Raw genomic sequence first — 57,671 nt, forward strand, 5'->3', positions numbered from 1 at the left:
ACCTTCTCGATGCGGGTGCGGGTCACCTGGATCTGCATACCCTCGGTGACCGAGCGGATCCCGCTGGCGCCGGACAACAAGCGCATCGAAGATGTCGAGCTCAACATGAGCCGGCAGATCGTCGAGGACCCGGGCGCTCCCGGCACCCAGGACGTCACCTACGCCGTGGCCAAGGTGAACGGCGTGGAGACGGGCAGGCTGCCAGTAGCCAATGTCGTTATCACGCCGGCTCGTGATGGTGTGCTGAGGGTCGGAGCAAAGCCCGGCACCGAAGTTCCGCCGGTCGCCAACGGGGCCCAGTGGGACTCTCTCGCGCAGTGCGAAGCGGGAGGTAATTGGGCCATTAACACTGGTAACGGTTTTTTCGGTGGCGTCCAATTCGACCAGAACACCTGGGAGCGACAGGGTGGTCTGCGGTATGCTCCGAGAGCCGATTTGGCGACAAGAGAAGAGCAGATTGCGATTGCTACGGTGACGCAAGCCCGGCAAGGCTGGGGAGCTTGGCCGGTGTGTAGTGGGAGGATTGGGGCGCGCTGACTATTCGACTGCTCGGGCGGACCGAGATACGACGCTTGGCGAAAGAGATCGACTTTCGACCACGCAAGGCCTTTGGCCAGAATTTTGTTCATGATGCCAACACCGTTCGGCGCATCGTGTCGGCTTCCGGGATCAACCGGAACGACCATGTGCTGGAGGTCGGGCCGGGCCTCGGGTCGCTGACCCTGCCCCTGCTCGATCGCGGCGCGAAGGTGACCGCGGTGGAGATCGACCCGATCCTGGCCAAGCAGTTGCCGGCCACCATCGCCGATCACTCTCACAGCGAGATCAACCGGCTCACCGTCATCAACCAGGACATCCTGACGTTGATGCCGTCCGATCTGGCCGAACAGCCGACCGCGCTCGTGGCGAACCTGCCGTACAACGTGGCGGTGCCGGCGATCCTGCACCTGTTGGCCGAATTCCCGTCGATTCGCACGGTGATGGTCATGGTGCAGGCCGAGGTTGCCGAACGGCTGGCCGCCGAGCCCGGTGGCAAGGACTACGGCGTGCCCAGCGCCAAGGTGCGGTTCTACGGCAACGTGCGCCGGCATGGGATGGTCTCGCCGACGGTGTTCTGGCCGATTCCGCGGGTGTACTCCGGGTTGGTGCGCATCGACCGGTACGAGACGTCGCCATGGCCAACGGACACCGCGTTCCGCGACGAGGTGTTCAGCCTCATCGACATCGGTTTCGCGCAGCGCCGGAAGACCTCTCGCAATGCGTTCGCCGACTGGGCGGGGTCGGGCAACGAGTCGGCGGAGCGGCTGCTGGCCGCCAGCATCGACCCGTCCCGTCGCGGTGAGACCCTCGGGATCGCCGACTTCGTCCGGCTACTGCAGCGGGCCAAGGAGGCCGCGGGCGAGGCGGCGGCTCAGGTCGAGGCGGCAGCCCGACTCGAGGCGACGCAGAAGGCCTAGCCTCTACGTCTCTCGGCGTCCAATGTGAAGAAGATCGCGAGATTTTTCGACAATCTCGCGATCTTCTTCACACTGGGCCGTCCAACGCCTCGCAAACCTGGCCGATGAACTCCGAGCAGGAGCCGTGGCGCCGGTCGGCGTCCTTGGCCAGTGCGGTTGCCACCACGCGATCGAGCGCGGGCGGAATCCACGTGCACCGCTGCGATATTCGCGGTGGCCGGCTGTTCATCTGGTGCTCGATCAGGCCCATCGCGTCGTCGGCGGCAAATGGTGGCGATCCGGTCAGCAACTCGACGGCGGTGCAGGCCAGGGCGTACTGGTCGGTGGCTCCCGTCGGCGCCCGGCCGGCCAGTAGCTCGGGTGCCGAATAGGGCAGGGACGCCACCACATTCGGGTGCGGCGCGGCCGCCTGACGGGTGATCCGGCGCGCTGGGTCGAGGCTCAGCCGTGAACTGTTGTGTGCCAGCCGGGCCGCCACATCCTCGGCCATCGAGTGCGCCACTCCGAAGTCGATCAGCACAGCCCGCGAAAACGGTTGATCGACAATGATGTTCGCGGGTTTGACGTCGCAGTGCACGATTCCGCGCCGGTGCGCGTGGTCGAGCGCGCCGGCGATCTGGGTCAGCGCGGTGAGGCGCTCGGCGAGGTCGGTCAGGCCGCTGACCGTGCCGCCTTCGAGCAACTCGGCAGCCAACCAACCCGGGCCCGCCGCGTACACCGTGACGATGTTGGGATGGTCGAGGCGGCGCGCGAGGTCGAAGACCCGCTGCAGCCGGGCCAGGTGTTCGGGGCTGCGGTGCTGATCGTCGAGGACCTTCAGCGCGACGGTGTGTCCCTCGAAGTTTCTCGCCCGGTAGACCACGGCCGACCCGCCGCGGCCGATGACGTCCGCCGCCGTGTATCCCGCGACGATCACCTCGGGTGAGGGCATCGTCTCAGCTTAAGTTCACCGACAACGACGGGTGGGCGGCGATAGTGTCGTGGCCGTGTCAGCATCCGACGGCAGTACCGCCTCCGAGTGGGTCCCCACCGGTTCGGTCAGCGTGCGTGTCCCCGGCAAGGTGAACCTGCACCTGGCCGTCGGCGATGTGCGCGACGACGGCTACCACGACCTCACCACGGTGTTCCACGCCGTGTCACTGCTGGACGAGGTGACCGTGCGCAACGCCGACGTGTTGTCGTTGACCGTGTCGGGAGAGGGCGTGGAGTCGGTGCCGACCGACGAGCGCAACCTGGCGTGGCGGGCCGCTGAACTGATGGCCGAGCACGTGGGCCGCGCACCGGATGTGGCGATCAGCATCGAGAAGTCGATCCCGGTGGCCGGTGGCATGGCCGGCGGCAGTGCCGACGCGGCGGCGGTGCTGGTGGCGATGAACACCCTGTGGGAGCTCGGGGTGCCGCGCCGCGACCTGCATGCCCTGGCCGCCCAGCTGGGCAGCGACGTGCCGTTCGCGCTGCACGGCGGCACAGCGCTGGGCACCGGGCGCGGCGAAGAGTTGGCCACCGTGCTGGCCCGCAACACCTTCCACTGGGTGTTGGCATTCGCGCACCGGGGGTTGTCCACGCCGAAGGTGTTCGGCGAGCTGGACCGGCTGCGGGCGGACACCTCGACCGGAGGGCCACCGCGGGCCGAGGAGCCTGAGCCGGTGCTGGCGGCGCTGGCCTCCGGCGACCCGGCCGAACTTGCCGCCCTGCTCGGCAATGACCTGCAACCGGCCGCGTTGAGCCTGTATCCGGATCTGCGCCGGACCCTGCGGGCCGGGGTGGAGGCCGGCGCGCTGGCGGGCATCGTGTCCGGATCGGGGCCGACGTGTGCGTTCCTGTGCCCGTCGTCGACCGCGGCGGTGGATGTCGGCGCCGAATTGGCGGGGGCCGGGGTGTGCCGGACGGTGCGGGTGGCCAGCGGGCCCGTCAGCGGGGCCCGGGTGGTGCCGACGCCGACGACGTCCGTCTGAGCTGCGCAGCCCGCAGCGGCGGGGAACAGATGTGACGCAGACCTCAATTACCGCGAGGGTTTGGCCAGTTACTTAAGGGTCTCTTAAGATGGGCGACGGTGAATGCTAGCGGTTTCCTCTCGGATGCGACTTGTGCGCCCGCCACCCCTGATCGCGGGCGGTCGCACATCTGTGTACCCGGACCTGCGGCATCACCGGATCGAGACATAACTGCTGCCCAATCGTGCACGCGCGCCTACCCAAAAGCGTTGCGCAGCGGGCGGAGCATGGAGAACCGTGTATCGGCAGCCGGCGTTTTGCCGCCGGTGCCAGGGTCGCGGAAGCCAAGGAGGTCGTCGTGAGCAGATTCACCGAGAAGATGTTCCGCAATGCTCAGGAGAGCACACGCGGCATGGTGACCGGCGAACCACACGAGCCGGTTCGTCAGACCTGGGGCGAGGTTCACGAGCGGGCTCGGCGCATCGCAGGCGGCCTGGCCGCCGCGGGTATCGAACACGGTGACGCCGTGGGCGTGCTGGCCGGCTTCCCGGTGGAGATCGCCCCGACCGCGCAGGGCGTCTGGATGCGCGGCGCGAGCCTGACCATGCTGCACCAGCCGACCCCACGTACCGACCTGGCGGTGTGGGCCGAGGACACCATGAACGTGATCGGCATGATCGAGGCCGACGCCGTCATCGTCTCCGAGCCGTTCCTGGTCGCCATCCCGGTGCTTGAAGAAAAGGGCATCAAGGTGCTCAAGGTGGCCGATCTGCTGGCCGCCGACCCGATCGACCCGGTGGAGACCGGCGAGGACGATCTGGCGCTGATGCAGCTGACCTCCGGCTCGACCGGATCGCCCAAGGCCGTGCAGATCACCCACCGCAACATCCACTCCAATGCCGAGGCCATGTTCGTCGGCGCGGAGTACGACGTCGACAAGGACGTCATGGTCAGCTGGCTGCCCTGCTTCCACGACATGGGCATGGTCGGCTTCCTGACCATCCCGATGTACTTCGGCGCCGAGCTCGTCAAGGTCACGCCGATGGACTTCCTGCGTGACACGCTGCTGTGGGCCAAGCTCATCGACAAGTACAAGGGCACCATGACCGCGGCGCCCAACTTCGCCTACGCATTGTTCGCCAAGCGGCTGCGCCGTCAGGCCAAGCCGGGCGAATACGACCTGTCCACGCTGCGGTTCGCCCTGTCGGGTGCCGAACCCGTCGAGCCGGCCGACGTCGAGGATCTCATCGACGCCGGTAAACCGTTCGGGCTCAAGCCCTCGGCGATCCTGCCGGCCTACGGCATGGCCGAGACCTGCCTGGCGGTGTCGTTCTCTCCGTGCAACGCCGGCCTGGTGGTCGACGAGGTCGACGCGGACCTGCTGGCCGCGTTGCGCCGCGCGGTGCCCGCCACCAAGGGCAACACCAAGCGGCTGGCGTCGCTGGGTCCGCTGCTGCGGGACCTGGAGGCTCGCGTCGTCGACGAGAACGGTGAGGTCATGCAGCCTCGCGGCGTCGGGGTCATCGAACTGCGCGGGGAGTCGCTGACGCCCGGCTACATCACCATGGGCGGTTTCCTGCCGGCCCAGGACGAGCACGGCTGGTACGACACCGGCGACCTCGGGTACATCACCGAGGAGGGCAACGTCGTGGTGTGCGGTCGCGTCAAGGACGTGATCATCATGGCGGGACGCAACATCTACCCGACCGACATCGAACGTGCGGCCGGCCGTGTCGAGGGCGTGCGCCCCGGCTGCGCGGTCGCGGTGCGCCTGGATGCCGGGCACTCACGCGAAACCTTCGCTGTCGCAGTCGAATCCAACGCCTGGCAGGACCCGGCCGAGGTGCGTCGCATCGAACATCAGGTGGCACACGAGGTGGTCTCCGAGGTCGACATGCGGCCGCGCAACGTCGTCGTGCTGGGCCCGGGCAGCATCCCGAAGACGCCGTCGGGCAAGCTGCGTCGCGCCAATTCGGTCTCGCTCGTCACCGGCTGACCCGAGCCGCAGCTGCGCGAGCGTGCGGGTCTGCCGCGCGACACACCGCACTTGATCGGCACTTTGCGCACGATCGCGCTGACGCGCGGCCGGCGCCATTTCTTCGGAAAATGACACGCGGTCTCCGTTTGGACCGCAAGCGAACTGGGCATCTCCTGTGTATTCTGACGCCGAACTACTTCTAGGAGAGGACCGGAATGGTCAATACCCGATGGCTTTCGGCGATCCTCGGAGCGGGCGTTATCGCCGCGGGGATCTCTGCGGGCACCGCATGGGCGGGTGGCCCGGGTGGATATGTGGAAGGCGACCCCGAAGACACGTTTGCGGCGGTCGGTACCGGCGATTTCGTCGGCACCATAGGGGGTTTCACCGCAACCGGTGACACCAGTGAAGAGGCTTCGGCTGCGGTGATCGCGGCTTGCCAGGCCGCAGGTGGTGTGGACTGCACCGCAGACCAGGTGACGAACGACAATCTCTGCATCGTGTCTGTCGCCAGCGACAGCAACTGGGCCGTGGCCGGCGGCGCCGGGCCGACGGTGGAAGCCGCCCGCCAGGACGCCTTCAACCGGGCAGCGGCAAACAACACCCCGCTCGATGCGGATTCTCCCGTTGTCGTATCGGCCTGCCCCTGATGAGCGAGCGGATGCCGGCGCGTTTCGCGCATGACCACTCTGGTATCGCGGTCGTAGCCCGGAAAGGGAAGGACATGATGACAGGTCGCGGGAAGTTTGCCTTCGTGATGGCAGGTCTGGCGGCAGTATCGGTGATCTCGGCGCCGATGGCGTCCGCGCGACCGACCTGCCAGGACACGGCCACCAAGACCATCTGCACGACCAACGGCAGCACGTCGATCAAGGCGCGCCCCGGTACGACGGCGCCGCCGGCCAATATCCCGGTGTTCCCGTGGCTGGGAATGCCCGGCGCCCGCCGCTGACAATACGAGTTTCATCCACCGCGCCGCGAGCGTGCGTGTCGGTTTGCCTGACATGCGCGCTCGCGGAAGTGTTTTGGGCCTGGGCAGCGTCAGCAGCCGGTTGAAATCAGCCTGAGTGCAATGCCCGACCCGGGTGCGCCTGCGGCACTAGGGTTCAGCGGCGATGACGACACATGGCGGTGAGTTTCGGTTGTGGGCGTTCGGTGATGCCCACGTCGGTACGGACAATCAGTTCGGCAGGCAGAGTCTGGCCGAGGCGATCCGTCAGTCGGAGTTCGGTGGCGCGCAAGGCGGGCCGCCGTTCGACTGGGACATCGCTGTCGATGTCGGCGACATGTCGGGGGCGCACCACAGCCTGCCCGACGATGCCGAGGGGCGCGAGGTCCGACGGCAACTGTCGGTGATGCGCAAACACCGGCGTGAAGATGTGTACTCGGTGTGCGGAAACCATGATCGCAGTGGGCTTTCCGAACCCGACGCCTGGTGGTGGCAGAAGTGGATCGACCCGCTGGGCGAGCACACGGTACATTCCGGCGTCGACGCCGGCGCCCGGCGGTATCCGATAACCGGGACGTGGGAACGGTATTCGTTCCGAGTCGGCAATCTGCTGTTCCTGATGCTCAGCGACCGCAACGAACCGTCGCAGACCGTGGGCCGGGGCGCGCTCGGCGGCAACCCGGGCGGGGTGGTCTCCGAGGAGACATTCCAATGGTGGGCGAACATGGTTGAGCAGAACCGTGATTCGATCATCGTCACGGTGCACCATTACGTCCTCAAGGACACCACGGTGGCGTCAGGGGAGTGGGAGGGAGTGCGTCGTGGCCCGGACGGAGAACTCCACGAGCATTACCACCGCCCGTTTCTGGAGGGCACGCCACAGGGTGCGTCCTATCTGTACTGGGTTGGCGGTAAGCCGGATTCCGGAGCGTTCGAGCGGTACCTCACCGCACATCCGCGCGCGGTCGCGCTGTGGTTGGCCGGCCACACGCACACCCACCCCGACGACAACCACGGAGGCAAGACGCATATCGAACAGTCTTGGGGCGGAACCTTTTTCCTGAATGTCGCGTCGCTCAGTCGCCACCACATGCCGATCACGACCCTGCCGATCAGCCGGCTGCTCACCTTCCGCCCCGGCAGTCGCGAGGTGCGGGTGCAGTGTTATCTGCACACCGATCAGTACGCGGCGCAGGGGTGGTACACCAAGGCCGAACGCACGCTCGCCCTCGACCGGCCCTTCAGCTGGTGAACGTCACCAGGCGTGCACGGTGTTCTGGGCCGGCTCCAGGCCCTGGGCGATCAGCAGCTCGGTGGCGTCGGCGGCCTGCTCGCAGATCGTCGGCACCTCGGCCCGTTCGGCGGCGGTGAACGCCTCCAACACGAAGGCTGCCGGATCCTTGCGGCCCGGGGGACGGCCCACCCCGATGCGGACTCGCTGAAAGTCCTTGCTGCCCAGGGCTGATGCCACCGACCGCAGCCCGTTGTGGCCGCCTTCGCCGCCACCGACCTTGAGCCGGATGCGGCCGAAGTCGATGTCGAGCTCGTCGTGGATGACCACGATCCGGTCGGGCGGCACGGAATAGAACTTGGCCAACGGTCCGACCTGACGGCCGGACTCGTTCATGTAGCACCGTGGTTTGGCCAGTACCACGGGAGCTCCGGCGAGCCGCCCGGTGATCACCTCGGCTCCGGATTTCTTGTGCACCTTGAAGGCCGAGCCGATGCGGGCGGCCAGCACATCGGCCACCATGAACCCGACGTTGTGCCGGGTCTTGGCGTAGGCGGGCCCGGGGTTTCCCAGGCCCACCACCAGCAGCGGCTCGGCCATCGATGCAGATGTCCTACGGCGTTATTCGGCCGACTCTTCGGCAGCCTCGGCAGCCGGCTCCTCGGCCGGGGCCTCGGCGGTCTCGCCGGCGCCTTCGGACTCCAGCGCCTCGGCGCTCGGGGCCTCGACGACGTTGACCACGAGCAGCTCGGGATCCGACACCAGCGAAACGCCGGCCGGCAGCTCGATCTGGCTGGCCAGGAACTGGGTGCCGGCCTCGACGCCCTCGACCGACACGGTCAGGTGCTCGGGGATCGACAGGGCCTCGGCCTCGATCTCGATGGTGTTGGCGTCCTGGGTGACCAGGGTGCCCGGGGCGGCGTCGCCCTCGACGGTGACGGTGACCTCGACGGTGACCTTCTCGCCACGGCGCACGACCAGCAGGTCGGCGTGCTGGATGGTGCGGCGGATCGGGTGGATGTCCAGCGCCTTGGTCAGGGCCAGCTGCTCGGTACCCGCGATGTCGAGGGTCAGCACGGCGTTGGTGCCCGAGTGGCGCAGCACGGCGGCGAACTCGCGGGCGTTGATCTCCAGGTGCTGGGGCTCGGTGCCGTGGCCGTACAGCACGGTGGGCACGTTGCCGTCGCGGCGGGCCTGGCGCGAGGCGCCCTTGCCGGTACGGGTGCGCACGGTGGCGGTCAGCTTGTTGGGGGCGGCGGCATTCTTCGCCATGGTGTTGCTCCTCTGGTTGCGGTACTGCGGTCAGATCGTCAGCACGGCAAGGGTCACAACACTTACAGAAGTTCCCGCCGATAACGGTGGCCAAAAGGTCCACCCTCGCCGTGACGCCAGGTCAGGGTAGCAAATGCGACGCGTCGGGCAAAAATCGCGCCGTCCGACCTACAGCGGGTATGTGGTCTTGGTGAGCTGCTCGGACAGCTCCCACAACGCTTTCTGGGTGGCCACGTTGCGGGCCAACGGGCTGCGACCGCCGGGTTGGCTGGGGCCGAACTGGCCGAACCGCGGGCCGATGAAGCTGTCGCCGGGTATGTCCTGCGAGATCGCGTACAGCGACTGGCGGGCGCCGAACGTCGCGTCGGTGGCGAACACGCGGTTGGCCGTCGCCATCATCCGGGCGCCGAGCTTGTTGCCGGTCTGGCCCTGCAGATTGGTGGCCGAGTAGCCGGGGTGCGCGGCCACCGCACGGACCTGTGAGCCCGACGCCGTCAACCGTCGCTGCAACTCCGAGGTGAACACGAGGTTGGCCAGCTTGGACTGCCCGTAGGCCAGCCAGGCCGAGTACGGCCGTGACTTCCAGTTCAGATCGCGCAGGCTGATCTTGCCGATCCAGTGCATCAACGACGACACCGTCACCACCCGGTCGGTGACCTTGGGCAGCAGCAGATTGGTCAGGGCGAAGTGGCCCAGGTGATTGGTGCCGATCTGGCTCTCGAAGCCGTCGACGGTGCGACTCAGCGGGACGGCCATGATGCCGGCGTTGTTGACCAGGACGTCGACGCTCTCGACGGTGTCGGCGAACTCGTGCACCGAGGCCAGATCCTGCAGATCGAGTTTGCGGACCTCGACCTGCCCGCCCGCCATCGTCTCGGCGGCCGCAGTGCCCTTCTCCAGATTGCGCACCGCGACGGTGACCTTGGCGCCGACGCGGGCAAGCTCACGGGCGGTGATGAGGCCCAGCCCGCTGTTGGCGCCGGTGACGATCACCCGGCGGCCGCGAAAGGAGGGCAGGTCGGCACTGGTCCATCCACTCATGCCGCTACCTTACGGTCATTTCTTCGCGACGTTGAAGCCCGTGATGATCGATTCGATGTCGGGTCCTTGCGCCGCAGCCTCGTCCGCGTATGTCGTGATGGTCAGCTGAATGAGATAGCGCTGCGGAGGCTGCAACCCGTCGTCGGGGATGACGATGCGGTTGTAGGTCTGCATGCGTCGGCCGTTGAGGTCGTAGCTGCCCTCGATCATCGCCGAGGGGAAGCCCTTCCAATCCGCGTGGGAGGCGTTGAGCTGCTTGAAGTTTTCCGACAGCTGCGCGTCGGCGTAGCCGTGTTCTTGCAGCGCCTTGGGCACGTCGAAGTCGCCGTGCAATGCGAAGGCCAGCAGCATCGAGGTCGGGTATGTGTTGCCCTTGGCGATCATCCGGGTGCCCGGGGCCAGGTTCGGGTTGTTGTACGGCTGCCAGCCCGGTGGGCTGGGCATGGTGACGCTCAGGTGCGGGATCTTCTCGGGCGCAATCGGTTCGCCGACCACGCCGGAGTCCTCGAGGTACTGCCACAGCGGCACCGGTTGAGTTTCCGCATCGGGGGCCGGAGTTGTCGAACTCGTCGTCCAGATCGACTGGTAGTCCGGGGTTTCCGCGCCGCAGCCGGTGACCAGGACCGCCAGGGCGCCGGCCGTGGCAAACAGCCGTTTCACAGAATCTCGCGCACCGAATCGATCGGCCGGGCCAACCGGGTGCCGTTGTCGGTGACGACGAAAGGCCGCTCGATCAGGATGGGATGTTCGGCCATCGCATCGAGCAGTTGTTCGTCGGAGGCGTCGGCCAAACCCAGTTCGGTGTAGAGCGATTCGCGCTTGCGCACCGCGGTCCGCACGTCGATACCCGCGTCGGCGATCAGCTTCTTGATCTCGTCACGGGTCGGCGGCGTCTTGAGGTACTGCACGACCTCGGGTTCGATCCCGTTCTCGCGCAGCAGGTCCAGCGTCTTACGGGAGGTCGAGCATTTGGGGTTGTGAAAAATCACGGCGGCGGGCCGCCCATCAGACTCGGCCATTAAGCCGACCCGTCGAACAGTCCGGTGACCGAACCGTTTTCGAACACCGCCCGGATCGTCGATGCCAGCAGCGGCGCGATGGACAGCACGGTCAACTGTGGGAACTGCTTGTCCTCGGTGATCGGCAGCGTGTTGGTGACGATCACCTCGCGGGCACCGCACTCGGCCAGACGCTGCGCGGCCGGATCGGACAGCACGCCGTGGGTGGCGGCGATCACCACGTCCTTGGCGCCGTCCTGCTTGAGCAGTTTGACCGCGCCGGCGATGGTACCGCCGGTGTCGATCATGTCGTCGGTCAGGATGCAGGTCTTGCCCTTGACGTCACCGACCACCCGGTTGGACACGACCTGGTTGGGTACCAGCGGGTCGCGGGTCTTGTGGATGAAGGCCAGCGGGACACCGCCCAGGGAGTCGGCCCACTTCTCGGCGACGCGCACGCGGCCGGAGTCGGGGGAGACCACGACCATGTCCGCGCCGGCATAGTTCTCGCCGATGTAGCCGCACAGCAGCGACTGCCCGCGCATGTGATCGACGGGGCCGTCGAAGAAGCCCTGGATCTGGTCGGTGTGCAGGTCCACCGAGACGATGCGATCGGCGCCGGCAGTCTTGAGCAGGTCCGCGACCAGGCGCGCCGAGATCGGCTCGCGGCCGCGGTGCTTCTTGTCCTGCCGCGCGTAGGGGTAGAACGGCAGGATCGCGGTGATCCGCTTGGCGCTACCGCGCTTGAGCGCGTCGATCATGATGAGCTGTTCCATCAACCACTGGTTCAGCGGGGCCGGGTGGCTCTGCAGGACGAAGGCGTCGCAGCCGCGCACCGACTCGTCGAACCGGACGAAGATCTCGCCGTTGGCAAAGTCCCGGGCGGTCTGCGCCGTGACCTCGATTCCGAGTTCTTTGGCCACCTGCTCCGCCAACTCAGGGTGCGCACGCCCCGAGAACAGCATCAAGTTTTTTCGATTGTCGGTCCAGTCCGTGGCCACTTGGCTGCCTTCGCGGTTGGGGATCGATACGGAGCAATCGTACGTAGCGTTTCTGCTTGTTCGTAGCCGGGTTACCAGATTGCCAACACCAAACGTCTCAGGTTGAGATCGTCAACGCTGAAGATCGAGGCCACGTGGTGGCCACAATCTTCAGCACAACAGGTCAGTCGGTCTCGCCGCGCGCTTCTCGGGCCGCTTCCGCGGCAGCTTGGGCCGCGGCCGACCCCGGACGCTTCCGCTCGACCCAGCCCTCGATCGTGCGCTGGGCATTGTCCGAGACCGCCAATGCTCCGGGTGGCACGTCGTCACGCAGCACGGTGCCGGCACCGGTATAGGCACCGTCGCCCACGGAGACCGGGGCGATGAACATGGTGTCGGAGCCGGTCCGCACATGGGACCCGATCGTGGTGCGGTGCTTGTTCTCGCCGTCGTAGTTGACGAACACGCTCGACGCCCCGATGTTGCTGTGGTCGCCGATATCGGCGTCGCCGACGTAGGTCAGGTGCGGCACCTTGGTGCCCGTGCCGATCGTGGAGTTCTTGGTTTCGACGAAGGCGCCGAGCTTGGCCTCGGCACCCAGGATCGTGCCGGGCCGTAGATAGCTGAACGGCCCGACGGTCGCGCCTGCGCCGATCACCGCGAGCTGAGCGTGGGTGCGCACCACCGACGCGCCGTCACCCACCTCGACGTCGGTCAGGGTGGAGTCCGGGCCGATCTCGCAACCGGCACCGATCTCGCAGGCGCCGAGCAGTTGCGTGCCGGGACGGACGACGGTGTCGCGGCCGATGGCCACGTCGACGTCGATCCAGGTGGTGGCCGGGTCGATGATCGTCACCCCGGCACGTTGATGGCGGGCGACGATGCGGCGGTTGAGTTCGGCGCCAAGGTCGGCGAGCTGCACCCGGTCGTTGACGCCGGCCACCAGCGCACTGTCGTCGACGTGCATGGCCCGTACGGTGCGGCCGTCCTGGCGCACGATCGCGATGACGTCGGTGAGATACAGCTCCTGCTGGGCGTTGTTCGAGCTCAACCGGCTCAGCGCCGAGCGCAGGTCGGCGATGTCGAAGGCGTACACCCCGGCGTTGACCTCGCGGATGGCCCGCTGCGACTCGGTGGCGTCGGCCTGCTCGACGATGCCGATCACCTCGTTGTCCTGCGTGCGCAGGATGCGGCCGTAGCCGGTCGGGTCGGGCACCGTGGTGGTCAGCACGGTGGCCGCGGCCGTCGCTGCGCTGTGGGTGTCGATCAGTCCGGCCAGGGTGGCGGCATCGAGCAATGGGACATCGCCCGAGGTCACCACGACCGTGCCGGTGAACTCGTCGGGCAGCGCGCTCAACCCGCAGGCCACGGCGTGGCCGGTGCCCAGCTGCTGGTCCTGGATCGCGACGTCGATGGTGCGGCCCAACTTGCCGGCGAGCTCGTCGACCGCGGGGGCGATGCGTTCCCGGTCATGGCCGAGGACGACCACCAGGTGGCGGGCGGTGGCATTGGCCACGGTGTGGACGGCGTGGCTGAGCATGCTGCGACCGCCCAATGTGTGCAGCACCTTGGGGGTGTCCGAGCGCATTCGGGTTCCGGCACCTGCTGCCAGTACGACGACTGCGGCCTCGGTGGTCGACACAGTTCCCCTCTCCGCTGCGTGCTGCTGGCCGATTGGCACGCCTGAGCTCCGTCGCCAGGACTCGAACCTGAACTATCTGAACCAAAATCAGAGGTGCTGCCGATTACACCACGACGGAATGTTCGGGAGAGACTCTAGTCGAACGGTCTAGCCTGATATGCGTGGCAGCACCCGAGAAGGAAGTGCGGGCCCCTCGAGCCCGGATGACCGGCAGCGAACGACGCCAGCAGCTGATCGAGATCGCCAAGTCGTTGTTCGCCGAACGGGGCTATGAGGGCACCTCGATCGAGGAGATCGCCCAGCGCGCCAGTGTCTCCAAACCCGTGGTCTACGAGCACTTCGGCGGCAAGGAAGGCCTGTACGCCGTCGTCGTCGACCGGGAGATGTCGGCACTGCTGGACGGGATCACCTCGTCGCTGACCAATAACCGGTCGCGGGTGCGCGTCGAACGGGTGGCGCTGGCGCTGCTGACCTACGTCGAGGAACACACCGACGGCTTCCGCATCCTGATCCGCGATTCGCCGGCCGCCATCACCTCGGGCACGTACGCCACGCTGCTCAACGACGCGGTCAACCAGGTGTCCTCGATCCTGGCCGGGGACTTCTCCCGTCGCGGGCTCGATCCCGACCTGGCGCCGCTGTACGCCCAGGCGCTGGTCGGGTCGGTGTCGATGACGGCGCAGTGGTGGCTCGACGTGCGCGAGCCCAAGAAGGAAGTGGTGGCCGCGCACGTCGTCAACCTGGCCTGGAACGGGCTGACGCACCTGGAGCCGGACCCCGTGCTGCACGAGGAGTAAGTCGAAGCTGCAACTCAACGGTTGCAGATGCAGGGCTTGATGTGCAACCCTTGGGTTGCAACAAGACCGCCAGAGAGGAAGCCCTGACATGACCACCGACTACGACCGCATCGAGCGCGAGATCACCATCGACGCACCGGCGCAACGCGTCTGGGATCTCGTGAGTCAACCCGGTTGGTACATCAACGACGAGCAGATCACCGAACACGACATCGAGCGTGACGGCGACATCGCCATCGTCACCGACCCCACCCACGGGAAGTTCGCGTTGCGCATCGTCACGCTCGATGAGCCGCGCTATGCGGCCTTTCGCTGGCACATCGACCCCGACGATCTCGAAAGCGCATCCACCCTCGTTGAGTTCTGGATCACCCCAGCTCCGTCCGGCGTGGTCCTGCGCGTGGTCGAAAGTGGATTCGCCTCGCTCGACGAGCCCGAGGCCGACCGCCGCTCCCGGTTCGATGACCACAGTGGCGGTTGGGTGCTCGAACTCGGCCTCGCCCAGAAACATCTCACAGGAGCCGCTGCCGATGCCTGAGAACGCCTCGCCGGTACAGGTTTTCGCTGCGCTCGCCGACGACAGCCGCTGGCAGGTCCTGGTCGCGCTCGGGCGTCGGCCCGCGTCGGCATCGGCGTTGGCCGACGAACTCCCGATCAGCCGCCAGGCCATCGCCAAACATCTGAAAGTGCTCACCGATGTGGGCTTGGTGGTGGCCACCCGGGCGGGCCGTGAGATCAAGTACGAGGCGGTGGGAGCTCGGCTCAGCGAGGTGGCGCGACGGCTCGACGGTATCGCGGCCGGCTGGGAACGCCGCCTGGCCAGGATCAAGAACGCCGCCGAGCGGGACGGCTGACGGCGCTCAGCCCAGATCCCGCGACAACAGATCGGCCGTCGTCTCCCGGCGCACCAACATTCGCGACGCCCCGTCACGCACCGCGACCAGTGGGGGCCGGCCCACCATGTTGTAGGTCGACGCCATGCTGTGTTGATAAGCGCCGGTGCAGGCGACGGCCAACAGGTCGCCGGCGTGGATACCGGTGGGTAACTCGACGTCGCGAACGATCTCGTCCCCGGCCTCGCAGTGCCGGCCCACCACGGTGGCCACCATGGTCGGGCCAAGCGGGTGCCGGTTTGCCAGGGCCACAGTGTATTTCGCGTCGTAGAGGGCCACCCGGGGGTTGTCGCTCATGCCGCCGTCGACTGCCACGAAGGTGCGCCCGCCGGGCTGGGACTTCACCCCGCACACCCGGTACAGCGTCACCCCGGCGCGGGCGCTGATGGCCCGGCCGGGTTCCACGACCAGGCGCGGCCGGGGGAAGCGTTCGCCGGAACACGCCGTGGTCAATGCGTCGTCCACGACGGCCGCGAACGCTGTGATGTCCAGCGCCGCATCCCCGCGCACATACGGAACCCCATGCCCGCCACCGATGTTCAGTTCGGTCAACACCACACCGTGTTCGGCACGGATATCGGCCATCGCACCGATCAGGCGGCGCACCGCCTCACCATAGGGCGCCGGATCGGTGATCTGCGAACCGATGTGGCAGTGCAGGCCGACGAGGTCGAGGTTGGGTGTGGCCAGGATGCGGGCGGCCGCGCGCGACGCCCGCCGATCGGCCAGCGCGAAACCGAACTTCTGGTCGGTCACACCGGTCGTCACCGCTCGGTGCCCACAGATGTCGATGTCCGGCGTGACCCGGATCAGCACCTGCTGCGGGCGACGCACCAGCCCGGCCAGGTAGGTGATCTCCATCGGCGAATCGATCACGATCCGGCCCGCCCCGACGTCGATGGCGTCGCGCAGTTCGTCACACGATTTGGCGTTGCCCTGCAGCACGATCCGCGCCGGGTCGACACCGCCGGCCAGGGCCGTCGCCAACTCACCGGCCGAGCACACGTCGATGCCCAAGCCTTCTTCGGCAGCCCACCGGGCGACCGCGGTCGTCAACAGTGACTTGCCGGCGTACACCACCTGCGTCTGGCCCAGCGCGGCCCGGTAGCGACGCGCGCGGGTGCGGAAATCGGTCTCGTCCAGCACATACGCCGGCGTGCGGTACTGATCGGCGATGTCGGTCAGGGCCACCCGGCCGACAGTGATCCGGCCGAGTTCGTCGACGCCGGTGGTCAGTGGCCAGATGTTCGGGTCGAGCCGTGGCCGGGTGGTCGCTCGCAGTGAGGGCAGGATGTCCAGCAATGTCATGACTTCACCGTGTGCCGCGCGGCCGCCTACGTCATCGGGTTTGACGGTTCCTTGACGCCGATGGGGCCGATCCTGACGGGGTCCAGTTACTTCGGCGCGGCATCGCGGGCTTGCCGCTTCGCTTCGGCGGTCAGGTAGCAGCCGGTGGTGACTTGGAGGGTTGAGGCCTTCATGGAACCGAATGCCAGTCGGCCGCTGTCTGGGTCGCGGATGGTGAGGTCTTTGGGGTTGTCGTCGGTGGCGTTCTCGGTCCGGCTCGTCACGTCTGTGTATCCATACTTGGCGGCGATGTCGATGACGGCTTGAGATGCCTGGTGCCACAGGGCTGCGGGCACGGGAACATCCGACGTGTAGTGCGGACCGAAGTCGATTCTGCCGTCGGTAGAGCCGAACTCACCGCAGGGCGTGCGGGTGCCCTCGCTGTCACGTAGCCAATTTCCGCCAGGCACGATTCGAGATAGTTCGGTGGTGATCTCTGCAATCATCCGGTCGCGTTCGGCGACGACTTCTTCGGCGTCGCGGCGTTCCAGCAGGGCGCCGAGTTCTTTCGGTGTGCCGTAGCCGTAGTCGCCTTCACCTTTTACCGGGGGCATGGTGTCGAATATATGGCCGCACCCTGCGAGCACTATTGCCAGAGTGACAGCAATGATGATTCTTCCCATTCAGCCCTCCGCTCGTAAATAATGCTCATCTTGACCCAAATTAGCCACCACGACCGCCTGGTTGTAGAGCGCAGTCGTGTTGGAGAACGAGTATTTGCTATGCCCTGTCGATTCGTCTCGCGGACCTAGCGGTGTGGTTTCGGCATTGGTGGACAAGTCGGTGAACCCAGGCAGATCTGAAGGAATCGTCTGACCGAAGATCCTCGCGTTGGCCACCCAGTCGCCTTTCGAGTGCTCGACATAGACATGCCCTTCGGGCAAGTGGAGATTCGATGGTGAGGTATCGATGCGGTACTGCTGTGGACTGGTTTCCAGGCCTGGCGAACCCATAAACACGACGTCGTCGGCAGCGGTGCCTCGCTGCAGTGCCTCGCTGGCGAGGGTCGACCCGTAGGAGTGGCCGAGAACGGTGAGATGTGGATCGGTGTCGCGGGAGCTGTCGAGGCCGTTGATGAATGAGGCCAATGCAGGTGCGTTGTCGTCGGCGTAGTGCGGTCGGGTGGCTTGCAAGACGTTGGATGGCGGCTCGTAACCGAGCCAGGCGACGGTGGCGACGGTGGCGACGGTTTCGTCTGCCTTCTTGGCATCTCTCAACACTCGCTCAGTTTCCGTCTTGAGCCACGTCGCCTGCTCGACGTACGCGGGCAGATCGTTGCCGTCTGTCGGGTTGTCGTACGTTATCGAACCCGTGCCCGGTACATACACGCTGACGTGGTCGGCGGTATCGACGTTGCCGATCGCCAGCGCCACTTTCGGATGCTCGCCGTCGAAATCGACAACAAGAAGCTGACGATCCGGCTCGGACAGCGCCTTGTCGATCTCGACCAGCGTGGCCCGTTCTTCTGCAGTCAGATTCGGATCGTTGCGCAGGGTGCCCAGCCGGTTGCGATTGGCCAGGTCACGCGCGGTTCCGGGCACTCCGTCTAGGTTTCCGACCCATTCTGGCCGCTCGACGATGATTCGGTTGCGCTCCTCCTCACTCAACGAGTCCCACCACTGGTTGACCTCGGTATCGGTGGCGCCGCCAGGCGGCTTGAGGGATTCGAGATCGCGCTTGAACGGTGACTCCGGCGGATCGCCGGTATTGCTTGCCTTCGGATCTCCGGTTCCAGATGCGCTCTGTCTGACAGCGTTGGCAAGTGCTTCGTCGACCGAGTCAAACTGCTGGAGAAGGCTTTTCAGGGTGGACGTGTAGGCGGCGGCCAGTTTAGGTGTCATGAGCTTGCTTGAGCCCGCAGCGGTGACGGTGCCATCGTCGCTGACGTTGGCGCCGAGGCTCATCGCCTGTTTGGACACGTTGAGGATCTCGGACCGCAGCGGCGTGAGATTGGACTCTCCGGACTTCAGAGCGGTCTGGATGTTCGCCAAGCGCGACTGCAGGTCCACCAGCTGTCGGAGATTCTTGTTACCGGCGGCCAACGCTGCGTCAGCTGCAGTGCCTTTCCAGTCCGCGGCCAGACTCGCCAGAAGCTGCCTCTGATTACCGATCAGTTCATCGAGCCGATCGATCTTTCCCTGCAGTTGGGCTGCGGAGTCGGACAAGGCGGACGGATTGCTGGCGGTGACGGTGGAGATCGTGACGGTCATCGGCCGCTCCCGCCCATCACTGCTCCTGTCTGAACGCTCGCTGTCAAAAAGCTAGCAGGGTGCGGCCGGGGTTCGGTGCACCAAAATCGTGCCCGCGTGTGCGGGGCGGACCCGAAATCGCAGCCCCGTAGAATGGGGGCATCATGACCGCACCGGGGCACAACCATGTTCAGACCCCGATCGCGGGTCTCATCGAGCTGGCTTTGACCGATCCGTCCCTGCAGGACGTCATTCACCGCGCCGCCGACCGGCCCGCCGATCTCGCACTCGTGGGTCCGTCGAGCGCCCGAGTGTTGGTGGCCGCTGCGCTGGCCCAGCAGGGCCCGTTGCTGGTGGTCGCCGCCACCGGCCGGGAAGCCGACGATCTGACCGCCGAGCTGCGCGGCGTGTTCGGCGACGCCGTCGCCCTGTTCCCGTCCTGGGAGACCCTGCCGCACGAGCGACTGTCGCCGGGCGTGGAGACCGTTGGTGCCCGGTTGCTGCTGCTGCGCCGGTTGGCCCACCCCGACGACGAGACCCTGGGGCCGCCGTTGCGGGTGGTCGTGACCACCACCCGTTCGCTGTTGCAGCCGATGGCCCCCGACGTGGTGGGGGTCGAGCCGGTGACATTCACTGTTGGGGCGGAAGCCGAGTTCGAAGCCGTCATCACCCGGCTGGTCGACCTGGCCTACACCCGGGTCGACATGGTCGGCAAACGTGGCGAGTTCGCCGTCCGCGGCGGCATCCTCGACCTCTTTCCCCCGACCGCCGAGTATCCGGTGCGCGTCGAGTTCTGGGGCGACGAGATCTCCGAGATGCGGTGCTTCTCGATCGCCGACCAACGGTCGATCCCCGAGGTGCCGGTGCAGAACGTGGTCGCGGTGCCGTGTCGCGAGCTGCTGATGACCGCCGAAGTCCGCGAGCGTGCGGCGGTCCTGGCCGCCGAGCACCCCACCCATGAGAACAGCGTGCCCGGCAGCGTGCCCGACATGCTGGCCAAACTCGCCGAGGGCATCCCGGTCGACGGGATGGAGGCGCTGCTGCCGTTGCTGCACCCGGTGCAGCCGACGACGCTGACGCACCATTTGCCCGAGGGTGCTCCGGTGCTCTTGTGTGATCCGGAGAAGGTGCGGACCCGCGCGGCCGACCTGATCAAGACCGGCCAGGAATTCCTGGAGGCATCCTGGTCGACGGCCGCGGTCGGCGGCGACGCCCCGATCGACATCGAGGCGATGGGTGCCTCCGGTTTCGTCCCGTTCACCCAGGCGCGCGAAGACGCCGTGGCCGACGGGCATCCCTGGTGGACGTTGAGCCAGCTGCCCGACGAGCGCGCCACCGAACTCGATCTACGGCCGTCCCCGTCGGCGCGCAGTCAGCAGAGTCTCGACGAGATCTTTGCGATGCTGCGCGCCCACGTGGCCACCGGCGGATACGCCGCGGTGGTCACGCCGGGCACCGGTACTGCGCACCGCGTCGTCGAGCAGCTCGGTGAATCCGATACGCCCGCAGCCATGTTGGAGCCCGGTGCGGCACCCAAAGCGGGTGTCGTCGGCGTGCTGAAGGGGCCGCTGCACGACGGTGTGGTGCTGGCCGGAGCCAACCTCGTGATCATCACCGAGACCGATCTGACCGGCAACCGGGTCACCGCCTCGGAGGGCAAAAAGCTTGCCGCCAAACGACGTAACGTCGTCGATCCACTGGCGCTGACCGCCGGTGATCTCGTGGTGCACGATCAACACGGCATCGGGAAGTTCGTCGAGATGACCGAGCGGGTGGTCGGCGGCGCGCGCCGCGAGTACCTGGTGCTGGAGTACGCGTCGTCCAAGCGCGGCGGGGGATCCGACCGGCTGTACGTGCCGATGGATTCGCTGGATCAGCTGTCGCGGTACGTCGGCGGTGAGGCGCCGTCGCTGTCGAAGCTGGGCGGCAGTGACTGGGCGAATACGAAAACCAAGGCGCGCAAGGCGGTTCGTGAGATCGCCAGTGAACTGGTGGCGTTGTACGCCAAGCGGCAGTCCGCCCCGGGCCACGCGTTCGGCCCGGACACCCCGTGGCAGAACGAGATGGAGGATGCCTTCGGCTTCACCGAGACCATGGACCAGCTGACCGCGATCACCGAGGTCAAATCCGATATGGAGAAGCCGGTTCCGATGGACCGGGTGATCTGCGGCGACGTGGGCTACGGCAAGACCGAGATCGCGGTGCGGGCGGCGTTCAAGGCGGTGCAGGACGGTAAGCAGGTCGCGGTGCTGGTGCCGACGACGCTGCTGGCCGATCAGCATCTGCAGACCTTCACCAATCGCATGGCGGGTTTCCCGGTGACGGTGAAGGGGTTGTCGCGGTTCACCGATCCGGCCGAGTCGCGGGCCACCATGGAGGGGATGACCGACGGATCGGTCGACGTGGTGATCGGCACGCACCGGCTATTGCAGACCGGGGTGACGTGGAAAGACCTGGGGCTGATCATCGTTGACGAGGAACAGCGCTTCGGCGTCGAGCACAAAGAGCACATCAAGTCGATGCGCACCCACGTCGACGTTCTCACCATGAGCGCCACGCCGATCCCGCGCACCCTGGAGATGAGCTTGGCCGGCATTCGCGAGATGTCGACGATCCTCACCCCGCCGGAGGAGCGCTACCCGGTGCTGACCTACGTCGGTCCGCATGACGACAAGCAGGTGGCGGCGGCACTGCGTCGTGAGCTGCTGCGTGACGGGCAGGCGTTCTACATCCACAACCGGGTGCGCACCATCGATCAGGCCGCCGCGCGGATCCGCCAACTCGTGCCCGAAGCGCGCGTCGTTGTCGCACACGGACAGATGAACGAGGAGACGCTCGAAAAGACCGTCGAGGGCTTCTGGAACCGGGAGTACGACATCCTCGTCTGCACCACGATCGTCGAGACGGGCCTGGACATCTCCAATGCCAACACGCTGATCGTCGAGCGGGCCGACACCTTCGGCCTGTCGCAGTTGCACCAGTTGCGCGGCCGGGTTGGGCGCAGTCGTGAGCGCGGCTACGCCTACTTCCTGTATCCGCCGAATTCTCCGCTGACCGAGACCGCCTATGACCGGCTGGCCACGATCGCGCAGAACAACGAGTTGGGTGCGGGCATGGCAGTGGCCATGAAGGACTTGGAGATTCGAGGCGCCGGCAACGTGCTGGGCGTGGAGCAGTCGGGCCACGTGGCCGGTGTCGGTTTCGATCTGTATGTGCGGCTGGTCGGTGAGGCCGTCGAGGCGTATCGCGCGGCGGCTGACGGGAAAACCGTTGCCACACCGCAGGAGCCGAAAGAGGTCCGTGTCGATCTGCCGGTCGACGCGCACCTGCCACCGGAGTACATCGACAGTGACCGGTTGCGGTTGGAAGGCTATCGACGGCTGGCCGCCGCGACGGACGAGGGCTCGATTCGGGCCGTGGTGGACGAACTCGTCGACCGGTACGGTCCGCTGCCGGTCGAGGCGCAGCGCCTGGTCGCAGTGGCGAGGCTGCGGTTACTGTGCCGTGACTACGGCATCACCGAGATCGGCGCGGTGTCGGCGTCGACGATCCGGGTGTCGCCGCTGGTGTTGCCTGATTCCGCGCAGCTGCGGCTCAAGCGCATGTATCCGGGTGGGCACTACCGGGCCACCACCTCGACGGTTCAGGTGCCGATTCCGCGGGAGAGTGACGGCATCGGGTCACCGCGCATCCGTGATCTTGACCTTGTGCAATGGGTTGCCGGCCTGGTGCTCGTGCTCAACGGACAAACGGACGGCACGTTCGACGTCACTGCCGGATTTAATTCTCCGGCCTGAGCGCCTGGTAGGGCCACCTTTTTGCGTGGCCACGACGCCGAATCGCCGAAGCGTTGATAACGCGTCGGGCTGCCGATCCGACAAACATCACGGGGGTCAAGGTATTGCGTAGTCGTCCAGGAGAGTGGCGGCGAGATCGTCGGCCATAAGGCGGTCATGCAATTTCCCAAACCGAACATCACGCGACTGCCACCGATTGGTGCGGTCGCGGTGAGGCAAGGCGAAGGAGTGACCATGAACTTCAAGAAGTTTGCAGTAACCACGACAATGGCCGGTGCACTGGGACTTGGTGCGTTCGGCCTGGGTACGGGCATGGCGCACGCGGTTCCCGATGTGCCACAACCGCCCCCGATTCCGGCGCCGGCTGCGCCGGGTGTGAACGTGCCGAGCGTGAATGTTCCTGATGTGAATGTTCCCAGCGTGAACGTTCCTGATGTGAACGTGCCGAGCGTGAATGTTCCGGATGTGAACGTGCCCAGCGTGAACGTTCCCGACGTGAATGTTCCCAGCGTGAATGTTCCCGATGTGAACGTGCCCACTGTGCGGTTCCCCGAGGTGGACAATTTCTTCCGGCAGCCGAACGGGAACATCGCACCCGGGCAGTTGATGAACTCGCCGACGATCAACGGCGTGGCGAATCCCTTCTTCGGAATCCCGCCTGGTCAGCTGAAGAAGCTGCCCACGGTCAACGGGGTCGTCAACCCGTTCTTCGATGAGACGCCGGGGCACTGGGTGATCCCGGATGCCCCGCTCCAGCCGGAGTCCTGAGTCCGGCGGATGTGACATGATGGCCGCCTTGCCTTCGGGCAGGGCGGCCATCCCGTCTCTGCACGCGTCGAGGAACAGCAACCTGTTGGTATAACCGAGATCAACGGTCTCGTCGAAATGTGTAAGGGGGTGTAGCCCGATGACCGTCGTATTGGTCGACCCCCGCCGCCCATCCCTGATCCCCGTCGACGCGATCGATCTGCTTACCGGTGATGTGCAGTACACCGAGGAGATGCCGGTCAAGGTGCCGTGGTCGCTGCCCGCGGCGCGGCCGTGGCTCTCGGACGAATCGGAAGACGAAGCCGCCCCTGTTCTGTTGTCCTCGGACCCGGAGCATCCTGCGGTCAAAGCGCGTTTGGCGGCCGGGGCCCGGTTGATCGCGGCTCCCCAGGCTCAGGCGGGGGAGCGGCTCCTGGATGCCGTCGCGATGATGGACCGCCTGCGCACCGCCGGACCATGGGAGAGCGAGCAGACCCACGACTCGTTGCGTCGGTATCTGCTGGAAGAGACCTACGAACTGTTCGATGCGGTGCGCGGCGGCAACGCCGACGAGCTTCGTGAAGAGCTCGGCGATGTGCTGCTGCAGGTGTTGTTCCATGCCCGCATCGCCGAAGATGCACCCGTTCATCCGTTCAGCATCGACGACGTCGCCGATGCGTTGGTGCGCAAGCTCGGCAACCGCGTGCCCGCAGTGCTTGCCGGAGAAACGATTTCACTGGATGAGCAGCTCGCTCAGTGGGAGGAGCGCAAGGCTCAAGAGCAGAAGGTCAAGGCGAGGGTGTCGTCGATGGACGACGTGCCCACCGGCCAGCCGGCGTTGGCGTTGGCGCAGAAGGTGTTGGCCCGGGTGGCCCAGGCGGGCCTACCCCTCGACCTGGTGCCGGTAGCGCTGACCTCGGTGGCGGTGTCTGCCGACGCCGACGCCGAGAATGATTTGCGTAGCGCCGTTTTGGAATTCATGGACACCGTGCGGGTGGTGGAGTCCGATGTGGCGGCCGGCCGCCGCGGCGAGGACGTGCCCGAGGAGCTCGACGCAACCCCGTTGGGGTCGATCTCAGAGGACGAGTGGCGGACTTACTGGCCGGGTACGGAAGCGGTTGCCGCGGACGGGGAAGACTCGCCGGCTGACGGGGATGGCGAGGCCGACGCACCTGAGGACGAACCTTCATCACAGGATGAACCGGAGACTGAGCACGACGAAGGTGATCGTCTCGGCGATTGACGACGGGCTGCCCCTTGGTCCGTTTCACGTCAGTAACACCAAGGCGATTTTCGGCGAATTTTTTCGCCGCCACGTTACTCACGTGAGTGAGTGACACTTTGTTTCATCGCACTTTGTTGCATCACACATTGCCGCGTCGCTCCGGACTTGCGGGACGCCGTCACTGTGTTGGGCTTCGGAATCCACGCCGGCGTTTCGGCGTGTCGCGGGAACGGGAGCAAGTGCCGATGTGCCCGACTATGCGCGACTTTTCAGCGACAATCGCCAGACGAGCACCACGGGTACCGTTTGTCACGCAGTCAATGAGTACTCACGTCGCTCAAGCCCCAACTACCTCATGTGCCACGGGTTTTGGGTTGTCCAGCTATCAGCGACAGAGTCGCTCGTAATCAGGCGCTGGACGGATGATGCTCATGTGGCCAATGATGCGCGAGCGACAAAAACTCAGAGCGACAAAGGTTTTGCTGAGGTCCAGGTTACCTCTGTGGCGATTGTCGCTGAAAAGTCGCGCGTAGTCGGACACGTCGGATACCTGGCTGAAACCGGCGATCTCGACCTCGGCCGGAAGTAAGACCGGGACTGCCCGCCTTGCGATATCGCAAGGCGGGCAGTCCGACGACGAGCAGCTGACTATTTGTCGTTGTCGGCCGTGCCCTTGTCTGTGTCGGTATCCTTGGCGTTCAACTTCTTGAGACCGTTGTTGACGTCTTTCTTCAGGCGGTCGACGCGATTCTTGACGTTCTCACCGATCTGCTTGGCCGCACCTTTGAGGTCGCCTTGTTTGAGCTTCGCGTTGACCTTGTCGGCGCGCTCCTGGGCATGGGCGATGCTCGTCTGGGTCTTGGTGACCCGCTTGGTGACATCGGCCTCGACCTTGTCCCCGGTGGACTTCAGCGCGACACCGACCTTGCTGGAAGCGAACTCGTCGGCGGCTTCGTTGATCTGGGCGGTGGTTTCGTCCACATCGTCCTTCACGACACGAAGAACTTTCCCGACCTGCCGTTGACCGGTGGCCAGTTGCTCCTGCGTGGGGGTGGCCGGACCTTCGGGCAGTTTGGCTTCGATGCCGGTGAGCACCTTGCTGACATCGTCCCCGATCCGCCGGCTGACCGTCCGGATGGCCGCACCCGGCTCTGTGGCCAGTTTGGCCGCGGCCACCTTCACCGCATCGGAAACCTGAATGTCATTGTCTTCCAGGAAGTTCACCACTCGAGTGGTGACTCGCTGGACGATGTCGGTGTACTCCGAACCCACGCCCTTGCCCAGCTCGGCGATGATGTCGCCGGCCAGCAGCGCGGACTGCTCGCGGGTCAACGTCTGAGTGCCGAACAGTGTGGGAACGTGCATCTCGTCGAGGGTGCGGGTCCAGGTGCCGTCGGCGTTGCGTTCCACATCGGTGTAGCTGGTGTCGACCAGCAGCTTGAGCAGTGGTTCGAGGGCGTCGGCCACGGGGGTGTTGACGTCCTCACCCGTTGCGACGGAGAGCAATCCGGCGGCTAGACGAGCAGGGGCCAAGAGCGGCAACTGATCCTGGGTGATGGTGGTGTAAATGGTGCCATCGGGAGCGACGTAGAGCTTGGCTCCCACACCTGACCCATCCAACAGCGACGCGCCCAGCGTCAGCGGCAACAACGCAGCGGCAGCCGAATTCGCCCAAGCGACTGGGCTGCCGGTGACCGGGGCATCCGAGAGAATGTCGTACTCCCACGTGGTGTCGGTCTTGAGGACGGTCAGGACGATCGGTTTCCCATCGAGGGATTCCGCGACTGCCACGAGATTGCCGAGGTCATCGAAGCTGAGGTCCGAAAGACTCAGTCCTTCCAGCCCTTCTGGCAGGACGTCCTGGCGCTCCGGCGTCACTGGATTGACGTCGGTGAGGGCCTGGTAGATCGGCGCGAAGCGTGAATACAGACCACCATTGGGGCGGCCGGGATTACGCAAAAGGTTCACAGTCAGGAGAGTGACGTCGATGACTCCGCCGGGAGTGATTTCGACTGTCGGCAGATCCTCGGGGGCATCGGGGAACTCGGAGGAGCCGGGGCCGGAGGTGCCCACCTTCGTCAAGAGCCAGACTCCGGGTGCGTTCTTGATCGCCAGGTACTCCAAACCATTGACTTTCGTGTACGCCCTGGTGACGTCCTTGGTGAGAGGATCGTTCGGGTCCGTGATGGCGATCTTGCGTGGCCCGGTGAGGGCGGGGCCTGCCTCCAGTCCACTGGGACTCCGTGCCAGGTCGATGAAGTCTTGGTAACCCGCACCAACGGCAATCGCGCCGTCGCCGTAGCCGACGAAGTTGGTGTTCGACAGGTACGCCGTCCAGTTCACCAGCGGTGCCAACGCTGCGGTGAGATCTCCACCGTCCAGCCCGTACTTGAGCAACGCTGCCGGGTCGATGCCAGTGAGATCGCTGGGCGAGACCCACTGGCCCTGAGTCCAATCTTTGCCGGTGACGGTTCCGGTGTACCAGTGATCGAAAAACCCTCCGCCTTCAGCTGTTTTGACATTGGTCGCTGATCCCGTCGGGTTGTACCACGTCACCCACACCGGAGCGAGCTGCTCCTCGGTGAAGGTAGTGCCCAGCCCCCACCCCTTGATTCCGGCGGTGTTTTCGCGATCGTCGAGGATGGCACCCGTCACCGCCCCCGGGTTCGAAGGCAATGTCTTGATCACGTTGCCGAAGGTGTCGGACGGTATCCAGTCCGGCAGCCCGACGACATACGTGGCCGCATCCGCGACGACCGGAGTCAGCCCCACCCCGACGGTTGCCGCGATCGCCGTACCGATGACGGCGGCCTTGGTTGCCTTCTTGCGACGATGATTTGCCACGCACCTGCCCCTCTCAGGAAATTTTCACCGAACCGTACGGACTTTAAGGTGGCAAACCGCCTTTCGCTGTCCATCGTGCGGGTGACAGCGCCTGGTTATTGCGTGGTCAACGAAGTTCGTTAGCTCGCCATGAAGTTGCAGTGCCGACGTCGTTGGTTAACTGAATCTGTACGGTGGGGTTCAGAGATGCATTGATTGCGGGTAAGGCTATGGCAAGTCGGCAATTTTCCGCTGGTATCCCGCCTGAAGAAATTTGCCAAAGGACGTTGGAGTGGTTTGCGAGATTTGCCGCGAAGTGATACTGCTGACCTCTGTGCCCGCCGTGTGAACCCGCGGATGAGACGGCGTGGAAAATTTGCTAGCAATCATATTTTTATTGACGTCACCGACACGGTATGGGGATCGGGGTCGTGAACCGAATGCCTACTTCTCGCGCTACGGGCTCAGCCAGATCCTGCTCGCTCCCGGTGGGAGAACAGATACGCCCCTCCCGGAGGAGGGGCGTACCAGCTTGAGTGCCAAAGCGTTTCGCGGTCCGACGAGTGTTCAGTCGTCCTTGCCGGCGTCCTTCTTCTTGTCTTTGCCCGTCACCTTGTCGACACCGTTGTTGATGTCCTTCTTCAGTCGGTCGACGCGATTCTTGACGTTTTCACCCACCTGCTTGGCCGCGCCTTTGAGGTCACCTTGTTTGAGCTTGGCATTGACCTTGTCGGCGCGTTCCTGGGCGCGGGTGAGGCTTTTCTGGGTCTTGCTGAGCTGCTTGGTCGTCTTGGCCTCGACATCCTTGCCGGCCTTGGCCACTGCGCCGATCGGGTCGTTGAGAAGGGCCGTGGTCTGCTTGAGCGCCTCTCCGCCGGTGGCCTCGTTGGCCGCGGCCAGGACCTTACCGGCCGGACGCTGGAGGTCGGCCAGCTGCTCCTGGGTCGGAGCTTTCGGGGCTTCGGGCAGCTTGGCGTTGATGGCGCCGAGGGTCTTGCTGAGGTCGTTGCCGACCTTGCGGCTCACCGTCTGGATCGCCTCACCCGTATCCTCGGCGAGCTTGGCCGCGGCCGACTTGATCTCGGCCGGAACCTCGATGCTGTTGTCCTCCAGGAAGTTCACCACCCGGTTGGTGACCCGCGTGACGACGTCGGTGTACTCGGAACCCACCCCCCTGCCCAATTCGGCAACGATGTCGCCGGCCAACAGTGCAGCCTGCTCACGGGTGAGCGTCTGGGTGCCGAACAGCGTCGGGATGTGCATCTGATCGAGCGTGCGCTCCCAGGTGCCGTCCTCATTGCGCACCACATCGCTGTAGCCGGTGTCGACCAGCAGCTTGAGCACCGGCTCCAGTGCGTCGGCCACCGGGGTGTTGACGTCCTGACCGGTCGCGATGCCGAGCAGACCGGCGACCAGGCGGGCGGGGGCGAGCAGTGGCAGTTGGTCGGTGGTCAGGGTCCCGTAGAACGTGCCGTCAGGAGCGATGTAGTGCGCCAATCCGACGGGCAGGCTGCCTGGCTTCGTCGTGTCGATGCTCAGCAGGCTTCCGGCCAAATTCACCAGCAGCAGGGATGACGCTACGGAGTTGGCCCACGCGATCGGGTTGGCCGTGACGGGGGCGTCGGACAGCAGGTCGTACTCCCAGGTGAGATCCGCCTTCAAGGTGATGACGATCGGCTTGCCGTCCGCACCTTCCATAATCGTCTGCAGTTGGCCGAGGTCGTTGACGTTGAAATTCGTGCTGTTACCGGTCAACAGGTTGCTGATGAGGTTCGGATCGATCCCTGCCGGCAGGACATCTTCACGATCGGGCGATACCGGATTCACGCCGGTGAGCTCTTGGTAGATCGGCGCGAACCGCGCATAGAGGCCGCCGTTGGCACGGCCCGGGTTACGCAGCAACGCCATCGTGAGGAACGTGATGTCGATGACGCCGCCCGGCGTTTCGCTGTACGACGGATAAATCGGATTCCCGTTGGCGTCGACCGGCATGTTCGGGAAGACCAGATCGTCGGGCAGGGGATACGAGGTGATGATTTCGTCAAGACCGCCGTCGCCCACGCTGTGGTTCACTACATTCAGCACCGGGTTGCCGTTCTCGTCTGTGTCGATGACGAGATAGCGGCCATCGGTCAGCGGTTCCCCGGCCTTGATCTCACCGCTCTGGACTGCCTCGATGAAATTCCGGTACGCCTCGCCGGTGGCAATGGCGCCGTCACCGTAGGCGATCAAGTTGACGTTCTTGATGTACGCGGTCCAATTCAACAGCGGCGCAAGGAATCCCAGATCGCCGGACATGTAGTAGGCCAGATCGCGCGTCGAGAGGCCGGCCAGTGCGCTCAGATCAAAGTCGCCGTTGAGCAAGCCGGAAAGATTGAGATCCTGCAATCCGGTGATGTCGTTGGTCGGTGAGACCCATTGCCCGAACGTGTTGGTGGTCCAGCCGCCAGGTATCCAGCCATACACCGGCTGCGTTTCGGGAATCTGTGTGGGAATGCTCGGATCGACGAGGTCTTCCGCCCGCTCTTCCCAACTGGCACCGGGCAATCCGAACTTCGTGCGATCGAAGTTGTAGTCGATGTCGCCGACATTGATCGGCTTGACAAAGCCTGTAAGCGACTTCCAAAGGCTATCGCTGGGAAACCAACTCGGCTTCGCCAGTCCAAGAGATTGAACGGGGTCGACGGTCACCGGATATGTGCCTTCGTACACGCCAGTTTCAAGGAAGTCATCGAGCGCGTCCGGATTGCCCTTGAAAGGGTTGTCGATGGTGACCGTCGTCGTGATCGGTTGGCCAAGCGATTGACCGCCGATCTTTTGATTAACCCAGGGCCCTAATGCGCTTTCGAGGCTATATTCCCAAAAGAGAACCTTCGTCTTCTTGGTCCACCAATCTGGTTCGGGCACTGTGTAGGAGATCGTGAGGTTGATCTTGTCAGCCGCCAGGATCGTGTCCCGGTCCTGCTGCATGACCTCGGCGAGTGCTGCGTCGAAGGCATCCTGATACGCCGGATTGTCGACCAACACCTCTTTGGTGCCGGTCTGTCCATATTGCCGGGGCGTGTAGTACTGGTCGTTGTCCGGATCCGTCAGTTCTCCGAGATCCACGCTCTTCAGCAGCTTCTCGAGTTCGGCCGGAGACAGGTTGCCCAGATTGACATCCCCCAGGCTCAGCCCGCCGAGATTCGGGTTGTACCACTGCACCCACGTGGGCTCGAGCTTCACCCCGCCGGTGCCCCAGCCAATCAGCGGGTCGGTGTCCTTCGCATCGAGAATCGCTTGGTAGATGGTGTTCGGGTTGGCCTCCAGCCTGTTCCCGTCACCGATCGGCAGCCACTCCGGAACGCCGATGAAATAGGTGTTGCTAGAAACCGCGTTTGCGGCCGTCGGGGTCAGCCCCACCCCGACGGCCGCAGCCATCGCCGTGCCGATCACTGCGGCCTTGGTGACTTTCTTACGACGATGCCTGGCCATGTTGACCTGCCCCTCTAAGGAAAAACTCAGTTTTGTCGAAGGGAACATTAAGGTGCCATCGGCGCCTGGCGCCATCCGACGAAGGGGCGACATTTTCAGCGAACCGGAGTTGCATTGTGGGGTGCGCAGTTAGCTGGAAACGGTGGATCGGCGGCGCGAAAGCCGGACTCCGCCGCCCATCGTCCGGCGGCGACGCATGCGCTGAAACTGTGATGTACTACGCGGTAACTTTGATTGAGTCCAGATTAGCGGCCCTTATTGGCAACCGGGTAGAGGGTCAGATTGTTAGCTGGTCAATTCTGGGGCACCTGTCCCAATTTTGGGTGGTGCAGGGCTTGGGAGCAACCTGGTAGAAACTCCGGGTTTGCCGATTCTGGCAAACGCTTAGCCCATCGAAGATTTTGCGCCGGATGGGTGTGAGCATTGTCACTGTTAGCGGGCAATCCGGCTGATGAATCACGGGCGGGAAACGGCCGGGGTTTCGGCTCGGCGCCCGCCGGGTGGGGTAACCGGTGAGGCCGGCGCAGCCGCATAGGGTGGGCCCGATGCAGGTACTGCGGATCGCTGTCGTCGTTCTGGCGTTGAGTCTGGCAACCGTCGCACCGCAGTCCACAGCAGACTGCGCGGCCACCGGCTGCGACTTGCGCTCACGCATCGCAGCGGCAGACGCCTACCTGGCGTCGCGGCCAGGCACCGTCGGCTATGTGTTGCGTGACCGTGCCGCGGGCACGCGCTACGCCAACGCGAACGCGAACACGATGATCTGGACCGCCTCCACCATCAAGCTGGCAATGGTCGTGGATCTGCTGACCCGGGAGCGGGCCGGCGCATTGCGCCTGTCGGGCAATGACCGCCAGCTCATGGTGAACATGCTGCGCGACTCCGACAATGACGCCGCCGACACCCTCTGGAGCCGTTATGGCGGACCTGATCACACGGCGTTCAATGCCAACTTCCCGCGCTACGGCCTGACCGACCTGCGGCCGCAGCCGGGATTCGGTGCGATGTTCCCGTATTGGGGATTCCAGAAGTCCACGACCAACGATCTCGACCGGCTGATGAATTACACACTGACCCAACTGAATTCGGCCGATGCTTCTGCTGTCGTCGCGGAGATGCGGCAGGTGAGCGCGGATCAGCAATGGGGTGTATGGGGCGCCGGACCGTCGATGAGCCCCGGCAACAAGAACGGCTGGTCGCAGGAACAGGGCGGCTGGGTGATCAACTCGGTGGGCTTCGCCGGTCCGAATCAGCGTTACACGTTGGCGATCATGAACGGGCTCGATGGTCAGGGTGGATACGACAACGGCGTCGCGACCACGACGCGGCTCAGCCAGATCCTGTTGGGACCCTGACCGAACTCACTCGAACAGCGTCGAACCCCAGTACGCCGACGTGTCACCCTCACGCAGTCCGGGTGGGCAGGCGAAAATCGCGGTGCCGGTGTGGGTGATGTACTCGTTGAGCAGGTCTTTGCGGCTCAATTCCCGTTGCATCGGGATGAACTGCCTCTCCGGGCTACGCACGAACGCGATGAAGAACAATCCCGCGTCCAGATGGCCGAATCCGTCCGAACCGTCGGTGAAGTTGTAGCCACGACGCAGGATCTCGATACCGCCCAGATGCTCGGCGGAGGCCAACCGGACATGGGCGTCCTTGTCGATCTTCGGATTGCCCCTGCCGTCGGTGATCTCGAAATTCAGCTCGTCGAACTCGTCCTGCAGCCCGATCGGTGCGCCGCTGCCCTTCTGTCGACCGATGACCCGCTCCTGCTCCAAAAGCGTGGTGCGGTCCCAGTTTTCGATGCGCATCCGGATCCGGCGGGTGATCAGATAGCTGCCGCCGGTGAGCCAGGCAGGTCCGTCGCCGTCGGCGACCCAGACGTTCTTGTCGAGCAGATCGGTCTCATCGGACTTGAGGTTGGCGGTTCCGTCCTTGAACCCGAACAGGTTCCGCGGGGTGGCCTGGTCCCGGGTGGTCGAGGAGGTGCGGCCGAACCCGAGTTGTGAATAGCGCACCGCCACGGTGCCGAATCCGACGCGGGCCAGATTACGAATGGCGTGCACGGCGACCTGCGGATCATTGGCGCAGGCCTGCACGCAGATATCGCCGCCACAACGGGCCGGGTCCATGGTCTCGTTGGGAAACTTCGGTAGATCCCGCAACTCGGCCGGCTGTTTGTCGGCGATGCCGAAGCGGTCCTTGCCGTCTTTGACGAAGAACGACGGCCCGAACCCGATGGTCAGGGTGAGTTGTGAGGCCGGCAAACCGAGGGCCTCACCGGTATCCGACGGTGGCGCATACGGATTGCCGTCCACGGCACCGCCCGCTTCGGTCTCCTCGCCGCGGGTCATGCGCTCGGCCATCTCGGTCCACTGCTTGAGCAGGGCGACGACGTCCTCACGCTTGTCGGTGGTGACGTCGAAGGAGCAGAAATGCATCCGGTCCTGCGCCTCGGTGATGATGCCGGCCTGCCGCTCCCCGCGGAATTCGACGGGACCCTGCAGCGCACCCTGTGGGGTGCTGGCCGCGGATGCCCGCCCGGCCAGCGCACCCGCGCTGGCCGCGCCGACGACCGCAGCCGTCACCCCGGCCGCGCCGAACAGCTTGCGCCGGGAGAATCCGGCGGGCTGCTCGGCGCCCGGGGTGGGATCCGAAGAACCCGGTGAATCACTGGTGGGCGATGACACCTTGCACCTGGCTTACCTCTTTGCTCAGCGCGTCGATGGCGCGTGAGAGTTCCTGACGTTGCGGCTCGGTCACCTTGTCGTAGGAGACGAAGCCGTCGCCCTGACGATACTTCTCCAGCAGTTTCTCCACGTTGGCGAACTGTTCGTCGACGCGCTTGCCCAACTCGGCGTCACGCTCGTCGAGGATCGGACGCACCGAGGCCACCGCAGTCTGCGAACCCTCGACGTTGGCCTTGAAGTCCCACAGGTCGGTGTGGCTGAAGATGTCCTCTTCACCGCTGATCTTGCTCAGGGCCACCTCGTCGAGCAGACCCTGGGCGCCACCGGCGATCTGGGTGGAGTCGATCGTCCAATCGGGGGCCTTGACCCCGGCCTCGAGCTCCCTGACGTCGGCCAGCAGCTGGTCGGCCAGGGCGTTGGCGTCGGGCTGAAGCCCGGTGACCCACAGTTGCTTCTCCAGGGCGTGGAACCCGGTCCACTTCTGGCCTTCCTCCAGGTCGGCCTCGCGCAGGTCGATCCGCGGGTCCAGATCGTTGGGGAAGGATTCGGCGACCGGCTCGATGCGCTCGTAGTAGGTGCGCGTGGTGGGGTACAGCGACTTGGCCTTGGCGACGTCCTTGGCCTTGATCGCGGCGACGAACGCCTCGGTCGACGGGATCAGGGCATCGGTCTGGCTGAGCACGTAGCGCTTGTAGCTGTCGGCGGCTTCCTTGAACTTGCCCTCGGTGTCGATCTGGACGGCTTCACCGGTGACCTCGAAGTTGCCGCGGATACCTTCGCCGACCATGCCGGGACGGCACGAGGTCTGGTAGGTGCCCGGCTGGGTGAGCTGGACGATCAGCTGGCGCTTGAGCCCGGGGGAGATGTTCTCGACCTCGCCCATCACCCGCTCGCCCTTGCCGTAGACGTAGAACTCGGTGACCTTGTTGCCGTTGTTGGTGACCTCGAAGGTGGCCGGCCCCGTGGTCGCCGTCGTCCCCGACAGGGTGCATTCGGTGTCGGTGGCGTCGACGGTGATCGGCGTGCCCTTGGCTCCGGCACTGCCACTGTCGGCCTCCTTGGCCTGGCAGGCACTCATCGAGATCCCGGCCAGTACCGCGGCCGCAGCCGCGAATCCGGTCTTGGCGGCGGGGGTCATCTTCACTTGGTGGACCTTTCGGATGAGGTGGAGGTCTCCGGCTCGGAGGTCGGCTCGGAGGAGGTTTCGGGCGACGCCGGTGCACTCGGCGACGCGCTGCCGGAGGCGCGCGTCGGCTTCAGGAACAGGGCCAGCACCACGACGATGTAGGCCAGCCAGGCGGCGAACTGCAGCACGGTCGGCGTCGGGTCGATATTGAAGACGCCCTGGATGATCTCGCCGTACCAGGCCGACCAGTCGAACGCTCCGCTCATGTCGAACGCTTTGGCGCCCAGTCCGGGAATCCAGCCCACCGTCTGCAGCGCCTTGATGCCGTAGGCCAGGATGCCGGCCGCCACCACGACCAGGAAGATGCCGGTGTATTTGAAGAACTTGGCGAGGTTGATGCGGACCGCGCCGGCGTACATGCCGTAGGCGATCGCCGCGGCGATCAGCACCCCGATGATCAGACCGGTCAGCGGCCAGAGCGTCTCGGCTTCGGCGTAGCCGACCATGAACAACGCGGTCTCCACCCCTTCGCGGCCCACCGCCAGGAAGGCCAGCAGGGCCACGGCCAGGCCGCCGGTCTGCAGCGCCTGCGACATCTCGCCGCGCAGTTGGCCCGACATCGACGCGGACGCCTTTTTCATCCACAGCACCATCGTGGTGACGATGACGACGGCGATCAGCGAGGCGATCCCGGCGATGGCCTCCGCGCCGAGACCGCTGATGGTGTTCTCGCCGAACTGGATGACCAGGAAGACGGCGACGGTCATGGTGATTGCTGCGCCGACGCCCAACCACACCCATTTCAGTGCGTCGCGACGTTCGGATTTGACCAGGAACGCGACGAGGATCGACACCACGATGGCGGCTTCGAGACCTTCCCGCAAACCGATCAGCCCACTGCCGAAGACCTGGGATGTGACGTTGGATGCGGCCAGCGTGCTGGTCGGAACGTCCGAGATGACAGCCATCAAAATGTCCTCGTTCGACCGGGGTGAAACCACCTTAAAAAACATAGGCCTGCCTCGCCATAGCAAGGCGTGGCTCACCTTAGCAGGGGGGCCTGTGGGTTCGACCGTGCTGACGTTCCGACCTCTGGCACCGGCCCGTCGGCCGACACGTCACGGCCCGCGCATGCGACGATGGCCAATGAGATAGAGCGGGTTTTGAGGGAGTCCGGTGTCGCCAGTGCGTTGGCTGCGGGCTGTCGCCGTGGTGGCTGCGACAGCGCTGCTGTTGGCATCCAGCTGTTCGTGGCACCTCGGCACCCCGATCCCCGAGGGCGTGCCGCCGCCACCCGGCGACCCGGTGCCCGCGGTGGACACCTACGCCAAGGGCCGGCCGGCCGATCAGCTGCATGACTGGGCCGCGCAACGGGCTCCGACGATGGGCATGCCCGTCAATGCCCTGGAGGCCTACGCCTACGCCGCCCGCGTCGCCGAGGTGGAAAACCCCAACTGCCAGCTGGCCTGGACCACCCTGGCCGGTATCGGGCAGATCGAGAGCCATCACGGCACCTACCGGGGCGCGATGATCGCGCGAAACGGTGACGTCACCCCACCCATCCGTGGCGTCCAGCTGGACGGGACCGGCGGCAACCTGCGCATCCCCGACACCGATCACGGCAAGCTGGACGGCGATCCGCTGATGGACCGGGCCATGGGCCCCATGCAGTTCATCCCCGAGACCTGGGGCCATTTCGGGGTCGACGCCAACAACGACGGCGTCGTCAGCCCCGACAACTTCGACGACGCCGCGCTTTCGGCAGCCGGTCTGCTGTGCTGGTACGGCAAGCACCTGTCCACTCCGCGGGGCTGGATGAAGGCGCTGACGGCGTACAACAACTCTGAGCAGTACGCCCGCATGGTGCGAGACTGGGCGACGGCATACGCGGCCGGCCATGCCTTGTGACATCCCACGATCTAGTCTCATCCCTACACGCAGGACTCAATAAGGAGAAGCCAGTGCCCATCATCGAGCAGGTTGGAGCCCGCGAGATCCTCGATTCTCGTGGCAACCCGACGGTCGAGGTCGAGGTGGCCCTGACCGACGCCACGTTCGCCCGGGCAGCGGTGCCGTCGGGTGCGTCGACCGGCGAGCACGAGGCGGTGGAGCTGCGCGACGGCGGTTCCCGCTACGGCGGCAAGGGCGTCGAGAAGGCAGTGGAGGCCGTGCTCGACGAGATCGCCCCGGCGATCATCGGACTGGCTGCCGATGATCAGCGGCTCGTGGACCAGGCCCTGCTCGATCTCGACGGCACGCCCGACAAGTCCCGGCTGGGCGCCAACGCGATCCTCGGCGTCTCGCTCGCGGTGGCCAAGGCCGCCGCCGACAGCGCCGCGCTGCCGCTGTTCCGCTACCTGGGCGGCCCCAACGCGCACATCCTGCCGGTGCCGATGATGAACATCCTCAACGGCGGTGCCCACGCCGACACCGGGGTGGATGTGCAGGAGTTCATGGTCGCCCCGATCGGCGCTCCGTCGTTCAAGGAGTCGCTGCGCTGGGGCGCGGAGGTCTACCACTCGCTGAAGTCCGTGCTCAAGAAGCAGGGGCTGTCCACCGGTCTCGGCGACGAGGGTGGGTTCGCCCCCGATGTCGCGGGCACCAAGGCTGCCCTGGACCTGATCGCGACGGCCATCGAGGCCACCGGCTTCAAGCTGGGTAGCGATGTGGCGCTGGCGCTCGACGTGGCCGCCACCGAGTTCTACACCGACGGCACGGGTTACGCGTTCGAGAAGGAGACCCGCACCGCCGAGCAGATGGCCGAGTTCTACGCCGGCCTGCTCGACGCCTATCCGCTGGTGTCGATCGAGGACCCGCTGTCCGAGGACGACTGGGACGGCTGGGTGTCGCTGACCACGGCCATCGGTGACCGGGTCCAGCTCGTCGGCGACGACCTGTTCGTCACCAACCCGGAGCGACTCGAAGACGGCATCGAGCGCGGCGCCGCCAACGCGCTGCTGGTCAAGGTCAACCAGATCGGCACGCTCACCGAAACCCTGGATGCCGTTGCGCTGGCACACAACAGCGGTTACCGCACCATGATGAGCCACCGCAGCGGCGAGACCGAGGACACCACGATCGCCGATCTGGCGGTCGCGGTGGGCAGCGGGCAGATCAAGACCGGGGCCCCGGCCCGCAGCGAGCGTGTGGCCAAGTACAACCAGCTGCTGCGCATCGAGGAGGCCCTCGGTGACGCTGCGCGCTACGCCGGCGATCTGGCCTTCCCCCGGTTCGAGGCCAAGTAGCCAGGCGCCTGCCTCAAGCCATGCCCGAAGCGAAGCGGCCCGATCCGAAGCGACGGTCCCCGGCCTCACGACCCGGCAAGCCGGGCAAGGCCGGGGAGTCGAATCGGCCGCGCGCGTCACAGGTGCGGCGCCGTGTCGGCGACAGCCGCTCGGCGCAGGCTGAGCCCACTCCAGATGAGACCGTCACCAAAGCTGTTGCGGTACAAGCTCAGCAGCAGGCCGAGTTGCAGTCGGAACTGCGGTTCGGGTCGACGGCGCGCCGCGCGGCAATCCTGGCCGCGGTGGTGTGCGTGCTGACGTTGACCATCGCCGGGCCGGTCCGCACCTACTTCGCCCAGCGCACCGAGATGAAACAACTCAAAGCCAGCGAGCAGCAATTGCGCGCCCAGATCGCCGATCTCGAACAGCAGAAGGTCAAGCTGGCCGACCCGGCGTACATCGCGGCCCAGGCCCGCGAACGGCTCGGCTTCGTCATGCCCGGCGACACTCCGTACCAGGTGCAACTTCCGCCGGGGGCGACCGAGCCGGAGGAGTCGGTGGCACCGGCCCTGCCCGGGTCGGACGTGCCGGCCGGCCAGCCCTGGTACACCTCGCTGTGGCACACGATCGCCGATGAGCCGCATGGTGTTTCACCGACAATCGGCGGTCCGCCGCCGCTCCCGGCCCCGCCGGCACCGGCCCCGCCCGGAGGTCCCCATGGTTGATCCCGCCGACATCGAGGCGGTGGCACGGCAATTGGGCCGCGAGCCGCGCGGCGTGCTGGAGGTCGCCTACCGCTGCCCCAACGGCGAGCCCGGAGTGGTGAAGACGGCGCCGAAGTTGCCCGACGGCACGCCGTTCCCGACGCTGTACTACCTGACGCATCCCGCGCTGACCGCGGCGGCCAGCCGACTGGAATCGTCCGGGCTGATGCGCGAGATGAGTGAACGCCTGCACGACGATGAGGAACTGGCCGCGGCTTATCGGCGGGCGCATGAGTCTTATCTGGCCGAGCGGGATGCGATCGAGTCGCTGGGTACCACTTTCACCGGCGGTGGCATGCCCGACCGGGTCAAGTGTCTGCATGTGGTGATGGCCCACTCGTTGGCGAAAGGTCCCGGCGTCAATCCTTTTGGTGACGAGGCGCTGGCGCTGTTGGCTGTCGAGCCGGGGATGGCCGGAATTCTGGATCGTGAGGTGTGGGTTTGAGCCGGGTCGGTGCAATTGACGGCTCGCGCCGGGTCGGTGCAATTGATTGTGGCACCAACTCGATTCGTCTGCTGATCGCTGACGTGGTGGATGGCAAGCTGCGGGATGTGCACCGCGAGATGCGGGTCGTGCGGTTGGGTCAAGGTGTCGACGCCACGGGGCAATTCGCCCCGGAAGCGTTGGCCCGCACGGAATCTGCGTTGGCCGACTATGCCGCCTTGATGGCGGAGCACTCGGTGGGTGCGGTGCGGATGGTGGCCACCTCGGCAGCCCGCGACGCCGGCAATCGCGACGAGTTCTTCTCGGTGACCGCGCGGTTGCTGGGCGGGGTGGTGCCTGGTTCGGTGGCTGAGGTGATCACCGGCACGGAGGAGGCCGAACTGTCGTTCCGCGGCGCGGTCGGTGAACTCGATCCCGCCGCAGGCCCGTTCGTCGTGGTCGATCTGGGCGGCGGCTCAACCGAATTGGTCCTGGGTGCCGATGCGGTGCAGGCCAGCTTCTCGGCCGACATCGGATGTGTGCGGCTGACCGAGCGGTGCCTGCACTCCGATCCGCCGACAGCTGCCGAGGTGGCGCAGGCCCGGGCGGTGGCTCGTGACGGGTTGGCCGAGGCGCTGGCGGTGGTGCCGGTGGAAAACGCATGCACGTGGGTCGGGGTGGCCGGGACGATGACGACGCTCTCGGCGCTGGCACAGGGCATGACCGAATACGACCCTGACGCAATTCATCTGTCCCGCATCGGGTTTGCCGATCTGCTCAAGGTGTGTGAGCAGCTGCTCGGCATGACCAAGGCGCAGCGCCTGGCGCTCGGGCCGATGCATGCCGGCCGTGCCGATGTGATCGGCGGTGGGGCGATCATCGTCGAGGAGTTGGCGGCCGTGCTCAGCCGACGGGCCGGCATCGAAGAACTCATCGTGAGCGAACACGACATTCTCGACGGCATCGCGCTGTCGATCGCCTGACCCGTCAATTTCTGGTGCGCCCGTTTCTACCTGGGGGCTGTTGATTGCGTGGTTCAGCGACCCTGCGGTGGAAAACGGTGGTGGGGTGTGGGAAACGGCGGCTCACCCGCCAATCCCACACACAAAACAACGGCCGAACGCGGTTACCCGCGTCCGGCCGTTGCCTTGACTACTTAGATCAGGCCTGCGGGCCGTGGTTGCTCGCCGGGGCGACCACGGGGGCCGGGGCCGGCGTGATGACAGGCTGCGTGCCTGCGGGAACCAGCGCCGGCTCAGAGGCCGGGGCGGGAGCGGCCGGAGCCGGAGCACCCGGAACACCCTCGGCCGGCGGAACCGCGGTGGCGGCGCTGCCTGCACCTGCTGCGGGGGCACCCTCAGCGACCGGAGTGCCGTGTGCGACCGGGGTCGACTCGGGGGCCGGAGCACCCGGAGCGGCAGCGGGAGCCGGAGCGCCCGGAACCGGAGCACCTGCAGCCGGAACCGGAGCACCGGGGGCCGGAGCTGCCGGAACAGCTTCGGTACCCGGAGGAGTCGCGGACGGAGCGGCCTCGGTGCCGGCCGGGGTCGCGGCAGGCAGATCAGCGGCACGGCTGCCTGCACCGGTACCGGCGGGGGTGGTCTCGGTGCCGGCCGGAGCAGCGGCGGGTGCCGGCGCTCCGGGGGTGACGGCGGCCGGAGCGGCAGCGCCAGGTGCGGTGGCAGCCGGGGCCTCGGCCGGAGCGGCAGCCGGAGCGGCGGCGGGGGCCTGGCGCTTGGGGGCGCCGGCGGCCGGGGCAGCGGCCGGTGCGGCGGCGGGCTTGTCCCACACGAGCAGGTCGCGGCCACCGGCGTTGTAGACGACCTCGGACGGCTGCTCACCGGTCACGTCGAAGTAGATCTTGCCGCTGGTCTTCTGCCCCTGCGCGAGAGTGGCCGGGTTGACGCCCTGGGGGCTGGGAACCTGGAACAGGGCGCGGTAGTTCTGCCCGTCGGCGGCCCGGATGTTGAAGTTGGAGACGATCGGCGTCACCGAGCCCTCGAGGGCTTCGTTGGTGGCGGTGACCTCCCACAGGGTGCCGCGAACCGGGTAGTTGATCGTGTCGGTGCTCGGCTTGAGGTCGGTGACCGTCCAGCCCTGCGTACCGTTGTCCAGCTTGGCCTGGCTGCCGAGCGAGGCGGTGGTGACGCCGCCGTCTTCGGCGAGCGCCATCGGGGCCGCACCGACGATCGCCGCGGCGGCGATGGCCGCACCGGCAAAAGCCGTACTGATGTTCGTCATCTTCAAGGCATTCACTCCTGACTGGTCCAAAACACGTGGCAGGCCCCCGGCAGTGGGACACCCACTTCATGCGAAGTTAGCAGCTTAAGAGGACGGTTAGGAACACCAGTTCGCACTTTGTGCCACCGGCGCCTGGCAGATATGGGGGCCGAGAGGCGGGTGCCCCAGCCTGGGTATGGCCTGTGTGACCAGTATGTTCAGGCTGTGCGCGCGCACGAGCAGCCGGTTTGCCCGCGCCTCGAATCTCGCTGAGCAGTAACCGCTGATTTCGGGCCTCGTCGACGGTTCAACCAACCTTCATCCGGTCGTCAACCGGCCATGGACAGGCCCGCGGCGACCGCGAAGCCCAACACCGCGGCCAGGCCGGCGTTCTCTTTCGCCTTCTCGGTGGCCTCCGGGATCATCGAACCGACCAGCATGACCAGCAGGGCCCCGGCGGCGAAGCCGTTGATCGCACCCTGGAACTGGTCGCCCGCCACGTGCTGGAGCTGATAGCCGCCGACAGTCGACAACGCGCACAGCGCGGCGATCGCGGTCCAGCCGCCGACGATCCGGCGTGCCGACTGCCCAGCGGATCGCATGTCGCTGGCCGACCCGATGGCCTCGGGCAGGTTCGACACGAAAATGGACACCACAAGGGCCAGGCTGACACCGGCCCCGCCGGCGATACCGATGCCGAGCGCGGCCTGTTCAGGAATGCCGTCCAGCAGTGCGCCGAGAAGGAGCGGCAGGCCGGCGGTTTGGGTTCCGTTGCGGCCCAATCGATCCACGGCGTGGTCGGCGGCGTAGAACACCACGGCTCCCACGGCCAGGCCGAGGGCCACCGCCCAGGCGCCGCTGGCGCGGAAGCCTTCTTCGGCGAGTTCGAACGAGATGCTGGAGATGAGTGCGCCGGCGCCGAAGCCGAGCACGAGGCCGACAAGGCGTTGATTCCAATCGCGGATGACACCGGCGACGGCGCCGATGAGCAGTGAGGATGCAGCGACCAGACCCCAGGTCAGCGCAGAGAGCACATGGCGCAGCATAAGCCCGCGCCGTCGGGGTGGCGGATATGGGTGGTGGCCTGTCGTCGGTCATCGCCGGCGACAGGCCACCGACGGCGTCAGCGCCGTGCGTTGCAGTTCGGCGGGTTTCCGCAGTGGTGGCCACCGTCGCAGGCATTGCAGCGACAGGTGCACGATCCCTTGGTTGCGATGCGCATCGTTGTTCAACTCCTCACTGCTCGGGTGCCGTCGGTGTGGCCGACAGCAAACTCCCGAAGTTGGGCGGACATCAACATATAACGATTTCACAATAGTTCGGGCCACCGCGAAAATAAAGGATTCCGGTGATCGTGCGAGTTTGGCCGCGCGGCCGGTTCGGGGTCGGCGCACCGGAGGTGAACAATGTGTGAAACTCTTTGCCCGACGCGGCTTTAGGAGCTCACGCGGTGGTGTCGCGGGCGCCGAGTCGGAGATGCTCGATGTGGTAGATGGCTTCGTCGAGCAGTTGGGCCACATGGCTGTCGTACAGCCGGTACACGATGTTGCGGCCGGACCGGTCACCGGCCACCAGCCCCAGCGCCCGCAATAGCCGCAGCTGGTTGGAGACCGCGGGTTGTTCCATGCCGACCGCCGCGGACAGTTCGGTGACCGAGCACGGTGAATCCCGCAGCCGGGTCAGGATCAGCAATCGGTTGGGAGAGGCCAGCGCCTGCAGGGTCTCGGCGACTTTGGCTGCCGAGGCGGCGTCGAGGGACGCGGCCGGCGTCGCGCGTCCGTCAACTCCATGGCCCATGACATTCATTCAAGCATGCGGACCAAAACACCGGTGATACATTTCAATCTCTATATGTATAAATGTATGCGAAGTGTAGGGCGCGACTGAACCGGAGGTGCCGTCCATGACCGCTCCGTCGACCGACCGGCTGTCAGCGTCGGGCGGTGGCGCCGAGACCGTCGGTGTGCGCCGAATCGGCACCTGGATCTGGTCTGTGAGCTCGGTCCGCTGGGCTGTCGCGGCACTTGCGTTGATGCTCTGCGGCGCGATTGCGCAATTGGCGCAGACACCACCACCGTTGTGGTGGACGTTGTACCTCGCGTGCTACCTCGCCGGCGGTTGGCAATCGGCGGTCTCCGGGGTGCAGGCGCTGCGGGACCGCACACTCGATGTCGACCTGCTGATGATTCTGGCGGCGATCGGTGCCGCAGGCATCGGGCAGGTGTTCGACGGCGCACTGTTGATCGTGATCTTCGCGACGTCAGGCGCCTTGGAGGATGTGGCCACCGCACGCACCGAACGTTCGGTACGCGGCTTGCTCGACCTGGCCTCGCCCGACGCGACACTGCTCGACGACGACGGCGCCCAGCGGGTCGTGGCAGCAGAGACGGTACGTCCGGGCGACCAGATCCTCATCCGTCCCGGAGAACGGATCTCGGCTGACGGCACCGTGACCGGTGGGTCCTCGGACGTCGACCAGTCGTCGATCACCGGTGAGCCGCTGCCGGTCACCAAACGCGTGGGCGACGACGTCTTCGCCGGGACGCTCAATACCTCTGGGGCGCTGCGGGTCACGGTCACGCGGGACGCCTCGAGCACGGTGCTGGCCCGCATCGTCGCGGCGGTGGCCGCAGCCTCGGCGACGAAGGCCACCACGCAGTTGTTCATCGAGAAGGTCGAGCAACGCTATTCGGCCGTGGTGGTGGTCGCGACCCTTGCGCTGTTCGCGGTACCGCTGGCGTTGGGCGCCGACTTGCGCGCGACCCTGTTGCGCGCGATGACTTTCATGATCGTCGCGTCACCGTGCGCAGTCGTGCTCGCCACGATGCCGCCACTGCTGTGCGCGATCGCCAACGCCAGCCGACACGGAGTGCTGGTGAAGTCCGCGGTCGCCATGGAACGGCTGGCCGACACGGACGTCGTCGTCCTCGACAAGACCGGAACACTGACCACCGGGACGCCCCGGGTGACCCACGTGCTGCCCGTCGGGGGATCGAGCACCGAACGGATCCTCGCAACGGCCGCTGCCGCAGAACAATTCAGCGAGCACCCGATCGGGCGCGCGATCATGGCCGAGGCGGCATCCCGCACCACCGCCGTGCCCGAGGCCACCGGTTTCACCGCGAGTGCCGGCCGTGGGGTCCGGGCGATGGTCGACGGGTGCGAGGTCGAGGTACTGAGCCTTGCGGCGTATTCGGGTCCGCCGCTCCCGGCTGCCGCCGAGATCGCGGACACCGAGGCGACGGTGGTCGTCGTCACCGTCGACGGCCACGCCATCGGGGTGCTGGCGCTGCACGACCAGGCCCGGCCGGGCGCCGCTGCTGCCGTGCAGGCGCTGCATGCCCTGACCGGATGCTCTCCGGTACTGCTCACCGGCGACAATCACGTGGCGGCGGCGACGTTGGCCCGGCAGTTGGGCATCGAGAACGTGCGGGCCGGGCTGCTGCCGGAAGACAAGGCCGCCGCGGTCCGGGAGATCGAAGCCGGTGGGCGGCGGGTGCTGATGGTGGGCGACGGGATCAACGATGCACCGGCCATGGCCTCGGCGCATTCCTCGATGGCGATGGGACGCACCGGTGCCGATCTCACGGTGGACACCGCCGACGTCGTCACTGTCGGCGATGACCTCTCGGCGATCGCCGCGGTGGTCGCGTTGGCCCGGCGGGCCCGGCGCCTGGTGATCGCGAACCTGGCGATCGCGGTCACCGCCATCACCGTTCTGGTGGCCTGGGACCTGTTCGGGCACTTGCCGTTACCGCTGGGTGTCGCCGGGCATGAGGGGTCGACCATCCTCGTCGCCCTCAACGGGCTGCGGCTGCTCAGGGGCGCAGCACGTCCTTGAGCGCGTCGAGTACGGTGGGGTCCTCGATGGTGGAGGGTACCGGTTCGTCGAGCCCGTCAGCGATGCCGCGCATGGTCTTGCGCAGGATCTTGCCCGAGCGGGTCTTCGGCAACGCCGCCACCACATCGACCTTCTTGAACACCGCCACCGCGCCGATGCTGTCCCGTACCCGGTCGACGAGCTGCTGGGTGATCCCCTCGGCCGAGGCGCCGGTCTTGAGCACCACGAACCCGCGGGGTACCTGGCCTTTGAGTTCGTCGGCCACCCCGATCACCGCGCATTCGGCCACCGAGGGATGGTCGGCCAGCACCGCTTCGATCGAGCCGGTCGAAAGCCGGTGTCCGGCAACGTTGATGACGTCATCGGTGCGGCCCATGACGAACAGGTAGCCGTCGGAGTCCAGGTAGCCGCCGTCGCCGGTGAGGTAGTAACCGGTGAACGCGGACAGGTACGACGCGACGTAGCGGTGGTCATCGCCCCACAACGTCGGCAACGTGCCTGGGGGCAGCGGCAGTTTGATGCAGATGGCGCCTTCCTCGCCGGCCTCACACCGGGTGCCGTCCGACCGCAGGATCTGCACGTCGTAACCGGGCATCGGCACCGTGGCCGAACCGGCCTTGATCGGCAGCGGTTCGACACCCATGGGGTCCGCGGCGATGGCCCAGCCGGTCTCGGTCTGCCACCAGTGGTCCACCACCGGAATGCCGAGTTTGTCGGCGGCCCAGTGATAGGTGTCGGGGTCGAGGCGCTCGCCGGCCTGGAACAGGTACTTGAGACCGGACAGGTCGTAGTCGGCCAGCCGGGTGGCGTCGGGATCTTCCTTCTTGATCGCCCGGATCGCCGTGGGGGCGGTGAACAGCGCCTTGACGCCGTACTCGGCGGACACCCGCCAGAACGCCCCGGCGTCGGGCGTGCCAATTGGTTTGCCTTCGTAGAGAACGGTTGTCGCGCCCAAAAGCAGCGGCGCGTACACGATGTAGGAGTGCCCGACGACCCAGCCGACGTCGGAGGCCGCCCAGAACACGTCGCCGGGGGCGATGTCGTAGATGTTGCGCATGCTCCACAGCAACGCCACCGCGTGGCCGCCGTTGTCACGGACGATGCCCTTGGGTTTGCCCGTGGTGCCCGAGGTGTAGAGCACGTACAGCGGGTCGGTGGCGGCCACCGGCACCGGGTCGGCCGGTGCGGCGGTGGCCACCAGCTGCTGCCAGTCATGATCACGACCGTCGACCAGCTCGCCCGGACATTGTTGACGTTGCAGGATGACACAGGCTCGCGGCTTGTGCTCGGCGAGTTCGAGTGCTGCATCCAGCATGGGCTTGTACTCGATCAGGCGCGTCGGTTCGATGCCGCAGGAGGCGCTCACCACGACCGTTGGACGGGCGTCGTCGATGCGGGTGGCCAGCTCGTGCGCGGCGAACCCGCCGAAGACCACCGAGTGCACCGCGCCCAGGCGGGCGCAGGCCAGCATCGCGATGACGGCCTCGGGCACCATCGGCATGTAGATCACCACAAGGTCGCCCTTGCCCACCCCGAGTCCGCGCAGGGCTCCGGCGAACGTGGCGGTGGCATCGCGCAATTCACGGTAGGTGTAGGTGGCCTTGGTGCCGGTGACGGGGGAGTCGTAGATGAGCGCGGCCTGATCGCCGCGCTCGGCGACGTGCCGGTCCAGGGCATTGGCGCAGGTGTTGAGCTCGCCGTCGGGGAACCAGCGGTAGAACGGCGGGTTGCTGTCGTCGAGTATGTGCTGCGGCTCGCTGGTCCAGGTCACCGCCTTGGCGGCGTCGGCCCAGAACGTGACCGGGTCGGTGATGCTGGTGTCAAAAAGGGCGCGATAGCCGGACATACCGCAAACCGTAATCTGCGTCACTTGCAACGTCTGTGCAACCCTGCAAAAACACCTACAAACGAGACCTTTGTTCGTCGTGAGGGCCAGGTTTGACCTGGCTGAGGACGGGTAGCCCAGCGAGCGGGTCCGACCACCGCGCGATCACGCGATCATGAGCCGCTGAAGCAAAGGATTGTTCGATGGAGTCATCACCGGCAGCACCGGACAGTTCACTGACTGTCAAACGCGACACCACGGCGAGCCGACAGCAGGTCTGGGACGTCGTGGCCGACGGGTGGACATATTCCCAGTGGGTGGTGGGCAACACCCGGATGCGTGCGGTCGACCCACACTGGCCGGCTCCGGGCAGCCGCATCCACCACACCATCGGCATCTGGCCCGTGGTGCTCGATGACGAGACCGAGGTCGAATCCTGCACCCCGGCTCATGAACTGGTACTGCTCGCCAAAACCCGGCCGTTCGGTATGGCCCGAATCGCCTTGCGGCTCAGCGATACTGCCACGGGCTCCCGTATCGAGATGGCCGAGGTGCCGGTGGGTGGGCCGTTGAACTGGATCCCGCGGAAGCTGGCGCTGTTGGCCGTCTACCCCCGCAACCGCGAATGCACCGAACGGCTGGCGGCCCTGGCTGAACGCCGGACCGAGCCGCAGTGAGCGGCGGCCACGCCGATGCGGTGGTGATCGGCGCCGGCCACAATGGGCTGGTGGCCGCGGCCATGTTGGCCGACGCCGGTTGGGATGTGGTGGTGCTGGAAGCCCAGTCGGTGCCAGGCGGTGCGGTGAAGAGCGCCGAACTGTTCCCCGGCTACATCAGCGATCTCTACAGTGCCTTCTACCCGTTGTCGGTGGTGTCGCCGGCCCTGCAGGCCCTGCACCTGGAAGACCATGGGCTGCGCTGGGCGCACGCTCCGGCCGCGGTGGGGCATCCGGGTTCGGCCGAGGACGACGACGTCGCGGTGATCTATCGCGACATCGACCGTACCGCTGCCGAACTGGAGCGCCGTCAACCTGGTGACGGGCAGCGCTGGTATGCGCTCTTCGAGCAATGGGAGCAGGTGCGCACGGGCCTCACCGCGGCGTTGTTCGCGCCGTTTCCGCCGGTGCGCGGCGCGGTGGAGCTGTTGCGCAAGCTCGGTACCGCCGAAGCGCTGCGACTGGTCCATTCCCTGCTGCTGCCGGCCGACGTGCTGGCCGAGCAGCTGTTCGAGGGCGAGCAGGCGCGACTGTTGTTGCTGGGCAACGCCATGCACGCCGATGTGCCGATCGACGCTCCGGGCAGCGGGGTGATGGGTTACCTGCTGCTGATGATGGCCCAGGACGGCGGCTGGCCGGTTCCGGTCGGTGGTGCCGGGCAGTTGGCAGCTGCGCTGGTGGCCCGGGCCCGCTCGGCCGGCGCCCGCATCGAATGTGGCCGTGAGGTTTCCGGTATCGAGGTGCGCGGCGGCCGGGCAGTCGCGGTGCGGACCACCGACGGGGGCGTCGTGCGGGTGCGTCGCGCCGTGATCGCCGACACCTCCGCGCCCCGGCTGTATCGCGATCTGCTCCCCGAGCATGCCGTCCCCGCATCGGTGATCGAGGGGATGCGGCGGTTCGTCTGGGACACACCGGTGTTGAAGGTCAACTATGCCCTCGACGGGCCGGTGCCGTGGCGGTCGAAGAGTCTGAACGAGGCGGGCACCGTGCATCTCGGCGCCGATCGTGACGGCCTGATCCGCTGGATGGCCGACCTGAACACCGCGACGCTTCCCGAGCGACCGTTCATGCTCTTCGGGCAGATGACCACCGCCGATCCGAGCCGCTCCCCGGTCGGCACCGAAAGCGCGTGGGCCTACACGCATCTGCCGCGCGGGATGACAGATGACGCCTCGTCGGAACAATTGGCCGACCGGGTGGGCCAATTGCTGGAGGAACATGCTCCCGGATTCAACGACCGCGTCGTCGGGACGATGGTGCAGCGTCCGTCCGACCTGGAGGCCGCCGATGCGAATTTGCACGCCGGCGCGGTCAACGGTGGAACCTCCCAATTACATCAGCAGTTGATCTTTCGGCCCGCACCCGGATTCGGCCGCGCCGAGACCCCGGTGTCCAACGTCTACCTGGGCAGTGCCGGGGCCACGCCGGGCGGCGGGGTGCACGGCATCTGCGGCCGGAATGCGGCCCGTGCCGCCCTGGCCGATGACGGTGTGCTCGGCTGGCCGCGGCGCCGGCTGTCGCGGGCGGCCTTGGCGCTCACCGTGGGCCGGCGCTGATTTTCCTCGCGGGAAGAACCCTCACTCCTGGAAGCGGTATCCCATGCCGGCTTCGGTGAGCAGGTGCACCGGATGTGACGGGTCGTCTTCGAGCTTGCGGCGCAGTTGCGCGAGATACACCCGCAGATAGTGGGTTTCCTTGGCATACGCCGGGCCCCACACCTCGCGCAGCAACTCTTCGCGGCCGACCAACTTGCCCCGATTGCGCACCAGCATCTCCAACATGCCCCACTCGGTGGGGGTCAGGTGCACCTCGGTGTCGTTCTTGGTCACCTTCTTGGCGGCCAGATCGACGGTGAACGACGCGGTCTCGACCACCGGCTGATCGGTCTCGACCGCCGTCCCGCGGCGCACCGCAGCCCGCAACCGGGCCAGAAACTCGTCCATCCCAAAAGGTTTCGTGACGTAGTCGTCGGCCCCGGCGTCGAGCGCCTCGACTTTGTCCGAAGAATCGGTGCGGGCTGACAACACGATCACCGGTGCCGACAGCCAGCCGCGAAGCCCGGCGAGCACCTCGATGCCGGAGATGTCGGGCAGACCGAGGTCGAGCACGATGACGTCGGGACGATGGTCGGCGGCCGCGCGTAGCCCCTGCGCGCCGGTGGTGGCGGTGTCCACCTCGTAGCCGCGGACCGACAGGTTGATCCGCAGCGCACGCAGGATCTGTGGCTCGTCGTCGATCACCAGAACGCGGGTCTTGACGGTCATGCCGGTGCCGCCAGGTCGATCTCGACGGTCAAACCGCCGCCGGGGGTGCCGCTCGCCGAGATGGTGCCGCCCATGGCTTCGACGAACCCGCGGGCCACCGAGAGGCCCAGGCCGACGCCGATGGTGGTGTTGTGATCGCCGAGCCGCTGGAACGGCGCGAACAGTTGTTCCTCGGCGCCGCGCGGCATCCCGGGCCCTTCGTCGATCACGGCGACCAGTATGCGGTCGGCCACCTGCCCGGCGCTGACCCGGATGGGGCCGTCGGGCGCATAGCGCAGGGCGTTGTCGATCAGGTTGGCCAGTACCCGCTCGAGCAGTCCCGCGTCGGCCATGGCGACCGCGTCGCCGACGTCGACCTTCACCCGGTCCAAACCTTCCCGGCTGAAACCGGTGGTGCCCTTGCTGATTCCCAGTAGTGCGCGTTGCACGGTCTCCTCCAGGTAGACGCGACGCAGTTCGGGCCGCACCACGCCGGCAGCCAGCCGGGAGGAGTCGAGCAGGTTACCGACGAGGGCGGTGAGCGCGTCGACGGATTCCTCGATGGTGGCCAGAAGTTCAGCGGTGTCCTCGGCCGAGAAATCGATGTCGTCGCTGCGCAAACTGGAGGCGGCCGCCTTGGCTGCGGCCAGCGGGGTGCGCAGGTCGTGGCTCACCGCCGAGAGCAGCGAGCGACGCAGCTCGTCGGCCTGGGCGATCGCGGCGGCCTTGCCGGCCTCCTCCGTGAGCTCGCGCTGTTTGACCAGTCCGGCAGCCTGTTTGGCGACGGCGCTGAGCACCCGCCGGTCACGAGCGGCCAGTTTGCGTCCGGCCAGCAGCAGCCAGAACTCGTCGTCGCCGACTTCGATTGCGGTGTCGGCGGAACCGATCTCGGCGCACGGTGCCTTGCCGACACACGCCACGATGCTCGTGGTGCCACCACGTTCACGAAGCAGGCTGACCGCGCGTTGGGAGTAGGTTTCCCGTACCCGCTCCAGCAGCGTGTCCAGATCCGCCCCGCGCAGCACCGACCCGGAGAACAAGGTCAACAGCTCGGCTTCCTGGGCGGCGCGGCGGGCTTCGCGGGCTCGGCTGGCCGCCCCGTCGACCAGCGCGGCGACGGCCACCGCGATCATCAGCAGCACCACCACGGTGACCGCGCTGTCCGGTTCGGAGATGGTGAACGTGTGGCGTGGGTCGACCAGGAAGTAGTTCAACAGCAGCCCGGACAGCAACGCGGACAACGCCGCCGGGGCCACCCCGCCGAGCAGCGCCACGATGAGCACACCGATGAAGAACAAGGCGCTTTCGCCGCTGACCCCCAGATAGGGATCCAGCAGCCCGACGATCATCAGGCTGATCGCCGACGGAACCACCAGCGCCGCAAGCCATGACACGAGGTGACGGCGGCGCGCGCTGGTCGACGACCAGTCGAACCCCCGACGAGCCTGATCGTGGGTCACCATGTGCACGTCGATCTTGCCGGAACGCTGTACCACCGCGGCGCCGATGCCCTCGTCGAACATCCGGGCCCACCGCGACCGCCTCGAGGTGCCGAGCACCAGCTGGGTGGCATTGCGGTCCCGGGCGAAATCCATCAGCGCCGTGGGCACGTCATCGCCGACGACGGTGTGGACGGTGGCGCCGAGGCTGCCGGCCAGATCGCGCACCTTGCCCATCTGCGGCGCGGAGACACCGGAGAGGCCGTCGCCGCGGACGACGTGTACCACCATCAGCTCGGCACTGGATTTCGATGCGATCCGAGAGGCCCTGCGCACCAGGGTTTCCGACTCGGCACCGCCGGTGACGGCGACCACCACGCGTTCGCGGGCCTCCCACGTGTCGGTGATCTTGTTGTCGGCGCGGTATTTGGCCAGCGCGGCGTCGACCTGATCTGCCAGCCACAGCAGGGCCAGTTCTCGCAGGGCGGTGAGATTTCCGCGGCGGAAGTAATTCGACAGGGCAGCGTCGATACGTTCGGGTGCGTACACATTGCCGTGAGACAGCCTGCGGCGCAGCGCCTCCGGCGTGATGTCGACCAACTCGATCTGGTCGGCGGCCCGCACCACCTCGTCGGGAACCTTCTCCTGTTGCTCGATCCCGGTGATCTGGGTGACCACGTCGTTGAGGCTTTCCAGATGCTGGACGTTGACGGTGGAGACCACGGTGATGCCGGCCGCGAGCAGCTCCTCGACGTCCTGCCAGCGTTTCGGGTTCTTGCTGCCCGGGGTGTTGGTGTGGGCGAGCTCGTCGACCAGCACCACCTGCGGTGCCCGGGCCAGCACCGCGGCCACGTCGAGTTCGGGGAAGCGGCCGCCCCGGTACTCGACGTAGCGCGGCGGAATCGTCTCGATGCCGTCGAGAAGCTCGGCGGTTTTCTTGCGCCCGTGCGTCTCGACCACTGCGGCCACCACGTCGGTGCCGCGTTCGAGCCGGCGGTGCGCTTCACCGAGCATCGCGAACGTCTTGCCGACGCCGGGGGCGGCGCCCAGGTAGATACGCAGCTCACCGCGTTTGGTGGCGTGCGACGCCGGCGTACTCACAGGACCATCATCCTCGAACTACCACGCGTCGAGGGCGATGTTGAGTTCGAGCACATTGACCCGGGGCTCGCCGATGAAGCCCAGCGTGCGGCCCTCGGTGTGCTCGGCCACCAGGGCGTGTACCAGGTCGGGGTTGATGCCGCGCGCCTGGGCGACCCGATCGACCTGCAGATTCGCGTAGGCCTCTGAGATGTGCGGGTCGAGCCCGCTACCGCTGGCAGTGACCGCATCGGCGGGCACCTGCGGGTCGGCGGGGGCGCTGCCGCGCACCGGCACGATCAGGCCGGCGCTGTAGTCCTCGTCGGTCTTTGCGCATTGGACCCCCACCCCCTCATAGGTACCGAGGAACGGCGGCGTCTTCGTGGTGTCACACGGCTCGTTGACGCTGACCACCTTCGTCGGCTGCACGACGTTTCCGTGGGCATCCCGTGGTCCGATCACCGACAGCACCGCTCCGACACCGCCTCCGGTGCAGAACGGGCGGGCGCCGCTGACACCATCGAGCTCGCCGACGGCGAGGCTGCGCTGACAGACCTGAGTCAGTAGGCTCGGCTTGCCCGGTTGGTCGACAATGTTTTCCGGACCCAGATTGCTCGCACTGGTGGCCATCGGGTCGTATCCGTCACCGGCCATCGACGGCCGGCTCTGGAAGTAGCGGGGCAGCGGGTTGCCGTCGGCATCGGTGAACGACTGTCCGATCAGGCTGCTGCCGACCGGCTTTCCGTTCGCCTCGATCAGCGAGCCGTCGGCCTTGTCCTGTAGGCCGGGTAGCTGTGCGACGAGCCAGATGAAGACGGGATAGCCGATGCCGAGGATCACGGTGAGCACCAGCAGGGCCCGCAGCGCGGCGGCGTGTTGGCGAATTATGTTGTACATGGGTCACATTCCCGGGAAGAGTTGGACGAAGAGATCGATCAGCTTGATGCCGATGAACGGTGCGATGATGCCGCCCAGGCCGTAGACGTACAGGTTGCGGCTCAACAGTTTTGACGCACTGCTGGGTGTGTAGCGGACGCCCTTGAGCGCCAGGGGGATCAGCGCCACGATGATGATCGCGTTGAAGATCACCGCGGACAGGATCGCCGATTGCGGGCTGTGCAGCCGCATGATGTTGAGCAGATCCAGGCCGGGGAACAATGCCACGAACAACGCCGGGATGATCGCGAAGTACTTCGCGATGTCGTTGGCGATGGAGAACGTGGTCAGCGCCCCGCGGGTGATCAGCAGCTGCTTGCCGATCTCGACGATCTCGATCAGCTTGGTCGGGTCGGAGTCGAGATCGACCATGTTCCCGGCCTCTTTGGCCGCCGAGGTGCCGCTGTTCATCGCGACGCCGACGTCGGCCTGGGCCAGGGCGGGCGCGTCGTTGGTGCCGTCACCGGTCATCGCGACGAGCTTGCCGCCGGCCTGCTCCTTGCGGATCAGCGCCATCTTGTCCTCGGGCGTGGCCTCGGCGAGGAAGTCGTCGACCCCGGCCTCGTCGGCAATGACCTTGGCGGTCAACGGGTTGTCACCGGTGATCATCACGGTGCGGATGCCCATGCGGCGCATCTCGTCGAAGCGTTCCCGCATGCCCTGCTTGACGACGTCCTTGAGGTGGATGACGCCCAAGACGGATGCCTTGCCGACGCCGTTCTCATTGACGACCTGGCCCACCGCGAGCGGTGTGCCACCGGCGGCGGAGATCCCGTCGACGATGTCGCCGAGTTCGGTAGGCACGTGGCCGCCTTCGGATCGGACCCATTCGGCGACTGCACCTGCCGCGCCCTTGCGCAGCCGGTCCTGGTCGGAGAGATCCACGCCGGACATGCGGGTGTTGGCGCTGAACTCGACCCAGTGCGCCTGGTCGAGTTCGCCGGGCGTGCGGCCGCGAAGGCCATACTCCTGCTTCGCGAACACCACGATCGAGCGCCCCTCCGGGGTCTCGTCGGCCAGGCTGGACAGCTGTGCCGCATCGGCGAGTTGGGCTTCGGTGGTCCCGGACAGCGGCACGAAGGCGGCGGCCTGACGGTTACCGAGGGTGATGGTGCCGGTCTTGTCGAGCAGCAGCGTGTTGACGTCGCCGGCAGCTTCCACCGCACGGCCCGACATCGCCAGCACGTTGCGCTGCACCAGCCGGTCCATGCCGGCGATGCCGATCGCGCTCAACAGCGCCCCGATCGTCGTCGGGATCAAGCACACCAGCAGGGACACCATGACGATGCCTGAGATGCCGTTCCCGTTGAGCGCCAGGGTGTCTGCGACGCCGGGGTTGTTGGCCTTGGAGAAGATGGCCAGCGGCTGCAGGGTCGCGACGGCGAAGACGAAGATGATCGTCAACGAGGAAAGCAGGATGTTCAGCGCGATCTCGTTGGGGGTCTTCTGCCGGTTGGCGCCCTCGACGAGGTTGATCATCCGGTCGATGAAGCTCTCACCCGGCTTCTGAGTAATCTTGACGACGATCCGGTCGGACAGCACGGTGGTGCCGCCGGTGACGGCGCTTCGGTCGCCACCGGATTCCCGGATGACGGGGGCCGATTCGCCGGTGATCGCCGATTCATCTACCGAGGCAATGCCTTCCACGACGTCGCCGTCACCGGGGATGACCTGGCCGGCCTCGACCACGACAACGTCGCCCTGCTGCAGCAGCGGTGCGGCGATCTCTTCCTCGATGCCGGAGTCGGTCAGACGACGCGCCATGGTCGAGGTCTTGGTTTTGCGCAGGCTCTCGGCCTGGGCCTTGCCACGACCTTCGGCGACGGCCTCGGCGAGGTTGGCGAAGATGACCGTCAGCCACAACCAGATCACGATCAGCGCGGAGAACCAGGACGGGTCGACGACGGCCAGGATTGTGCTCCAGAGGGCGCCGATCTCGACGATGAACATCACCGGGTTACGCCAGAGCGTGCGCGGGTCGAGCTTGCGCAGCGCGTCGGGCATCGAGCGCAGGAGCATCGTCGGGTCGAGCAGTCCGCCGTGCACGCGCGCCTGCTTTGTCACGCTGGAGTGGCTCCCGGCCTCGGGTGTCACTCTGGCGTGACGCTCGGGCGCGGGGATGGTGTCAATGCTTGGCATTTCAGTGGATTCCTTCAGCCAGGGGGCCGAGCGCGAGCATCGGCAGGAAGGTGAGAGCGACCAGGATCAGCGTGACGCCGGCGACCATGCCGACGAACTGGGGCCGATGGGTGGGCAGCGTCCCGACGGATTCGGGTGTCTTGCCTTGCCGGGCCAGTGATCCGGCCAGGGCCAACACCAGGATGATCGGCAGGAAGCGGCCGAACACCATGGCCAGACCCAGAGCCGTGTTGTACCACTCGGTGTTGACGCTGAGCCCGGCGAACGCGGAGCCGTTGTTGTTGGCCGCCGACGTGAACGCGTACAGCACCTCGGAAAGGCCGTGTGGTCCGGTGTTTAGCATGCCCGCACGTTGCCCCGGCATCGCCATGGCCACCGCGGTGCCGGTCAGCACGATCAGCGGAGTAACCAGGAAATACGTTGCCGCGAGCTTGATCTCGCGGGGCGTGATCTTCTTGCCCAGGTACTCCGGGGTGCGGCCCACCATCAGACCGGCCACGAACACTGTGATGATCGCCAACACCAGCATGCCGTACAGCCCGGAGCCGACACCGCCGGGCGCCACCTCACCGAGCTGCATGTTGAACATCGTGATCAGGCCGCCGAGGCTGGTGTAGGAGTCGTGGAACGAGTCCACCGCACCGGTCGAGGTCAGTGTCGTCGCATCGGCGAACACCGCGGAGTTGGCGATGCCGAACCGCTGCTCGACGCCTTCCATCGCGGAGCCGGCCGCAGTCGGGACGGTGCCGTGGGCCTGGAGCTGGAAAAGCATCATCAGGCTGACGCTGACCGTCGCGATCACCGACATCACCGCCACGATGGCGTAGCCCTGCTTCCGGTTGCCGGCCATACGGCCGAACGTCCGCGGCAGCGAGAACGGGATCATCAGGATCAGGAAGATCTCCACCCAGTTGGTCCAGGTGGTGGGGTTCTCGAACGGGTGCGAGGAGTTGGCGTTGTAGAAGCCGCCGCCGTTGGTGCCGAGCAGCTTGATGACTTCCTGGCTGGCGACGGGGCCGCCCGGGATCGTCTGGGTGCCGCCGACGAGCGTGTTGACGACTTCGCTGTGCAGCGCGAAGTTCTGGATGGCTCCACCGCCGACCAGGATCAGCGCGCCGACGATCGAAATAGGCAGCAGGATACGGAGATTGCCGCGCACCAGGTCTACCCAGAAGTTGCCGAGGTCGCCGGTGTTCCGTCGGACCAGGCCACGAACGAAGGCCATCGCCACAGCCATGCCGACAGCGGCCGATACGAAGTTCTGCACAGCCAGCCCGGCCATCTGCACCAGGTGGCCCTGGGTGGATTCACCCGAGTAGGCCTGCCAGTTCGTGTTGGTCACGAAGCTGATGGCGGTGTTCCACGCGAGGGCCGGTGTCATCGGGGTGGCCGGATCATTGAGGTGCAACGGCAACTTGCCCTGTACCAGCTGCAAGGCAAACAGGAACACGACGCTGACCGCGGAGAACGCCAGCACGCTGCGGGCATAGGCGCCCCAGGTCTGTTCGGCTTTGGGATCGGCACCGATCAGGCGGTAGATGAATCGCTCTACCCGCGAATGTTTTTCGGTCGTGTAGACGTGGTACATGTAATCGCCGAGTGGTGCGTGGACAGCCGCCACCGCCACGATGAGTACGACGAGGAAGACGATTCCCGCAGTGGTAGTAGTCACTAGAACCTTTCCGGAAACAGCAGCGCCGCAAAGAGAAACAGCGCGATGAGGACCGCCAGGCCCAGGCCGACGACGTTTTCGTAGCTCACAGTCCCTCGACCAACTTCTGCACCAGCCCCAGCAGCGCGAAGATCGCCACTGTCAGCACGATGAACACCACAACGGACATGGGTTCTCCCACACGTTTACCGCCGCCGACTCTCGGCGACTGCTCGAGAATCCGCCCGCTTGTGGTGGCCGACCGCGATCTTTATGCCTTCTTTACGCCCGGCCGTGTGTCCTTTACGAAATCTTTCGTGTTCTTCGGGGCGACTGATGTTTTCGCTGTGATGGGGGTCATTTACGTGCCGCTGCCTTCACGTGGGTAACGCCAGGGCGGAAAATCCGCTCCGGGACCGCCACAGCGTTACTCACGCGATCGTGGTATCAAGACCGCGCCAATGTTCGGTAGCCGGCCGTCAAGAGAACGCAAGGACGCTGGCCGTTCGGTGCTCACGCAGCTGATCCTCGACAGAGCCGTTCGGCAACCCGCCGCGGCGCACTCAGAAAGGTCCGCTG

At 66.2% G+C, this 57,671-nt stretch carries 48 protein-coding genes, 1 tRNA gene and 1 pseudogene; 22 read left to right on the forward strand and 28 right to left on the reverse strand.

Annotated features, from left to right (window positions below):
- Together A5740_RS11755 and rsmA are read left to right on the forward strand one after the other, a co-directional pair.
- Positions 1 to 537: resuscitation-promoting factor (locus tag A5740_RS11755; RefSeq protein WP_175616227.1), on the forward strand; the 537-nt coding region annotated here is incomplete at its 5' end.
- A pseudogene (rsmA, locus tag A5740_RS11760) lies at positions 534 to 1,468 on the forward strand (16S rRNA (adenine(1518)-N(6)/adenine(1519)-N(6))-dimethyltransferase RsmA); the annotation flags it as partial. The gene A5740_RS11755 and the pseudogene rsmA, both read left to right, overlap by 4 nt.
- 56 nt (positions 1,469 to 1,524) lie before the next feature.
- Here rsmA and A5740_RS11765 read toward each other — a convergent pair.
- Positions 1,525 to 2,388, reverse strand: coding sequence for a serine/threonine-protein kinase (locus tag A5740_RS11765; protein WP_076194233.1), 864 nt, complete (start codon positions 2,386 to 2,388; stop codon positions 1,525 to 1,527).
- A 55-nt stretch (positions 2,389 to 2,443) separates the two neighbouring features.
- On the opposite strand from A5740_RS11765, the gene A5740_RS11770 reads away from it, so the two are divergent.
- From A5740_RS11770 to A5740_RS11790, 5 genes are all read left to right on the forward strand, one after another.
- The gene (locus A5740_RS11770; RefSeq protein WP_076194308.1) at positions 2,444 to 3,412 is read left to right on the forward strand and encodes a 4-(cytidine 5'-diphospho)-2-C-methyl-D-erythritol kinase; all 969 of its coding nucleotides are present in this window, start codon (positions 2,444 to 2,446) and stop codon (positions 3,410 to 3,412) included.
- A 337-nt stretch (positions 3,413 to 3,749) separates the two neighbouring features.
- Positions 3,750 to 5,387 (forward strand): fatty acyl-AMP ligase, encoded by a 1,638-nt coding sequence (locus A5740_RS11775; RefSeq protein WP_076194235.1) that lies wholly within the window; start codon positions 3,750 to 3,752, stop codon positions 5,385 to 5,387.
- A gap of 197 nt (positions 5,388 to 5,584) precedes the next feature.
- Positions 5,585 to 6,019, forward strand: coding sequence for a DUF4189 domain-containing protein (locus A5740_RS11780; RefSeq protein WP_076194237.1), 435 nt, complete (start codon positions 5,585 to 5,587; stop codon positions 6,017 to 6,019).
- Positions 6,019 to 6,321, forward strand: a complete 303-nt coding sequence (locus A5740_RS11785) for a hypothetical protein (protein ID WP_254849152.1) — start codon at positions 6,019 to 6,021, stop codon at positions 6,319 to 6,321. Before A5740_RS11780 ends, A5740_RS11785 begins: the two co-directional genes overlap by 1 nt.
- Before the next feature lie 163 nt (positions 6,322 to 6,484).
- Positions 6,485 to 7,570, forward strand: coding sequence for a hypothetical protein (locus A5740_RS11790; RefSeq protein WP_076194238.1), 1,086 nt, complete (start codon positions 6,485 to 6,487; stop codon positions 7,568 to 7,570).
- Between the two features lie 3 nt (positions 7,571 to 7,573).
- Here A5740_RS11790 and pth read toward each other — a convergent pair whose 3' ends face one another.
- From pth to A5740_RS11830, 8 genes are all read right to left on the reverse strand, one after another.
- Positions 7,574 to 8,149 (reverse strand): aminoacyl-tRNA hydrolase, encoded by a 576-nt coding sequence (gene pth, locus A5740_RS11795; RefSeq protein ID WP_076194240.1) that lies wholly within the window; start codon positions 8,147 to 8,149, stop codon positions 7,574 to 7,576.
- Positions 8,150 to 8,170: 21 nt separating this feature from the next.
- A complete protein-coding gene (locus A5740_RS11800; RefSeq protein ID WP_076194241.1) occupies positions 8,171 to 8,821 on the reverse strand; it encodes a 50S ribosomal protein L25/general stress protein Ctc in 651 nt (216 codons plus the stop codon).
- A gap of 168 nt (positions 8,822 to 8,989) precedes the next feature.
- A complete protein-coding gene (locus A5740_RS11805) occupies positions 8,990 to 9,862 on the reverse strand; it encodes an oxidoreductase (RefSeq protein ID WP_076194243.1) in 873 nt (290 codons plus the stop codon).
- 15 nt (positions 9,863 to 9,877) lie between these two features.
- Positions 9,878 to 10,522: an LpqN/LpqT family lipoprotein gene (locus tag A5740_RS11810; RefSeq protein WP_076194244.1), complete on the reverse strand. Its 645-nt coding sequence runs from the start codon at positions 10,520 to 10,522 to the stop codon at positions 9,878 to 9,880.
- Positions 10,519 to 10,881, reverse strand: coding sequence for an arsenate reductase (glutaredoxin) (gene arsC / locus A5740_RS11815; protein WP_076194246.1), 363 nt, complete (start codon positions 10,879 to 10,881; stop codon positions 10,519 to 10,521). The genes A5740_RS11810 and arsC overlap by 4 nt, the downstream gene beginning before the upstream one ends.
- Positions 10,881 to 11,861, reverse strand: a complete 981-nt coding sequence (locus A5740_RS11820; protein ID WP_076194247.1) for a ribose-phosphate diphosphokinase — start codon at positions 11,859 to 11,861, stop codon at positions 10,881 to 10,883. The genes arsC and A5740_RS11820 overlap by 1 nt, the downstream gene beginning before the upstream one ends.
- Positions 11,862 to 12,024: 163 nt before the next feature.
- On the reverse strand, positions 12,025 to 13,482 hold the full coding sequence (gene glmU / locus A5740_RS11825) for a bifunctional UDP-N-acetylglucosamine diphosphorylase/glucosamine-1-phosphate N-acetyltransferase GlmU (RefSeq protein ID WP_076194249.1): 1,458 nt from the start codon (positions 13,480 to 13,482) through the stop codon (positions 12,025 to 12,027).
- Between the two features lie 46 nt (positions 13,483 to 13,528).
- Positions 13,529 to 13,600 (reverse strand) — tRNA-Gln (locus tag A5740_RS11830).
- Positions 13,601 to 13,685: 85 nt separating this feature from the next.
- Here A5740_RS11830 and A5740_RS11835 point away from each other — a divergent pair.
- The 3 genes from A5740_RS11835 (at position 13,686) to A5740_RS11845 (ending at position 15,133) form a co-directional block, all read left to right on the forward strand.
- A complete protein-coding gene (locus A5740_RS11835; RefSeq protein WP_076194312.1) occupies positions 13,686 to 14,279 on the forward strand; it encodes a TetR/AcrR family transcriptional regulator in 594 nt (197 codons plus the stop codon).
- Positions 14,280 to 14,367: 88 nt separating this feature from the next.
- The gene (locus A5740_RS11840) at positions 14,368 to 14,817 is read left to right on the forward strand and encodes an SRPBCC domain-containing protein (protein ID WP_076194251.1); all 450 of its coding nucleotides are present in this window, start codon (positions 14,368 to 14,370) and stop codon (positions 14,815 to 14,817) included.
- Positions 14,810 to 15,133 carry a metalloregulator ArsR/SmtB family transcription factor gene (locus A5740_RS11845; protein ID WP_076194253.1) on the forward strand — a complete coding sequence of 108 codons (324 nt, stop codon included), beginning with the start codon at positions 14,810 to 14,812 and terminating at the stop codon, positions 15,131 to 15,133. Before A5740_RS11840 ends, A5740_RS11845 begins: the two co-directional genes overlap by 8 nt.
- Before the next feature lie 6 nt (positions 15,134 to 15,139).
- Here the strand turns inward: A5740_RS11845 and lysA are convergent, their stop codons facing one another.
- The 3 genes from lysA to A5740_RS11860 form a co-directional block, all read right to left on the reverse strand.
- Positions 15,140 to 16,480: a diaminopimelate decarboxylase gene (gene lysA / locus A5740_RS11850; RefSeq protein ID WP_076194254.1), complete on the reverse strand. Its 1,341-nt coding sequence runs from the start codon at positions 16,478 to 16,480 to the stop codon at positions 15,140 to 15,142.
- A gap of 86 nt (positions 16,481 to 16,566) precedes the next feature.
- Positions 16,567 to 17,073 carry an LppA family lipoprotein gene (locus A5740_RS11855; protein ID WP_254849153.1) on the reverse strand — a complete coding sequence of 169 codons (507 nt, stop codon included), beginning with the start codon at positions 17,071 to 17,073 and terminating at the stop codon, positions 16,567 to 16,569.
- A gap of 69 nt (positions 17,074 to 17,142) precedes the next feature.
- Complete coding sequence (locus A5740_RS11860) at positions 17,143 to 18,729, reverse strand: alpha/beta hydrolase (RefSeq protein ID WP_076194258.1); 1,587 nt, start codon at positions 18,727 to 18,729, stop codon at positions 17,143 to 17,145.
- A 143-nt stretch (positions 18,730 to 18,872) separates the two neighbouring features.
- On the opposite strand from A5740_RS11860, the gene mfd reads away from it, so the two are divergent.
- The 3 genes from mfd to A5740_RS11875 all read left to right on the forward strand — a co-directional run bounded on the left by mfd (position 18,873) and on the right by A5740_RS11875 (position 24,495).
- Positions 18,873 to 22,505, forward strand: coding sequence for a transcription-repair coupling factor (gene mfd, locus A5740_RS11865; RefSeq protein WP_076194259.1), 3,633 nt, complete (start codon positions 18,873 to 18,875; stop codon positions 22,503 to 22,505).
- A 234-nt stretch (positions 22,506 to 22,739) separates the two neighbouring features.
- Positions 22,740 to 23,273: a hypothetical protein gene (locus tag A5740_RS11870; protein WP_076194314.1), complete on the forward strand. Its 534-nt coding sequence runs from the start codon at positions 22,740 to 22,742 to the stop codon at positions 23,271 to 23,273.
- Between the two features lie 139 nt (positions 23,274 to 23,412).
- Positions 23,413 to 24,495 (forward strand): nucleoside triphosphate pyrophosphohydrolase, encoded by a 1,083-nt coding sequence (locus A5740_RS11875; protein ID WP_076194261.1) that lies wholly within the window; start codon positions 23,413 to 23,415, stop codon positions 24,493 to 24,495.
- A gap of 630 nt (positions 24,496 to 25,125) precedes the next feature.
- On the opposite strand, the gene A5740_RS11880 is transcribed toward A5740_RS11875, so the two are convergent.
- A complete protein-coding gene (locus A5740_RS11880; protein WP_076194263.1) occupies positions 25,126 to 27,321 on the reverse strand; it encodes a PE-PPE domain-containing protein in 2,196 nt (731 codons plus the stop codon).
- A gap of 546 nt (positions 27,322 to 27,867) precedes the next feature.
- On the reverse strand, positions 27,868 to 30,849 hold the full coding sequence (locus A5740_RS11885; RefSeq protein ID WP_254849154.1) for a PE-PPE domain-containing protein: 2,982 nt from the start codon (positions 30,847 to 30,849) through the stop codon (positions 27,868 to 27,870).
- Positions 30,850 to 31,319: 470 nt separating this feature from the next.
- Here A5740_RS11885 and A5740_RS11890 point away from each other — a divergent pair, with 470 nt between their 5' ends.
- Positions 31,320 to 32,129, forward strand: coding sequence for a tat pathway signal sequence (locus A5740_RS11890; RefSeq protein WP_076194267.1), 810 nt, complete (start codon positions 31,320 to 31,322; stop codon positions 32,127 to 32,129).
- Positions 32,130 to 32,135: 6 nt separating this feature from the next.
- Here A5740_RS11890 and efeB read toward each other — a convergent pair whose 3' ends face one another.
- The 3 genes from efeB to efeU are packed head-to-tail and all read right to left on the reverse strand — an operon-like array spanning position 32,136 to position 35,558.
- Positions 32,136 to 33,464 (reverse strand): iron uptake transporter deferrochelatase/peroxidase subunit, encoded by a 1,329-nt coding sequence (gene efeB, locus A5740_RS11895; protein ID WP_076194269.1) that lies wholly within the window; start codon positions 33,462 to 33,464, stop codon positions 32,136 to 32,138.
- The gene (gene efeO / locus A5740_RS11900; RefSeq protein WP_076194271.1) at positions 33,445 to 34,608 is read right to left on the reverse strand and encodes an iron uptake system protein EfeO; all 1,164 of its coding nucleotides are present in this window, start codon (positions 34,606 to 34,608) and stop codon (positions 33,445 to 33,447) included. The genes efeB and efeO overlap by 20 nt, the downstream gene beginning before the upstream one ends.
- The gene (gene efeU / locus A5740_RS11905) at positions 34,605 to 35,558 is read right to left on the reverse strand and encodes an iron uptake transporter permease EfeU (RefSeq protein ID WP_076194273.1); all 954 of its coding nucleotides are present in this window, start codon (positions 35,556 to 35,558) and stop codon (positions 34,605 to 34,607) included. Before efeU ends, efeO begins: the two co-directional genes overlap by 4 nt.
- Positions 35,559 to 35,766: 208 nt before the next feature.
- Here efeU and A5740_RS11910 point away from each other — a divergent pair, with 208 nt between their 5' ends.
- Genes A5740_RS11910 through A5740_RS11930 form a run of 5 tightly spaced genes read left to right on the forward strand, consistent with a single transcriptional unit; the run spans position 35,767 to position 39,985 of the window.
- The gene (locus tag A5740_RS11910) at positions 35,767 to 36,498 is read left to right on the forward strand and encodes a lytic transglycosylase domain-containing protein (protein ID WP_076194275.1); all 732 of its coding nucleotides are present in this window, start codon (positions 35,767 to 35,769) and stop codon (positions 36,496 to 36,498) included.
- A 53-nt stretch (positions 36,499 to 36,551) separates the two neighbouring features.
- Positions 36,552 to 37,835: a phosphopyruvate hydratase gene (eno, locus tag A5740_RS11915; RefSeq protein ID WP_076194277.1), complete on the forward strand. Its 1,284-nt coding sequence runs from the start codon at positions 36,552 to 36,554 to the stop codon at positions 37,833 to 37,835.
- Between the two features lie 20 nt (positions 37,836 to 37,855).
- Entirely contained in the window at positions 37,856 to 38,539 is a 684-nt protein-coding gene (locus tag A5740_RS11920) for a septum formation initiator family protein (protein ID WP_076194279.1), read from the forward strand.
- Positions 38,532 to 39,023 (forward strand): DUF501 domain-containing protein, encoded by a 492-nt coding sequence (locus A5740_RS11925; RefSeq protein WP_076194280.1) that lies wholly within the window; start codon positions 38,532 to 38,534, stop codon positions 39,021 to 39,023. The genes A5740_RS11920 and A5740_RS11925 overlap by 8 nt, the downstream gene beginning before the upstream one ends.
- Entirely contained in the window at positions 39,020 to 39,985 is a 966-nt protein-coding gene (locus A5740_RS11930) for a Ppx/GppA phosphatase family protein (RefSeq protein WP_076194315.1), read from the forward strand. The genes A5740_RS11925 and A5740_RS11930 overlap by 4 nt, the downstream gene beginning before the upstream one ends.
- Positions 39,986 to 40,163: 178 nt before the next feature.
- On the opposite strand, the gene A5740_RS11935 is transcribed toward A5740_RS11930, so the two are convergent.
- The 3 genes from A5740_RS11935 to A5740_RS11945 all read right to left on the reverse strand — a co-directional run bounded on the left by A5740_RS11935 (position 40,164) and on the right by A5740_RS11945 (position 43,019).
- On the reverse strand, positions 40,164 to 41,249 hold the full coding sequence (locus A5740_RS11935) for an MPT63 family protein (RefSeq protein WP_139335081.1): 1,086 nt from the start codon (positions 41,247 to 41,249) through the stop codon (positions 40,164 to 40,166).
- 302 nt (positions 41,250 to 41,551) lie between these two features.
- Positions 41,552 to 42,256: a ZIP family metal transporter gene (locus tag A5740_RS11940; RefSeq protein ID WP_076194317.1), complete on the reverse strand. Its 705-nt coding sequence runs from the start codon at positions 42,254 to 42,256 to the stop codon at positions 41,552 to 41,554.
- Positions 42,257 to 42,665: 409 nt separating this feature from the next.
- Positions 42,666 to 43,019, reverse strand: coding sequence for a metalloregulator ArsR/SmtB family transcription factor (locus A5740_RS11945; RefSeq protein WP_076194319.1), 354 nt, complete (start codon positions 43,017 to 43,019; stop codon positions 42,666 to 42,668).
- A 106-nt stretch (positions 43,020 to 43,125) separates the two neighbouring features.
- Here A5740_RS11945 and A5740_RS11950 point away from each other — a divergent pair, with 106 nt between their 5' ends.
- Entirely contained in the window at positions 43,126 to 45,063 is a 1,938-nt protein-coding gene (locus A5740_RS11950) for a heavy metal translocating P-type ATPase (RefSeq protein WP_076194284.1), read from the forward strand.
- Here the strand turns inward: A5740_RS11950 and A5740_RS11955 are convergent.
- The gene (locus A5740_RS11955) at positions 45,041 to 46,909 is read right to left on the reverse strand and encodes a propionyl-CoA synthetase (RefSeq protein ID WP_076194286.1); all 1,869 of its coding nucleotides are present in this window, start codon (positions 46,907 to 46,909) and stop codon (positions 45,041 to 45,043) included. The two genes, A5740_RS11950 and A5740_RS11955, sit on opposite strands and share 23 nt — an antisense overlap.
- A gap of 182 nt (positions 46,910 to 47,091) precedes the next feature.
- Here A5740_RS11955 and A5740_RS11960 point away from each other — a divergent pair, with 182 nt between their 5' ends.
- Complete coding sequence (locus A5740_RS11960) at positions 47,092 to 47,565, forward strand: SRPBCC family protein (RefSeq protein WP_076194287.1); 474 nt, start codon at positions 47,092 to 47,094, stop codon at positions 47,563 to 47,565.
- On the forward strand, positions 47,562 to 49,160 hold the full coding sequence (locus A5740_RS11965; RefSeq protein ID WP_076194289.1) for an NAD(P)/FAD-dependent oxidoreductase: 1,599 nt from the start codon (positions 47,562 to 47,564) through the stop codon (positions 49,158 to 49,160). Before A5740_RS11960 ends, A5740_RS11965 begins: the two co-directional genes overlap by 4 nt.
- Before the next feature lie 21 nt (positions 49,161 to 49,181).
- Here the strand turns inward: A5740_RS11965 and A5740_RS11970 are convergent, their stop codons facing one another.
- The 7 genes from A5740_RS11970 to A5740_RS12000 are packed head-to-tail and all read right to left on the reverse strand — an operon-like array spanning position 49,182 to position 57,294.
- Positions 49,182 to 49,868 (reverse strand): response regulator, encoded by a 687-nt coding sequence (locus A5740_RS11970; RefSeq protein ID WP_076194291.1) that lies wholly within the window; start codon positions 49,866 to 49,868, stop codon positions 49,182 to 49,184.
- Complete coding sequence (locus tag A5740_RS11975; RefSeq protein WP_076194293.1) at positions 49,865 to 52,387, reverse strand: sensor histidine kinase KdpD; 2,523 nt, start codon at positions 52,385 to 52,387, stop codon at positions 49,865 to 49,867. Before A5740_RS11975 ends, A5740_RS11970 begins: the two co-directional genes overlap by 4 nt.
- Before the next feature lie 18 nt (positions 52,388 to 52,405).
- The gene (locus A5740_RS11980; protein ID WP_076194295.1) at positions 52,406 to 53,263 is read right to left on the reverse strand and encodes a potassium-transporting ATPase subunit C; all 858 of its coding nucleotides are present in this window, start codon (positions 53,261 to 53,263) and stop codon (positions 52,406 to 52,408) included.
- Between the two features lie 3 nt (positions 53,264 to 53,266).
- Positions 53,267 to 55,441 (reverse strand): potassium-transporting ATPase subunit KdpB, encoded by a 2,175-nt coding sequence (gene kdpB, locus A5740_RS11985; RefSeq protein ID WP_256386369.1) that lies wholly within the window; start codon positions 55,439 to 55,441, stop codon positions 53,267 to 53,269.
- Between the two features lies 1 nt (position 55,442).
- Positions 55,443 to 57,113 carry a potassium-transporting ATPase subunit KdpA gene (gene kdpA, locus A5740_RS11990; RefSeq protein WP_076194298.1) on the reverse strand — a complete coding sequence of 557 codons (1,671 nt, stop codon included), beginning with the start codon at positions 57,111 to 57,113 and terminating at the stop codon, positions 55,443 to 55,445.
- Complete coding sequence (locus A5740_RS11995; RefSeq protein WP_076194300.1) at positions 57,113 to 57,202, reverse strand: potassium-transporting ATPase subunit F; 90 nt, start codon at positions 57,200 to 57,202, stop codon at positions 57,113 to 57,115. Before A5740_RS11995 ends, kdpA begins: the two co-directional genes overlap by 1 nt.
- Positions 57,199 to 57,294, reverse strand: a complete 96-nt coding sequence (locus tag A5740_RS12000; RefSeq protein WP_229481739.1) for a potassium-transporting ATPase — start codon at positions 57,292 to 57,294, stop codon at positions 57,199 to 57,201. Before A5740_RS12000 ends, A5740_RS11995 begins: the two co-directional genes overlap by 4 nt.
- Positions 57,295 to 57,671 lie beyond the last annotated feature (377 nt).

Origin of the sequence: Mycobacterium sp. GA-1841, from assembly GCF_001954135.1 — a bacterium.
Lineage (GTDB): Bacteria > Actinomycetota > Actinomycetes > Mycobacteriales > Mycobacteriaceae > Mycobacterium.

Excerpts from the sequence above, each read along its gene's own strand:
- A5740_RS11765 (WP_076194233.1), bottom strand. The coding sequence starts at position 2,388 with ATGCCCTCACCCGAGGTGATCGTCGCGGGATACACGGCGGCGGACGTC.
- A5740_RS11780 (WP_076194237.1), top strand. The coding sequence starts at position 5,585 with ATGGTCAATACCCGATGGCTTTCGGCGATCCTCGGAGCGGGCGTTATC.
- A5740_RS11785 (WP_254849152.1), top strand. The coding sequence starts at position 6,019 with ATGAGCGAGCGGATGCCGGCGCGTTTCGCGCATGACCACTCTGGTATC.
- A5740_RS11790 (WP_076194238.1), top strand. The coding sequence starts at position 6,485 with ATGACGACACATGGCGGTGAGTTTCGGTTGTGGGCGTTCGGTGATGCC.
- pth (WP_076194240.1), bottom strand. The coding sequence starts at position 8,149 with ATGGCCGAGCCGCTGCTGGTGGTGGGCCTGGGAAACCCCGGGCCCGCC.
- A5740_RS11800 (WP_076194241.1), bottom strand. The coding sequence starts at position 8,821 with ATGGCGAAGAATGCCGCCGCCCCCAACAAGCTGACCGCCACCGTGCGC.
- A5740_RS11805 (WP_076194243.1), bottom strand. The coding sequence starts at position 9,862 with ATGAGTGGATGGACCAGTGCCGACCTGCCCTCCTTTCGCGGCCGCCGG.
- arsC (WP_076194246.1), bottom strand. The coding sequence starts at position 10,881 with ATGGCCGAGTCTGATGGGCGGCCCGCCGCCGTGATTTTTCACAACCCC.
- A5740_RS11835 (WP_076194312.1), top strand. The coding sequence starts at position 13,686 with ATGACCGGCAGCGAACGACGCCAGCAGCTGATCGAGATCGCCAAGTCG.
- A5740_RS11840 (WP_076194251.1), top strand. The coding sequence starts at position 14,368 with ATGACCACCGACTACGACCGCATCGAGCGCGAGATCACCATCGACGCA.
- A5740_RS11845 (WP_076194253.1), top strand. The coding sequence starts at position 14,810 with ATGCCTGAGAACGCCTCGCCGGTACAGGTTTTCGCTGCGCTCGCCGAC.
- lysA (WP_076194254.1), bottom strand. The coding sequence starts at position 16,480 with ATGACATTGCTGGACATCCTGCCCTCACTGCGAGCGACCACCCGGCCA.
- A5740_RS11855 (WP_254849153.1), bottom strand. The coding sequence starts at position 17,073 with ATGCCCCCGGTAAAAGGTGAAGGCGACTACGGCTACGGCACACCGAAA.
- A5740_RS11860 (WP_076194258.1), bottom strand. The coding sequence starts at position 18,729 with ATGACCGTCACGATCTCCACCGTCACCGCCAGCAATCCGTCCGCCTTG.
- mfd (WP_076194259.1), top strand. The coding sequence starts at position 18,873 with ATGACCGCACCGGGGCACAACCATGTTCAGACCCCGATCGCGGGTCTC.
- A5740_RS11870 (WP_076194314.1), top strand. The coding sequence starts at position 22,740 with ATGAACTTCAAGAAGTTTGCAGTAACCACGACAATGGCCGGTGCACTG.
- A5740_RS11875 (WP_076194261.1), top strand. The coding sequence starts at position 23,413 with ATGACCGTCGTATTGGTCGACCCCCGCCGCCCATCCCTGATCCCCGTC.
- A5740_RS11885 (WP_254849154.1), bottom strand. The coding sequence starts at position 30,849 with ATGGCGCCAGGCGCCGATGGCACCTTAATGTTCCCTTCGACAAAACTG.
- A5740_RS11890 (WP_076194267.1), top strand. The coding sequence starts at position 31,320 with ATGCAGGTACTGCGGATCGCTGTCGTCGTTCTGGCGTTGAGTCTGGCA.
- efeU (WP_076194273.1), bottom strand. The coding sequence starts at position 35,558 with ATGGCTGTCATCTCGGACGTTCCGACCAGCACGCTGGCCGCATCCAAC.
- A5740_RS11920 (WP_076194279.1), top strand. The coding sequence starts at position 37,856 with ATGCCCGAAGCGAAGCGGCCCGATCCGAAGCGACGGTCCCCGGCCTCA.
- A5740_RS11925 (WP_076194280.1), top strand. The coding sequence starts at position 38,532 with ATGGTTGATCCCGCCGACATCGAGGCGGTGGCACGGCAATTGGGCCGC.
- A5740_RS11945 (WP_076194319.1), bottom strand. The coding sequence starts at position 43,019 with ATGGGCCATGGAGTTGACGGACGCGCGACGCCGGCCGCGTCCCTCGAC.
- A5740_RS11950 (WP_076194284.1), top strand. The coding sequence starts at position 43,126 with ATGACCGCTCCGTCGACCGACCGGCTGTCAGCGTCGGGCGGTGGCGCC.
- A5740_RS11955 (WP_076194286.1), bottom strand. The coding sequence starts at position 46,909 with ATGTCCGGCTATCGCGCCCTTTTTGACACCAGCATCACCGACCCGGTC.
- A5740_RS11960 (WP_076194287.1), top strand. The coding sequence starts at position 47,092 with ATGGAGTCATCACCGGCAGCACCGGACAGTTCACTGACTGTCAAACGC.
- A5740_RS11970 (WP_076194291.1), bottom strand. The coding sequence starts at position 49,868 with ATGACCGTCAAGACCCGCGTTCTGGTGATCGACGACGAGCCACAGATC.
- A5740_RS11980 (WP_076194295.1), bottom strand. The coding sequence starts at position 53,263 with ATGTACAACATAATTCGCCAACACGCCGCCGCGCTGCGGGCCCTGCTG.
- kdpB (WP_256386369.1), bottom strand. The coding sequence starts at position 55,441 with ATGCCAAGCATTGACACCATCCCCGCGCCCGAGCGTCACGCCAGAGTG.